This window comes from Variovorax sp. UMC13 (genome assembly GCF_014170375.1).
Classification (GTDB): Bacteria; Pseudomonadota; Gammaproteobacteria; order Burkholderiales; family Burkholderiaceae_C; genus Variovorax.
The window spans coordinates 276,492-332,537 of the sequence record NZ_LZZW01000036.1 but is presented as its reverse complement, the minus strand read 5'-3'; the positions used below and the strand labels follow the sequence as shown (position 1 = coordinate 332,537).

The 56,046-nt window shown below is 68.1% G+C and carries 55 protein-coding genes (1 of these 55 cut by a window edge); 33 read left to right on the top strand and 22 right to left on the bottom strand.

Going from position 1 to position 56,046, the window contains the following annotated elements:
• The 5 genes in view from pilV to A9977_RS31145 are tightly spaced (each overlapping or abutting the next) and all read left to right on the top strand, a layout consistent with a single transcriptional unit that may run on beyond the window.
• Nucleotides 1-122: the 3' portion of a type IV pilus modification protein PilV gene (gene pilV / locus A9977_RS31165; RefSeq protein WP_183028673.1), read on the top strand. It extends 442 nt beyond the left edge of the window; 122 of the gene's 564 nt are visible here — the last part of the coding sequence; its start codon lies beyond the left edge, outside the window; it ends in the stop codon at nt 120-122.
• The gene (locus A9977_RS31160; RefSeq protein ID WP_183028672.1) at nt 119-895 is read left to right on the top strand and encodes a PilW family protein; all 777 of its coding nucleotides are present in this window, start codon (nt 119-121) and stop codon (nt 893-895) included. The genes pilV and A9977_RS31160 overlap by 4 nt, the downstream gene beginning before the upstream one ends.
• Nucleotides 892-1,491, top strand: coding sequence for a pilus assembly protein (locus tag A9977_RS31155; RefSeq protein WP_310936227.1), 600 nt, complete (start codon nt 892-894; stop codon nt 1,489-1,491). Before A9977_RS31160 ends, A9977_RS31155 begins: the two co-directional genes overlap by 4 nt.
• Complete coding sequence (locus tag A9977_RS31150; RefSeq protein ID WP_259652237.1) at nt 1,491-4,865, top strand: pilus assembly protein; 3,375 nt, start codon at nt 1,491-1,493, stop codon at nt 4,863-4,865. The genes A9977_RS31155 and A9977_RS31150 overlap by 1 nt, the downstream gene beginning before the upstream one ends.
• On the top strand, nt 4,847-5,380 hold the full coding sequence (locus A9977_RS31145; RefSeq protein ID WP_310936226.1) for a type IV pilin protein: 534 nt from the start codon (nt 4,847-4,849) through the stop codon (nt 5,378-5,380). The genes A9977_RS31150 and A9977_RS31145 overlap by 19 nt, the downstream gene beginning before the upstream one ends.
• 709 nt (nt 5,381-6,089) lie before the next feature.
• Here the strand turns inward: A9977_RS31145 and A9977_RS31140 are convergent.
• The 8 genes from A9977_RS31140 to sucC form a co-directional block, all read right to left on the bottom strand.
• Nucleotides 6,090-6,596, bottom strand: a complete 507-nt coding sequence (locus A9977_RS31140; RefSeq protein WP_183028671.1) for a pilin — start codon at nt 6,594-6,596, stop codon at nt 6,090-6,092.
• Nucleotides 6,597-6,812: 216 nt separating this feature from the next.
• On the bottom strand, nt 6,813-7,619 hold the full coding sequence (locus A9977_RS31135; protein WP_183028670.1) for a 3',5'-cyclic-nucleotide phosphodiesterase: 807 nt from the start codon (nt 7,617-7,619) through the stop codon (nt 6,813-6,815).
• Nucleotides 7,620-7,631: 12 nt separating this feature from the next.
• A complete protein-coding gene (locus A9977_RS31130) occupies nt 7,632-9,902 on the bottom strand; it encodes a CHASE2 domain-containing protein (protein WP_183028669.1) in 2,271 nt (756 codons plus the stop codon).
• Between the two features lie 37 nt (nt 9,903-9,939).
• A complete protein-coding gene (locus tag A9977_RS31125; RefSeq protein WP_183028668.1) occupies nt 9,940-10,596 on the bottom strand; it encodes an FHA domain-containing protein in 657 nt (218 codons plus the stop codon).
• Nucleotides 10,597-10,660: 64 nt separating this feature from the next.
• Entirely contained in the window at nt 10,661-11,467 is an 807-nt protein-coding gene (locus tag A9977_RS31120; protein WP_183028667.1) for a Stp1/IreP family PP2C-type Ser/Thr phosphatase, read from the bottom strand.
• Between the two features lie 17 nt (nt 11,468-11,484).
• Complete coding sequence (locus A9977_RS31115) at nt 11,485-12,171, bottom strand: TerC family protein (RefSeq protein WP_183028666.1); 687 nt, start codon at nt 12,169-12,171, stop codon at nt 11,485-11,487.
• Between the two features lie 90 nt (nt 12,172-12,261).
• Nucleotides 12,262-13,155 carry a succinate--CoA ligase subunit alpha gene (gene sucD, locus A9977_RS31110; RefSeq protein WP_183028665.1) on the bottom strand — a complete coding sequence of 298 codons (894 nt, stop codon included), beginning with the start codon at nt 13,153-13,155 and terminating at the stop codon, nt 12,262-12,264.
• 10 nt (nt 13,156-13,165) lie between these two features.
• The gene (gene sucC, locus A9977_RS31105; protein WP_183028664.1) at nt 13,166-14,329 is read right to left on the bottom strand and encodes an ADP-forming succinate--CoA ligase subunit beta; all 1,164 of its coding nucleotides are present in this window, start codon (nt 14,327-14,329) and stop codon (nt 13,166-13,168) included.
• A 185-nt stretch (nt 14,330-14,514) separates the two neighbouring features.
• Here sucC and argC point away from each other — a divergent pair, with 185 nt between their 5' ends.
• Together argC and yiaA are read left to right on the top strand one after the other, a co-directional pair.
• Nucleotides 14,515-15,438, top strand: a complete 924-nt coding sequence (argC, locus tag A9977_RS31100; RefSeq protein WP_183028663.1) for an N-acetyl-gamma-glutamyl-phosphate reductase — start codon at nt 14,515-14,517, stop codon at nt 15,436-15,438.
• Between the two features lie 79 nt (nt 15,439-15,517).
• Nucleotides 15,518-15,955: an inner membrane protein YiaA gene (gene yiaA, locus A9977_RS31095; RefSeq protein WP_183028662.1), complete on the top strand. Its 438-nt coding sequence runs from the start codon at nt 15,518-15,520 to the stop codon at nt 15,953-15,955.
• 29 nt (nt 15,956-15,984) lie between these two features.
• Here yiaA and A9977_RS31090 read toward each other — a convergent pair whose 3' ends face one another.
• The 3 genes from A9977_RS31090 to A9977_RS31080 form a co-directional block, all read right to left on the bottom strand.
• Nucleotides 15,985-16,797: an IclR family transcriptional regulator gene (locus A9977_RS31090; protein ID WP_183028661.1), complete on the bottom strand. Its 813-nt coding sequence runs from the start codon at nt 16,795-16,797 to the stop codon at nt 15,985-15,987.
• Between the two features lie 46 nt (nt 16,798-16,843).
• A complete protein-coding gene (locus tag A9977_RS31085) occupies nt 16,844-18,142 on the bottom strand; it encodes an L-fuconate dehydratase (RefSeq protein WP_183028660.1) in 1,299 nt (432 codons plus the stop codon).
• Between the two features lie 158 nt (nt 18,143-18,300).
• Entirely contained in the window at nt 18,301-19,074 is a 774-nt protein-coding gene (locus A9977_RS31080) for an SDR family oxidoreductase (RefSeq protein ID WP_183028659.1), read from the bottom strand.
• Nucleotides 19,075-19,340: 266 nt separating this feature from the next.
• On the opposite strand from A9977_RS31080, the gene A9977_RS31075 reads away from it, so the two are divergent.
• From A9977_RS31075 to A9977_RS31055, 5 genes are read left to right on the top strand one after another with little or no spacing between them, the layout of a single operon-like run.
• Entirely contained in the window at nt 19,341-20,024 is a 684-nt protein-coding gene (locus A9977_RS31075) for an amino acid ABC transporter permease (RefSeq protein WP_183028658.1), read from the top strand.
• Between the two features lie 19 nt (nt 20,025-20,043).
• Nucleotides 20,044-20,691, top strand: a complete 648-nt coding sequence (locus A9977_RS31070; protein WP_183028734.1) for an amino acid ABC transporter permease — start codon at nt 20,044-20,046, stop codon at nt 20,689-20,691.
• Nucleotides 20,675-21,403 carry an amino acid ABC transporter ATP-binding protein gene (locus tag A9977_RS31065; RefSeq protein WP_183028657.1) on the top strand — a complete coding sequence of 243 codons (729 nt, stop codon included), beginning with the start codon at nt 20,675-20,677 and terminating at the stop codon, nt 21,401-21,403. Before A9977_RS31070 ends, A9977_RS31065 begins: the two co-directional genes overlap by 17 nt.
• A gap of 57 nt (nt 21,404-21,460) precedes the next feature.
• On the top strand, nt 21,461-22,276 hold the full coding sequence (locus A9977_RS31060) for a transporter substrate-binding domain-containing protein (protein ID WP_183028656.1): 816 nt from the start codon (nt 21,461-21,463) through the stop codon (nt 22,274-22,276).
• A gap of 4 nt (nt 22,277-22,280) precedes the next feature.
• On the top strand, nt 22,281-23,390 hold the full coding sequence (locus A9977_RS31055; RefSeq protein ID WP_183028655.1) for a mandelate racemase/muconate lactonizing enzyme family protein: 1,110 nt from the start codon (nt 22,281-22,283) through the stop codon (nt 23,388-23,390).
• A gap of 18 nt (nt 23,391-23,408) precedes the next feature.
• On the opposite strand, the gene A9977_RS31050 is transcribed toward A9977_RS31055, so the two are convergent.
• The 3 genes from A9977_RS31050 to recA are packed head-to-tail and all read right to left on the bottom strand — an operon-like array spanning nt 23,409 to nt 25,820.
• Nucleotides 23,409-24,128 carry a hypothetical protein gene (locus A9977_RS31050; RefSeq protein ID WP_183028654.1) on the bottom strand — a complete coding sequence of 240 codons (720 nt, stop codon included), beginning with the start codon at nt 24,126-24,128 and terminating at the stop codon, nt 23,409-23,411.
• Between the two features lie 55 nt (nt 24,129-24,183).
• The gene (gene recX, locus A9977_RS31045; RefSeq protein ID WP_183028653.1) at nt 24,184-24,636 is read right to left on the bottom strand and encodes a recombination regulator RecX; all 453 of its coding nucleotides are present in this window, start codon (nt 24,634-24,636) and stop codon (nt 24,184-24,186) included.
• A gap of 59 nt (nt 24,637-24,695) precedes the next feature.
• Entirely contained in the window at nt 24,696-25,820 is a 1,125-nt protein-coding gene (gene recA / locus A9977_RS31040) for a recombinase RecA (protein WP_183028652.1), read from the bottom strand.
• A gap of 144 nt (nt 25,821-25,964) precedes the next feature.
• Here recA and A9977_RS31035 point away from each other — a divergent pair, with 144 nt between their 5' ends.
• From A9977_RS31035 to A9977_RS31025, 3 genes are all read left to right on the top strand, one after another.
• Entirely contained in the window at nt 25,965-26,447 is a 483-nt protein-coding gene (locus A9977_RS31035) for a MarR family winged helix-turn-helix transcriptional regulator (protein ID WP_183028651.1), read from the top strand.
• Nucleotides 26,448-26,558: 111 nt separating this feature from the next.
• Entirely contained in the window at nt 26,559-27,233 is a 675-nt protein-coding gene (locus tag A9977_RS31030; protein WP_183028650.1) for a response regulator transcription factor, read from the top strand.
• Between the two features lie 55 nt (nt 27,234-27,288).
• A complete protein-coding gene (locus tag A9977_RS31025) occupies nt 27,289-28,728 on the top strand; it encodes a sensor histidine kinase (RefSeq protein WP_183028649.1) in 1,440 nt (479 codons plus the stop codon).
• Between the two features lie 24 nt (nt 28,729-28,752).
• Here A9977_RS31025 and A9977_RS31020 read toward each other — a convergent pair whose 3' ends face one another.
• Genes A9977_RS31020 through A9977_RS31010 form a run of 3 tightly spaced genes read right to left on the bottom strand, consistent with a single transcriptional unit; the run spans nt 28,753 to nt 30,355 of the window.
• Nucleotides 28,753-28,935, bottom strand: coding sequence for a sporulation protein (locus A9977_RS31020; protein WP_183028648.1), 183 nt, complete (start codon nt 28,933-28,935; stop codon nt 28,753-28,755).
• A gap of 2 nt (nt 28,936-28,937) precedes the next feature.
• Nucleotides 28,938-29,732 (bottom strand): biotin--[acetyl-CoA-carboxylase] ligase, encoded by a 795-nt coding sequence (locus A9977_RS31015; protein ID WP_183028647.1) that lies wholly within the window; start codon nt 29,730-29,732, stop codon nt 28,938-28,940.
• 11 nt (nt 29,733-29,743) lie between these two features.
• A complete protein-coding gene (locus A9977_RS31010) occupies nt 29,744-30,355 on the bottom strand; it encodes an SET domain-containing protein (RefSeq protein ID WP_183028646.1) in 612 nt (203 codons plus the stop codon).
• 179 nt (nt 30,356-30,534) lie between these two features.
• Between A9977_RS31010 and A9977_RS31005 the strand changes: the two genes are divergently transcribed.
• The gene (locus A9977_RS31005) at nt 30,535-33,471 is read left to right on the top strand and encodes a DNA topoisomerase III (protein WP_183028645.1); all 2,937 of its coding nucleotides are present in this window, start codon (nt 30,535-30,537) and stop codon (nt 33,469-33,471) included.
• Nucleotides 33,472-33,554: 83 nt separating this feature from the next.
• Nucleotides 33,555-33,746, top strand: coding sequence for a hypothetical protein (locus tag A9977_RS31000; RefSeq protein WP_183028644.1), 192 nt, complete (start codon nt 33,555-33,557; stop codon nt 33,744-33,746).
• 16 nt (nt 33,747-33,762) lie between these two features.
• Here the strand turns inward: A9977_RS31000 and A9977_RS30995 are convergent, their stop codons facing one another.
• Nucleotides 33,763-34,392 carry a TetR/AcrR family transcriptional regulator gene (locus tag A9977_RS30995; RefSeq protein ID WP_183028643.1) on the bottom strand — a complete coding sequence of 210 codons (630 nt, stop codon included), beginning with the start codon at nt 34,390-34,392 and terminating at the stop codon, nt 33,763-33,765.
• 71 nt (nt 34,393-34,463) lie between these two features.
• Between A9977_RS30995 and A9977_RS30990 the strand changes: the two genes are divergently transcribed.
• Genes A9977_RS30990 through A9977_RS30980 form a run of 3 tightly spaced genes read left to right on the top strand, consistent with a single transcriptional unit; the run spans nt 34,464 to nt 38,489 of the window.
• Nucleotides 34,464-35,294, top strand: coding sequence for a thioesterase family protein (locus tag A9977_RS30990; RefSeq protein ID WP_183028642.1), 831 nt, complete (start codon nt 34,464-34,466; stop codon nt 35,292-35,294).
• Nucleotides 35,295-35,322: 28 nt separating this feature from the next.
• Complete coding sequence (locus A9977_RS30985; protein WP_183028641.1) at nt 35,323-36,963, top strand: acyl-CoA dehydrogenase family protein; 1,641 nt, start codon at nt 35,323-35,325, stop codon at nt 36,961-36,963.
• A gap of 17 nt (nt 36,964-36,980) precedes the next feature.
• Nucleotides 36,981-38,489, top strand: coding sequence for a class I adenylate-forming enzyme family protein (locus tag A9977_RS30980; RefSeq protein ID WP_183028640.1), 1,509 nt, complete (start codon nt 36,981-36,983; stop codon nt 38,487-38,489).
• A 9-nt stretch (nt 38,490-38,498) separates the two neighbouring features.
• Here A9977_RS30980 and A9977_RS30975 read toward each other — a convergent pair whose 3' ends face one another.
• On the bottom strand, nt 38,499-39,386 hold the full coding sequence (locus A9977_RS30975; RefSeq protein WP_183028639.1) for a gamma-glutamyl-gamma-aminobutyrate hydrolase family protein: 888 nt from the start codon (nt 39,384-39,386) through the stop codon (nt 38,499-38,501).
• A 131-nt stretch (nt 39,387-39,517) separates the two neighbouring features.
• Between A9977_RS30975 and A9977_RS30970 the strand changes: the two genes are divergently transcribed.
• The 10 genes from A9977_RS30970 (at nt 39,518) to A9977_RS30925 (ending at nt 47,877) form a co-directional block, all read left to right on the top strand.
• Nucleotides 39,518-40,573: a sugar phosphate isomerase/epimerase gene (locus A9977_RS30970; protein ID WP_183028638.1), complete on the top strand. Its 1,056-nt coding sequence runs from the start codon at nt 39,518-39,520 to the stop codon at nt 40,571-40,573.
• A 328-nt stretch (nt 40,574-40,901) separates the two neighbouring features.
• Nucleotides 40,902-41,159, top strand: coding sequence for a hypothetical protein (locus tag A9977_RS30965; RefSeq protein WP_183028733.1), 258 nt, complete (start codon nt 40,902-40,904; stop codon nt 41,157-41,159).
• Between the two features lie 52 nt (nt 41,160-41,211).
• Entirely contained in the window at nt 41,212-41,478 is a 267-nt protein-coding gene (gene infA / locus A9977_RS30960) for a translation initiation factor IF-1 (RefSeq protein ID WP_183028637.1), read from the top strand.
• A 23-nt stretch (nt 41,479-41,501) separates the two neighbouring features.
• On the top strand, nt 41,502-42,899 hold the full coding sequence (dbpA, locus tag A9977_RS30955; RefSeq protein WP_286555340.1) for an ATP-dependent RNA helicase DbpA: 1,398 nt from the start codon (nt 41,502-41,504) through the stop codon (nt 42,897-42,899).
• 35 nt (nt 42,900-42,934) lie between these two features.
• Entirely contained in the window at nt 42,935-43,105 is a 171-nt protein-coding gene (locus A9977_RS30950) for a hypothetical protein (RefSeq protein WP_183028635.1), read from the top strand.
• A gap of 218 nt (nt 43,106-43,323) precedes the next feature.
• A complete protein-coding gene (locus A9977_RS30945; RefSeq protein ID WP_183028634.1) occupies nt 43,324-44,193 on the top strand; it encodes a branched-chain amino acid ABC transporter permease in 870 nt (289 codons plus the stop codon).
• Nucleotides 44,190-45,200, top strand: a complete 1,011-nt coding sequence (locus A9977_RS30940) for a branched-chain amino acid ABC transporter permease (RefSeq protein WP_183028633.1) — start codon at nt 44,190-44,192, stop codon at nt 45,198-45,200. The genes A9977_RS30945 and A9977_RS30940 overlap by 4 nt, the downstream gene beginning before the upstream one ends.
• Nucleotides 45,193-45,957: an ABC transporter ATP-binding protein gene (locus tag A9977_RS30935; RefSeq protein WP_183028632.1), complete on the top strand. Its 765-nt coding sequence runs from the start codon at nt 45,193-45,195 to the stop codon at nt 45,955-45,957. The genes A9977_RS30940 and A9977_RS30935 overlap by 8 nt, the downstream gene beginning before the upstream one ends.
• A complete protein-coding gene (locus tag A9977_RS30930; RefSeq protein ID WP_183028631.1) occupies nt 45,944-46,651 on the top strand; it encodes an ABC transporter ATP-binding protein in 708 nt (235 codons plus the stop codon). Before A9977_RS30935 ends, A9977_RS30930 begins: the two co-directional genes overlap by 14 nt.
• Nucleotides 46,652-46,680: 29 nt before the next feature.
• On the top strand, nt 46,681-47,877 hold the full coding sequence (locus A9977_RS30925; RefSeq protein WP_183028630.1) for an ABC transporter substrate-binding protein: 1,197 nt from the start codon (nt 46,681-46,683) through the stop codon (nt 47,875-47,877).
• Nucleotides 47,878-47,897: 20 nt separating this feature from the next.
• On the opposite strand, the gene A9977_RS30920 is transcribed toward A9977_RS30925, so the two are convergent.
• On the bottom strand, nt 47,898-49,214 hold the full coding sequence (locus A9977_RS30920) for an Nramp family divalent metal transporter (RefSeq protein ID WP_183028629.1): 1,317 nt from the start codon (nt 49,212-49,214) through the stop codon (nt 47,898-47,900).
• Nucleotides 49,215-49,364: 150 nt separating this feature from the next.
• Between A9977_RS30920 and A9977_RS30915 the strand changes: the two genes are divergently transcribed.
• Together A9977_RS30915 and A9977_RS30910 are read left to right on the top strand one after the other, a co-directional pair.
• Nucleotides 49,365-51,815, top strand: a complete 2,451-nt coding sequence (locus A9977_RS30915; RefSeq protein WP_183028628.1) for a catalase — start codon at nt 49,365-49,367, stop codon at nt 51,813-51,815.
• Nucleotides 51,816-51,900: 85 nt separating this feature from the next.
• Entirely contained in the window at nt 51,901-52,695 is a 795-nt protein-coding gene (locus tag A9977_RS30910) for a transglutaminase family protein (protein ID WP_183028627.1), read from the top strand.
• 22 nt (nt 52,696-52,717) lie between these two features.
• Here the strand turns inward: A9977_RS30910 and A9977_RS30905 are convergent, their stop codons facing one another.
• Together A9977_RS30905 and A9977_RS30900 are read right to left on the bottom strand one after the other, a co-directional pair.
• Entirely contained in the window at nt 52,718-53,881 is a 1,164-nt protein-coding gene (locus tag A9977_RS30905) for a YihY/virulence factor BrkB family protein (RefSeq protein WP_183028626.1), read from the bottom strand.
• A 137-nt stretch (nt 53,882-54,018) separates the two neighbouring features.
• Complete coding sequence (locus A9977_RS30900) at nt 54,019-55,569, bottom strand: CYTH and CHAD domain-containing protein (RefSeq protein WP_183028625.1); 1,551 nt, start codon at nt 55,567-55,569, stop codon at nt 54,019-54,021.
• 50 nt (nt 55,570-55,619) lie between these two features.
• Here A9977_RS30900 and A9977_RS30895 point away from each other — a divergent pair, with 50 nt between their 5' ends.
• Nucleotides 55,620-55,925 (top strand): hypothetical protein, encoded by a 306-nt coding sequence (locus A9977_RS30895; RefSeq protein ID WP_183028624.1) that lies wholly within the window; start codon nt 55,620-55,622, stop codon nt 55,923-55,925.
• Nucleotides 55,926-56,046: the final 121 nt, after the last annotated feature.

Below are 56,046 nucleotides of genomic sequence, written 5' to 3'. Positions count from 1 at the left end.
CGGTGAGTTGCGTGCTGACCATCCGCTGGAAAGAGCGCTACGTCGCCTCCACCCGGGCTACCGCATCGGACAGCGCCGCCACCGGCGGTTCGCGCTCGTTCACCTTGTACATCGAACCATGACCACCTTCACCACAACGCGGCAGCCCCGGCGGCGCATGCGGCAGGCCGGTTTCGGCCTGATCGAACTCATGGTGGCCCTGGCGATCTCGCTCTTCGTGCTGGGAGCGGTGCTCAGCATTTATCTGAACATGAAGAACACCTTCAACACGCAGGGCCAGTTCACCGATCTGCAAGACAGCCAGCGTCTGGTCGTCACCATGATGACCACGACCATCCAATCCGCCGGCTACTTCGTGAATCCGCGCACCGACACGCAAAGCGCCGCGCTCCCGGCCGCGACCGTAACCGGCGCCGACGGCAGCAGCTCGGTCTTCGCCGCCGGACAGTTCATCGTCGGCAGCGGCAATGGCAGCGGCAGGGCTGCGAACAGCGACGCCGTCACCGTACGCTACCAGACCGCCAACAACGACGGACTGATGAACTGCCAGGGCGCCACCAACACTTCCGGCGCGACGACCATCTACACGAACCGATTCGCCGTCAACGCCAACAACGAGCTCACCTGCACGGTGGGCACCGGCAGCCCGGTGACGCTGGCGGGCAATGTCGACAAGATGAGCATCCTCTACGGCGTCGACACCGACGGCGACGTCAACAACGCGATCGATACCTACCTGCCCGCATCGGCGATCACCGATGCCGGCCTGTGGGCCAACGTGTACACGGCCCAGCTCAAGCTCGTCTTCCTGAACACGACGGCATCCAAGCCCGGCGCGCCCGTGACCATGCCGCAGCCTCTCGTCCAGACTATCAACCTGATGAACCGCCGGTGAACCACTTCATGCTCCCCCGTTCGCATTCGAAAGGCCGAACTGCGCAGCAGGGCATCGCCCTGATCACCAGCCTATTGATCCTGGTCATCGTCACCCTGGTCGCCGTGAGCATGTACAGAAGCTTCGGGCTGCAGGAAAAGATCACCGGCAACACGCTCGAGAAACAGCGCTCGCTGCTCGCCGCCGACAGTGCGCTGCGCTACGCGGAGTGGTGGATCAATCAGGGCAACACAGGGACCGGCTCGGCCTGCGCCGGTGTCGTGAATGCCAACACCCAGGCAAACATGAAGATCTGTTCGAACGCCCTTGGTATGCCCGCGGTGCTGCCCTGGGCCAACCGGTTCGAATACAAGCCACCCACCATGACCGTCCTAGGCGGCGGCGGCCTCAATACGGCCACGTCCGGCGTGGTCGGTGACGTCAACTACGCCACCGTCCCCAGCCTTTACATCTCCTACCTCGGCATCGGCCCCGACGGCAAGTCGATGCTCTACCAGGTCACGGGCGTGGGATACGGCGGCAGCACCACCAGCGCCAGCGTTGTTCAGAGCACCTACGCGATGACCTACGCGACCAAAGACCTGAGCGGACCTTGATGAAAGCCCTTATGACGTCCACACCACTCCGATCCGCGTGCGCGCTGGCCCTGCTAAGCCTGACGGCCATCGGCGCGCATGCGCAGCTCGTCATCAGCGACACGCTCACAGGCGGGTCCTCGTCTTACCAATGGCAGAGCCTCAACGGCGCCTGCCTCACCGCGGGCGACGGTTCAGGGACGATTCCCAAATGCGCGGGGCTGCCTTATTACAGCGGCAAGACGCAGGTCGGCGGCGTGACCGGGCGCTTGGGGTCCGCAGGCGACCCGGTTGGCCAGGGCGCATTGCGCCTGACGAACGGTGATACGGGAAAGAACACCAATGGCAACGACCAAACAGGCGCCATTTATTCGAAGTTCGACTTCCCTTCGAACCAGGGCCTCGAGGTCACGTTCCAGACGGCGACCTATGGCGGAAACGCATACACGAATCACCGGGGTCAACTGTCCGGCGCCGACGGGATCGCCTTTTTTCTCGTGAATGCAGATCAAGTGACAGCCGTTGATCAGAACACTTCCATTGGCGCGTTCGGCGGTAGCTTGGGATACAGCTGTGCCAACACCAAGGGTACGAACAACGGCTTGCTTGGCGCGTACATCGGCCTCGGCATCGACGAGTTCGGGAACTTCTCCAACCCGGGCGACAACACGGTGAGCGGTCCAGGCCAGGGCGCCGGGCGCGTGACCTTGCGGGGCGCCGGCAATATCACCTGGGACTGGCTGAATCAGAACTACTCGAACTACTACCCATCCAGCCTGAGCAACTCGGACAGGCAAGCGGCGGTCGGGAACACGTGTCGCACCGGTAAGCTGTGGAACTACACATTGAGAGATATCCTGGGACGGCTGGCACCGGCGATGACCAGTACCAATGTGATGACCTACCCGTACATTGCCCACAGCGATCTGCCCAGTGGCTCGACCCTCTATAGCCAAGAGGCGGTATCGAATCCCACGCGAGGAGCCGCAACACCCATCACCTATGGCCTCAAGATAACGCAGGACGGCCTGCTCAGCCTTTCCTACAGCATCAACGGCGGCACGACGACGCCGGTGATCACCAACCAGCTGATCACGGCCTCCAACGGGCCGTTGCCTTCCAAGTTCCGCTTCGGATTCAGCTCCGGTACCGGCGGCGGCAGCAACGTGCACGAGATCATGTGCTTCAAGGCGGCGCAGATCAACGCGTCGGCCAGTTCCGCCGGCATCAACATCCAGCAATCGGCCAAGGTGCAGGTCGGCACGCAGCTCTACCTGGCCTACTACCATCCCACCAACTGGTGGGGCCAGATGACGGCGCAGAACCTAGTCGAGGACGCGACCACCAAGACCGTGTCGATCAACCCGGTGGCGAACTGGGATGCCAGCTGCGTGCTGACCGGAGGGACTTGCACCGCAACGGGTTCGTCCAACACCGTACAGGCTTCGGCGCAGCGAAACATCCTGACCTGGAGCGGCAGCGCAGGGACGGCATTCGCCTGGGATTCGCTCACGGCCGCACAAAAGACCGCGCTGGATACCTCTTCCCGGCTGTCGTACCTGCGGGGAGACCGCAGCAACGAAGTGACCACCTCGGGCACCGGCACCTTCAGGGTCCGCAACAGCGTGCTGGGCGACATCGTCAACTCCAGCCCCACGTGGGTGGGTGCACCCAATCTGCCCTACAAGGGTCTTTGGAGCGACGCCCTGTTCCCGACCGCGACCATGCCCGAAGGCGGTACGAGCTATGCGTCCTTTGCAAGCACCAACGCAACGCGGACCAACGTGGTCTACGTGGGTGCGAACGACGGTCTGCTGCATGGCTTCCGCGCGGGGGCGTACACCGCGGGTGGCGCCTTCGACACGACGGCGGCGAACGACGGGCGTGAACTGCTGGCCTACATGCCGAATGCGGCGCTGACCACGATCCGATCCACGACGCCAGCGCTCGACTATTCATCTCCGCAGTACAGCCACAACGCCTTCGTCGATGCCACGCCTGGCACGGGGGACCTCTACTACGGCGGGGCTTGGCACACATGGATCGTCGGAGGCCTGGGCGCCGGGGGCAATGCCACCGGCGTGGTGGGTGATGCGACCTCGATCGCCACCGGCACGCTCTACGCATTGGACGTCACCAACCCTGGTAACTTCAGCGAGACGAATGCTAGCAACCTGGTCTTGGGCGAATGGAACTCCAGCACGCTGAGCTGTACGGGAGACACTTCAAGTTCCCTGTGCAAGGACAGCCTGGGCAGCGTCTACGGCACGCCCATCATCCGGCGCCTTCACGACGGCAATTGGGCCGTCCTGTTCGGCAACGGTTTGAACAGCAAGTCGGGCAAGGCTGGCCTGTTCATCATGACGGTGGACCAGACAACCGGCGCCAAGACCTTCCGCTTCCTCGAAGCCGGCACCGGCTCCGGCCCGAGAACCACCGGCAGCACCATCACGGCGCGCAATGGCATCGCCTACGTCACATCGGCGGACCTCGACGACGACCACGTGACGGACTACGTCTATGCCGGCGACGTGTTCGGGAACGTCTGGCGTTTCGACCTCACGAGCAACACGGCTTCGAACTGGGCCGTTCGCGCCGCCCCGATCTTCGCGACCGGATCGCAGCCGATCACGACACGGGTCACGGTGACCTCTTCGATCGCCGCGTCCATCGCGCCGCGGATCCTGGTGAGCTTCGGAACCGGCCAGATCATGCCGCAGACGCTGACATCGTCGGCAACGCCCGCGACCGGCGCACAGGCGATCTACGGCATCTGGGATTGGGACATGACGGCCTGGAACGCTAAGAGCGGCAGCCAATACACCAGCCTGACCGGCACGCAGACCGTCAACACGTCGACCCTTCAGACACAGACGGCAACCACGCTGGCCTACAACAACGGCAACATCTCGGGCGTGCGGACCGTGACCCAGAATGCCGTGTGCTGGAAAGGCTCGACCACCTGCAGTGGCGGCGCAACGAACAATCCGCACTATGGCTGGCGGCTCGTGCTGCCCGGCACGAACGAACAGATCGTCTACAACCCCGTGATTTCGGATGGCCTGTTCCTGGTCAATACGACGCTGCCGGCCGTCACCCAGACGCTGACCTGCGATGCACAACCCGCCTCGGGCTTCACCATGGCCATCGCGCCCGAAACCGGCGGCGCACCGCGCTCGTCTTATTTCGGGGACGCCACCAACAATGTCATCACCACCAACGGTTTGGTGGTTGCCGGTATTGGGCTGAGCGGCGTAGGCTCGCCCTCGATCGTCAGCACGGATACCAAGAAGTATCTGGCTACACAAACCGTAAGCGGCGTCGGGTCCGTCACGCAGGTCAATCCAGGAGCGAATGGCAAGGGCGGGCGACTGACATGGATCAAACTGCGCTGATGCGTAGCCCTTACGAAAGCAGCAAAATGAAAAAAAATTCTGGCATTCCCGGCTTCTCGAAGCGTTCCCAGATACGCGGCTTTACGCTGATCGAAATGATGATTGTGGTTTCAGTGATCGGAATCTTGAGCGTCATTGCAATTCCATCTTACCGAAACTACATCCAAAAGGCGCGTCGAGTCGACGCCAAAAATGCACTACTAGATATGGCAGCACGGCAAGAACGATATTTCAGCATCAATAACTCATATTCCGGGGATCCTGCGGCCCTTGGATACGCCGTCACTAGCTGGCCTCAGTCGGTGAATTCGAGTGGGGCGAGCTATTACTCTTTGCGTGCGGACGCCACTGCAGCGACTTCAACAGCGCTGCCATCTTTTATTGCAAAGGCGACGCCTGTGGGCTCGCAAACATCAGACTCAGCCTGCTACGAATTTCGCTTAAATCAAATGGGCGTGCAGACCAACTTCAATAGCGCAGGCACCGAGATAGCCGCAACATCCAATTGCTGGTAGCCTTTCGACATCAGCTTTACAAAGTAAATTCTTGATGTCTTCCCGAGGCAATGGATCACTCCAACGAAATCACCTCATGGAGCTGTCGTTGCAGGGACCATGTTCGCGCTCAGCGTGAAAAGAGAGGGAATTCGATAGGGCATTGTTCGCGATGGCCAAGCTAGAGGACTTCGCGCCTCGAATTGCACTGGACCTCCTGCGACCAATCCAGCGTTACAAGAACGTTGACTGCTTGCTAGAGCTTCAGCCAAACCCTGGAGAATGATGGTCAGAACGGCGGTGGTATCGGCGCAATGCACTGGCGAACGCGCACGTCACAAACCGCGCAGCAACCCCCAAGCAAGCCCTGACGCGCGGCTGTTCAGGAGGGGGCCAGAATGCTGCCGCCATCCCAGCGGCCTACAAAAGACATCAAGTGACGATGGCCTCGAGCACCATCGTGCGGATGGCGGATCTTCAGTTCGATGCCGGACGCGATCGAGCAATGGTGTAAACACCAATGGCCTGGGCTGGGCGCATCCACATCGAAGTGATGCATCACACATGCCGCTGAAAACGCTAAAGAATTCTGCGAACTTCTGAAGAACCTGCTCGACATCAAGCGACGGAATTCAACAGCCCTGCTAGATCGTTCGTTAGGGAGAAAGAATCCATCGAAAACAAAAAAACTTCCCCACGCAGGGGAAGTTTAAGCATCCATATTTAAGTTTTAGGTCTTGGTGCGGCACTCGCTCGGTGCATACTTGAATTTGGTTTCTGCATCAACGCTGCACTTCCACGTGATGGGGCCAGCCGGCGGCGTCGAAACAGCCAAAGCAGATCCATTGGCTTGAGGCGTGAGGGTAATCGTTACAGCGCCTGCGGAATCGGTCGTAACGACCGTGATAGCGCCGGTTGTAGAGCTCACATCGAGGGTTTTGACATTTTTAGTCGATGCAACCTTTTGATTAGCCGTCGCTGTTGCTGCAGCTGCAGTTGCGGCCACTTCAATTGCTCCAGTCGAAAGGCTAGCGGCTGAGCTAGCCGCATTTTCTGCAACGGTGATTTTCGCACCGGAAGCGAGTACAAGAGCCTCCGATACTCGGCTACGAACCGTGTAATCCTGATAAGCCGGCAGTGCCACAGCCGCCAAAATACCGATGATCGCCACAACGATCATCAACTCGATCAGGGTGAAACCCTTTTGCACGTTGCGTGCGATGGAACGACGGTTCATTTCACTACTCCAGGTTGTTTGTGAGGCCGAGAGCGCGTCCCGGTGCCTTCCTATCCGCAGCAACCGTGCCAAGCGAAAAACCGCCTCCAACAGGAGTTCTGCCGCCAAATCGTTCACGTTTGACTTACAACTTGCGACACAAATGTTGTTCGGGTACAGGCCCTGAGTGACATTTTTTGTCACTAGCGACCAAACGCGTCGCGGCTGTTCTAGGCCTCAAACCACCATCACCCCCGCCGCCTGCAACCACCGAATGTCCCGCCCCTCCAGCCCATGGCTCAGCCAGCCCGCGGCAAAGGTGTCGATCTGGCTCATGATCTCGGCCGTTTCGGCGGGCTTGGTGTGGGTGATGTAGATGGGGTAGCGCCGGCCCGGCGCGATGTGGGCCAGTTCGTCGGCCAGGCTGGCGGGCGACAGGTGCAGGCTGCGTCGGGCCAGGCCCTCCTCGCGGTTGCTGAAGGCGGTCTCGATGACCAGCATGGCCACGTCGAGCGTGTTGATGCGCGCCCAGAAGGGCGGGTTGCGCTCGGTGTCGCCGCTGAAGACCCAGTAGGGGCCACCCTCGGCGCTGCGCACGGCATAGCCGCAGGCGGGCACGGTGTGGACGGCCGGGAGCACCTCGATGGCCTTGGGCGAGCGGCTGCCGAGCTGCAGGGTCTGGCCGATCGCGATGTCGTGGAAGCTCACGAAGGGCGACTCGAGGCTGGGGATGCTCGCGAAGTCGGGCCAGATGACGTTGTTGAAGACGTGCGCGCGCAGGGCCTCGATGGTGGCGCGCAGCGCGTGCACCCGCAGCGGCCGGGCACGGCTGGACGCCACGGCGTCGATCATCAGGGGCAGGGCGGCGATGTGGTCGAGGTGCGAATGGGTCAGCAGCACGTCGTCGATGCCGGCCATTTCCTCGAGCGTGAGGTCGCCGACGCCGGTGCCGGCATCGACGAGCACATCGTCGTCGACCAGGAAGGAGGTGGTGCGGCAGTCTTTGGCAATCGCGCCGGAGCAGCCCAACACACGCACCTGCATAGGGGACCCTTGTTACTTGGTTTCGAAACGGATGGCGCCGTCCCAGTCCGGGTCTTGGGGCTGCCGCGCCATCGAGGCTAAACGCTTCTCGTAGACCTGGTAAAGGACTTTTTTCGCATCCACCGCGAGCAGCGGGGCCAGCAGCTGGCGGGCCTCGTCCCATTGCTGTGCCCGGTAGGCCGCCAGCACCAGCGACCAGCGCTCGAGCTGCGCGTGCAGGGCGGGCTCGGCCGCGTCGACGCGCGCGACGGGCGTGAAGAGGGCGACGGCGCGGGCCTTGCCGCGCACATAGACCCAGTCGAGCTCCTGCCAGAGGAACAGCGAACTGGCCTGGCGGGTGGCGTCGGTGGCCAGGATCTCGGTGCCGTAGTGGCCGTTGAGGCTCTCGAGCCGGGAGGCCAGGTTCACCGCATCGCCCACCACCGTGTAGCTGCGGCGCACGGCCGAGCCCATGTCGCCGACGCTCATCACGCCGGTGTTCAGGCCGATGCCCACGCTGATCTCGGGCCGTCCGCTGGCACGGTGCGCCAGGTTGATCTGCTGCACGGCCGCGGCCATCTCGATGGCCGCCTGCACCGCCAGCACGGCATGGTCGGGCGCGTCGACCGGCGCGCCCCAGAAGGCCATGACGCAGTCGCCCATGTACTTGTCGACCGTGCCGCGGTGCGCGTTGATGATCGCGGTGAGCCGGCTGAACACGGTGTTGAGGAACACCTGCAGCTCGGTCGGCGCCATGGTTTCCGACAGCTGCGTGAAGCCGCGCATGTCGCAGAACATCACGGTCAGCTCCTTGCTCTCGGCGCGCATGCTGTAGCGCTCGGGCCGCTCGAGCATCTTGTCGACCAGCTCCGGCGGCACGTAGGTACCGAACAGCCGCGCCAGGCCGCGGCGGGCCCGTGCCTCGACGAAATAGCCCCAGCTCATGTTGAGCACGAAGACCATGCCGATCATCAGCACGGTGGCCGCCAGCGGCAGCACCACGCCGAAGCTGGAGAACAGCGCGGCATTGAGCCCGACCACCACTACGCTGGCGCCCAGGCCCAGCAGCGCCGCGCGCGCCGCCGGCAGCAGCGACATGCCGAAGGCCAGCGTGAGCCCGACGACCAGCAGCGCCAGCACCTCGTAGCCCGGTGCGTAGTCCGGCACGAAGGGCAGGCGCCGGTCCAGCAGGCCCGAGATGATGTTGGCATGCACTTCCACGCCAGGGAAGGCGGCGCCGACCGGCGTGGCGCGCAGGTCCTGCAGGCCGGGGGCGGTGGCGCCAACCAGCACGATCCGGCCCTTGAGCTCGCCCGGCGCCAGCCTGCCGCGCAGCACGTCGACCGCCGAGATGTAGCGGAAGGACCCGCCACGCACGCCGCCCGGCCCGCGGTAGGGCACCAGCAGGCTGGCGCTCTGGTCGACCGGCACGCGCAGCCGGCGCCCGCCGGGCACGTCGAGCATCAGCGCCTCGAGCGGGGCACCGCTGCCGGCCAGGCCGGTGGGCGCGAGCGACGCGCTCACCGGCGGCTGCCCGTGGGCCAGCCGGTAGACGGCCAGGCCCAGCGATTCGTAGTAGCCCGGCACGGCCGCGTCGCCCTCGTAGCGGGCCATCAGCGGCGCCGCGCGGATCACGCCGTCCTCGCTGGTCTCGATGAGCACGTTGGTGAAGCCGCTGGCCGGCGCGGCCCGGGCCAGCGGCTCGATGCTGCCGGCAAAGCCGTTCCAGCGCGCCGAACGATCGTGACCCGAGGGGAAGGCGTCGGCCGGCAGCAGGGGCGCGGGCAGCACGCCCTTGGCGTGCGGCCGGACGGTCTGGGTGAAGTAGTAGCCGAGCGCGACGCGCCGGTCGGTCAGCGCGCGGGCGAAGGCGGCGTCGTGGTCCAGCAGGGGGGCCAGGCGCTCGATCTCGGCGGCGAAGGCGCGGTCGCCCCGCATCGGGCCGTCGGCCAGCTGGCGCAGGCTGCCCAGGCCGGTGCTGCCGTCGGCTTCGACGAAGAGCACGTCGTAGCCGAGCACCGCCGCCTGCTGCCGCTCCATGAGTTCGGTGGTGAGCTCGGCCAGCTTGTCGCGGCTCCAGGGCCACTGGCCGAACTGCTGGAGGCTGGGGTCGTCGATGTCGACGATGACGATGCGCGGGTCCAGCGTGTGCGGCATGGTGAGCCGCAGCCGAGCGTCATAGATGAAGTTGTCGAAGGGTTCGACGAAGGGCGAGCGCCAGGCGCCGACCGAGTGGCCCAGCGCCAGCAGCACCGGCACCAGGGTGATGGCGATTCGGAGCCAGTGCCGACGCAGCGCGTTCATGGCGCCACGTCACGCGGTGCAAGCAGGCAAGGGCCGCTCAGGCGTGGACGAACTGCATGCGCGTGCCGCCGAGCTCCAGCACGTCGCCGTCCTGCAGGGCCACGGCCTCGTTGCCGAGCAGCTCGCCGTTGAGGGTGGTGCCGCCGTCGATGGGCGCCACCACGTAGCCGTGCAGCCGGCGCGTGACCGCCGCCACCGCGACCCCGGGCTTGCCGATGGTGGTCACGACTTTTTCCAGGGACAACTCGCGCCCGGCCCCCGCGCCGGACAGCACGCGGATGGCGGCCTGCGCGACGCCGCCGCCCATCAGGGGCGCCGGGACGGTCGGGCTGCTCGACAGCGGGACCGAAGAGAAGGCCGGCGCCGCGCCGACGCGGGACGCCACGCTGGAATAGCCGCCGGGCTCGCTGCCCGACAGGTAGCGGATCTTGTACTTGCCGACCTCGACCACGTCGTTGTTCTCCAGCGCCTGCTTCTTGATGGCGCGGGAATTGACGTAGGTCCCGTTGGTGCTGTTGAGGTCTTCGAGGTAGACGTCGCCGCCGATCATGTGGAGCACGGCGTGCTCGCCGCTGATGGCCAGGTTGTCGATGACGATGTCGTTGTAAGGCCGCCGCCCCAATGTGGTCCGGTCCTTGGCGAGCGTCACTTCCTTGATGACGACTCCGTCGATCGAAACAATCATTTTCGGCATGGCCGACTCCTGAAACTGCCAGTTTTATCCGCGCGGCCCGGGGGAGGGTCAACCGTCCCGGGCCTTACCCTGCAGGGCGCGCGAGGCCGGCGCTTGCCAGGACAACAGAGATATTGTCCCGTCCGCCATTGTCGTTCGCCATTGCAACCAAAAGTAGTGCTTTCTCCGCCAAACCGCAATTTTGTAACAAAACTGTGGAAAGCTGTGCGTCGGAGACCATCTCACTCAGGCCGTCGGAACATAACAGGTAAAGGTCGCCCGGCTGCGTGCTGTGCTCGTGCATCTCGAGATTCACCGAGCGCTCGATGCCCAGGGCCCGGGTCACCAGGTTGCGATGCGGGGAGCGCGCCGCCTGTTGCGGCGTGATGACGCCGGCGTCGAGCTGCTCCTGCAGCAGCGAATGGTCGCGCGTGAGCAGTTCCAGCTGGCCGCGGCGCAGCCGGTAGCAGCGCGAATCGCCGATGTGGCCGATCACCACGCGCTGCGGGCCGAAGGCCGCCAGCACCAGCGTCGTGCCCATGCCCTGCAGCTGCAGGTTGGCCATCCCGGCCTCGAGGATCGCGCTGTTGGCCTCGTCGGTGCCGGCCTGCAGCGCGCGCCGCACGGCGCGCGCATGGGCCGACGGGCCGGCGTGCGCCAGCCAGCGGCCGAAGCTGGCCTGCAGCAGGGCCAGCGCCATGCCGCTGGCCACTTCGCCGCCGTTGTAGCCGCCCATGCCGTCGGCCAGGATCGCCAGGCCCAGCGCCGGGTCGAACGCCACCGCATCTTCGTTGTTGGCCCGCACCCGCCCGGGATCGGTGAGGGCCGAGAACTCCCAAGACCAGACGCCGTCTTCCTGGAGGGGGGAAGGAGATGTATCGGAGCGGGTCATGGGTGGAGGTGGAAGGCTCAGTGCGCGGGAGAGCGGCTGCCGCGCCGCTGCAGGCCCCGCCCGACGAACACCACGAAGGCGGCGCCGGCGGCAGCGCCTGCATAGTGCAGCCAGGGGTTGGCCGTCAGCACGTCGCGCAGGAACACGTCGCTGACGATGGTTTCACCGCCGACCCAGCCGATCAGTGCGGCGCCGAGCATGACGATGATGGGGAAGCGCTCCATGAGCTTGATCATGAGCGTGCTGCCGAAGATCACCAGCGGGATGCTGATGGCCAGGCCGAGGATCAGCAGCGTGGTGTTGCCCTGGGCCGCGGCCGCCACGGCGATCACGTTGTCCAGGCTCATCACCAGGTCGGCGATCAGGATGGTGCGCACGGCGGCGAACAGGCTGCCGTATTCCTTGCTCTCGCCTTCGCCTTCTTCCTCGTCGCCCAGCAGTTGCAGGCCGATCCACAGCAGCAGCAGGCCGCCGACGATCTGCAGGAAGGGCAGGCCCAGCAGCTTGGCCGCCACCACCGTCAGCACGATGCGCAGCACCACGGCCGCGCCCGAGCCGAAGAGCACGGCCTTTTGTTGCTGCGCGGGCGGCAGCGAACGGGCCGCCATCGCGATCACGACCGCGTTGTCGCCCGAAAGAATGATGTTGATCCAGACGATCTTGACCAGACCGATCCAGAAGTCAGCGCTTTGCAGTAGTTCCATGTCTCTTTTTCCACTGTTATGTATTGAAAAAGCGCCCGCAATATGAATTGCGAGCGCTTTTCGTTTGTGTGTGGTCGCGGGACGCGATGCTTACAGACGGGCCTTCAGCAGCTTGGCCAGCTCCGAGAAGTTGCGCGTCACGGTGAAGCCCGACTCTTCCATGATGGCGAGCTTGGCATCGGCCGTGTCGGCACCGCCCGAGATCAGCGCGCCGGCGTGGCCCATGCGCTTGCCCGGAGGCGCGGTCACGCCAGCGATGAAGCCGACCACCGGCTTCTTCATGTTGAGCTTGCACCAGCGGGCGGCGTCCGCCTCGTCCGGGCCGCCGATTTCGCCGATCATGATCACCGCGTCGGTGTCCGGATCGTCGTTGAAGGCCTTCATCACGTCGATGTGCTTCAGGCCATTGATCGGGTCGCCGCCGATGCCGACCGCCGACGATTGGCCCAGGCCGATTTCCGTCAGTTGCGCCACGGCTTCATACGTCAGCGTGCCCGAACGCGAGACCACGCCGATGCGTCCCTTGCGATGGATGTGGCCGGGCATGATGCCGATCTTGATTTCGTCGGGCGTGATCAGGCCGGGGCAGTTCGGGCCCAGCAGCAGGGTCTTCTTGCCGCCGGCCGCTTCCTTGGCCTTCATCTTGTTGCGCACTTCGAGCATGTCCTTGACCGGAATGCCTTCGGTGATGCAGATCGCCAGGTCCAGGTCGGCTTCGACCGCTTCCCAGATCGCGGCGGCAGCGCCCGGCGGCGGCACGTAGATCACCGACACGGTGGCGCCGGTCTGCGAGGCGGCTTCCTTGACCGAACCGAAGATCGGGATGCCGAAGATCGACTCGCCGGCCTTCTTGGGGTTCACGCCCGCGACGAAGGCGTTCTTGCCGTTCGCGTATTCCTGGCACTTTTCCGTGTGGAATTGACCGGTCTTGCCGGTGATGCCTTGCGTGATGACCTTGGTGTCTTTGTTGATGTAGATCGACATGACTTGTTCCTTACTTGGCGACTGCCGCCACCACTTTTTGAGCCGCGTCGGCCATCGTGTCGGCGCTGATGATGGGCAGGCCCGAATCGGCCAGCAGCTTCTTGCCTTCGACTTCGTTGGTGCCCTTCATGCGCACGACCAGCGGCACGGAGAGGTTCACGGCCTTGCAGGCTGCGATCACGCCGGTGGCGATGGTGTCGCACTTCATGATGCCGCCGAAGATGTTCACGAGGATGGCTTCCACGTTCTTGTTCTTCAGCATGATCTTGAAGGCTTCGGTGACCTTCTCGGGGGTGGCGCCGCCGCCCACGTCCAGGAAGTTGGCCGGCTCGCCGCCGAACAGCTTGATGGTGTCCATGGTGGCCATGGCCAGGCCGGCACCGTTCACCAGGCAGCCGATGTTGCCGTCGAGCGAGATGTAGGCGAGGTCGAACTTGGAGGCCTCGACTTCGGCCGCGTCTTCCTCGTCGAGGTCGCGCAGGGCCACGAGTTCGGGGTGGCGGAACAGTGCGTTCGGGTCGAAGTTGAACTTCGCGTCGAGCGCCATCACGTTGCCCTTGCTGTCACGGTTGAGCGGGTTGATCTCGACCAGCGAGGCGTCCGTCTCCATGTAGCAGGTGTAGAGCTTTTTGAGGATGTCGATCGTCTGGGCGGTCGAATCGGCGGGCATGCCGATGCCGTCGGCGATTTCCTTGGCTTGCGCGTCGGTCAGGCCTTCCTTGGGATCGGCGAAGACCGTGATGATCTTCTCGGGCGTGGAATGCGCCACTTCCTCGATGTCCATGCCGCCTTCGCTCGAGGCGATGAACGCGACCTTCTGGGTCGCGCGGTCGGTCACGGCGGAAACGTAGTATTCCTTGTTGATGTCGGCGCCGTCTTCGATGTAGAGGCGGCGGACCTTCTGGCCTTCGGGGCCGGTCTGGTGCGTGACGAGCTGCATGCCGAGGATTTCGCCGGCCAGCTTCTTGACGTCTTCAATGGTCTTGGCGACCTTGACGCCGCCGCCCTTGCCGCGGCCACCCGCGTGAATCTGGGCCTTGACCACCCACACGGGGCCGCCAAGTTTCTGGGCGGCCTCGACCGCCTCCTGGACCGTGTAGGCCGCAATGCCGCGCGGCACGGGCACGCCGAACTTGGCAAGAATTTCCTTGCCTTGGTACTCGTGAATCTTCATGAGGTTTCTCTCGGACGGAGGTTTGAAAACGGGAGATGGTTGATGCTGTTGCTCGTGGGCCACGGCGTCCTGCAGGGCGGGGGCGACGAACAATCAACGACTGTATCATGGTGCGCCGCACCAAAGGCGAGCGTCTGCCTGCGGACATCACGTACCCTCTTTCTCGGTAGAAACACCCACCCACCATGGCCAAGGTCTTCATCGACGGCGAAGCCGGCACCACCGGCCTCCAGATTCGCGAACGTCTCGCGAAGATGCCCCAGATCGACATCGTGAGCATCGCGCCCGAGCTGCGCAAGGACGTCAACGCCAAGCGCGACCTGATGGCCGGGGTCGACCTGGTGATCCTGTGCCTGCACGACGACGCGGCCATCGAGTCGGTGGCGCTGATCGACCAGCTGCCGGGGAAAAAGCCCAAGATCGTCGACGCCTCGACCGCGCACCGCACCAACCCTGCCTGGGTCTTCGGCTTCCCCGAACTCGTCGAAGGCCACTGGCAGGCCGTGGCCAAGGCCGAGCGCGTGGGCAACCCCGGCTGCTATGCGACCGGTGCCATCGCCATCGTGCGACCGCTGATCGACGCCGGCCTGCTGCCCAAGGATTTCCCCCTCGCGCTGCCCTCGGTCAGCGGCTATTCCGGCGGCGGCCGCAGCATGATCGAGGCCTACGAGGCGGGCAACGCCGCACCCTTCGAGACCTATGCGCTGGGCCTGAAGCACAAGCACATCCCCGAGATCATGAAGTTCACCGGCCTGACGCGCCGGCCGGTGTTCATCCCCTCGGTGGGCAACTTCAAGCAGGGCATGCTGGTCCAGCTGCCGCTGCACCTGGACGACCTGCCCGGCCGGCCGAAGGCCAGCGACCTGCACGACGCGCTCGCCGCGCACTATGCGAAGAGCAACACGCCCGACGGCTTCGTCAAGGTGCTGCCGCCCACGGCCGACGGCAAGCTCGAGCCGACCGCGCTCAACGACACCAACGAGCTCGAGCTGCGCGTGTTCCCGAACGAGGACCACCGCCACGCGGTGGTGATCGCGCGCCTGGACAACCTGGGCAAGGGCGCCAGCGGCGCCGCGGTGCAGAACCTGAAGCTGATGCTGGGGCTCTGAGCCCCGGGGCCCGCGCCCCTTCGTGACCGGGCGCGCATCGCACCATAATCGCGCCTCCAATCACATCGAGGAGGCTCTCATGGCAATCGCTTTGCAGAAACCCACCGGCGCATTCGTCGCCGCGTCCTGGGCCGCGCTGGTCATCGGTTCGCTGGTCTACCTGATCGGGCTGTGGAACGCCTCCATGCAGCTCAACGAGAAGGGCTACTACTTCACCATCCTGATGTACGGCCTGTTCGCCGCCGTGTCGCTGCAGAAGAGCGTGCGCGACCGGCTCGAGGGCACCTCGGTCACCGCCATCTACTACGGCCTGTGCTGGATCTCGCTGCTGCTGTCGGTGGCGCTGCTGGCCGTGGGCCTGTTCAACGCCACGCTCGCCAACAGCGAGAAGGGCTTCTACGGCATGTCCTTCCTGCTCGCGCTCTTCGGTTCGGTGGCGGTGCAGAAGAACGTGCGCGACATCGCCTCGTACAAGAGCCAGCAGCCGCTGGCCGACGACGTGCCCGACGTGGGCTGATCAACGCGGCGCCTTCCGGCGCGCGTTCGCTAGGCCAGCTCGTTGAAGCTGCTGTGCCCCATCAGCGCCGACAGCCGCGCCGCGATGTTGGCCACGATCTCGCAGACCTGGTCGACGTCGGGCGTGACCTTCTGGTCGATGCGCTCGATGTGCGGCACGTTGATGGCCGCGATCACGTGGTTGGCCTGGCCCAGGATCGGGAAGGCGATGTTGCGCACGCCCTTGATCTGCTGGCTGGGCATCGAGGCGTAGCCGCGGTGGCGCACATCGCCCAGCAGCGCGAACAGTTCGCCCGGGTCGAGCTCCTGCTCGCCCTCGACCTTGACCCGCGCGGCCAGCATGCGGGCGCGGTCCACCTCGTCGCGAAAGGCCAGCAGCACATGGCCGGCCGAGGTGTCGGTCAGGCCGATGGTCACGCCTACCTTCAGGCCGAAGGTCCAGCGGTCGGGTCCGTCGACCTGCGCGATCACCACCACGCGGCCCTGCTGGTACATGGCCAGGTGGCAGGACTGGTGGGCGCGGTTGGCCAGCTCGCGCATCAGCGGCAGCGCGGTCGCGACCAGCGACTTGAGCGGCTGCTGGCGGTGCGAGAGCTCGAACATGCGCAGCGTGAGCGTGTAGCGGTCGTTCTCGTCGACGCGCACGAAGCCGCGCCGCTCGAGCGTCACCGCCATGCGGAAGATCTCGCCGACGCTGCGCGACACCTTCTGCGCCAGCTCGTTGAGCGTGTAGCCGTGCAGGCTGTCGGCCAGCGCCTCCAGGATGTCCAGGCCCTTCTCGAGCGCGGGCGCCGAGTAGCGCGCGCTGGCGGCATCGTTGGAAGGGGCGGTCGGTTCGGTCATCGGGTCTCTCCATCACGCCGCGGCAGGCCGGCGTGCCTCTTTTACTTCAGGAATGCCGCGGCTCGACGTCAGCATGAAACTCGTACTGTCGCAGGGACTCGGGCTTCATGGTGATGGAAAAACCGGGCGCCGTCGGCGGCATGTAGGCCGCGCCGCGGATCACGCAGGGCGTCTCGAAATGCTCGTGCAGATGGTCCACGTATTCGATCACGCGGCCCTCGCGGGTGCCGGAGATGCAAAGGTAGTCGATCATCGACAGGTGCTGCACGTACTCGCACAGGCCCACGCCACCGGCGTGCGGGCAGACCGGCAGCTGGTACTTGGCGGCCATCAGCATCACGGCCAGGATCTCGTTCACGCCGCCCAGGCGGCAGGAGTCGATCTGCACCACGTCGATCGCGCCGCGCATGATGAACTGCTTGAACATGATCCGGTTCTGGCACATCTCGCCGGTCGCGATCTTCACCGGCGCCACGCCCTCGCGGATCTTGCGGTGGCCCTCGACGTCGTCCGGGCTGGTGGGCTCCTCGATGAACCAGGGCTTGGCGAAGGCCAGCTGATTGACCCAGTCGATGGCCTGGTCGACTTCCCACACCTGGTTGGCGTCGATCATCAGATGGCGGTCCGGGCCCAGCACCTCGCGCGCCACCTTGAGGCGCCGGATGTCGTCCTGCAGGTCGCGGCCGACCTTGAGCTTGATGTAGTCGAAGCCCGCGTCCACCGCCTCCTGCGCGAGCCGGCGCAGCTTCTCGTCCGAGTAGCCCAGCCAGCCGGCCGAGGTGGTGTAGCAGGGATAGCCTTCGGCCTCGAGCGTGCGGATGCGTTCTTCCTTGCCGACGGCGGCCTGCTGCAGCAGCGCGAGCGCCTCCTCGGGCGTGATGCAGTCGGTGATGTAGCGGAAGTCGATGCAGCGCACCAGCTCTTCCGGCGACATCTCGGCCACCAGCCGCCACACCGGCTTGCCCTCGGCCTTGGCCCAGAGGTCCCACACGGCATTCACGATGGCGCCGGTCGCCAGGTGGATCGCGCCCTTGTCCGGACCGATCCAGCGCAGCTGGCTGTCGCTGGTCACGTGGTGCCAGAAGCGCCCCATGTCGGCCGCGATCACCGCCAGTTCCTGGCCCACCAGCAGGTGGCGCATGGCGCGCAGCGCGGCGCAGCAGATCTCGTTGCCGCGGCCGATGGTGAAGGTCAGGCCATGGCCCTCGAGGCCCGGCTGGTCGGTCTCGAGCACCACGTAGGCGGCCGAGTAGTCCGGATCGGGATTCATCGCGTCCGAGCCGTCCAGGTGCTGCGAAGTGGGGAAGCGGATGTCGAGGACCCGGAGGTCGGTGATGCGCGTCATGGTGTGTCCGATAAAAGTAGATGAAGGGGGCCGGTCAGCCGATGCAAGCGCACACCCCATTCCAGGGATACCGCGGAACCGGCTCCGCCGGGCCGCCGGTATCGCCCCCTCGAGGGGGGAGTTGAGCTACACGAAGTGAGCGAGAGACGGGGGTGGGCTCAGTTCGACCAACCACCATCGATCATGTGGATGGTCCCCGTCGTGAACGCCGATTCGTCCGACGCCAGGTACACCACCAGCGCCGCGACTTCCTCGGGTCGGCCGACGCGGCCGATGGGCTGGCGCGCCACGAAGGCCGCGCGCACCGCCGCCTCGTCGGCGTTCGCATCGCGCGCCTGGGCCGCGATGCGGCCGCGCAGCGAGGGCGACTCGATGGTGCCCGGGCAGATCGCGTTGCAGCGGATGCCCTTCTGCACGAAGTCGGCCGCCACCGCCTTGGTCAGGCCGATCACCGCTGCCTTCGAGGCGCCGTAGACAAAACGGTTGGGCACGCCCTTCACGCTCGAGGCCGCCGAGGCCATGTTGATGATCGAGCCGCCGCCGTGCGACAGCATGGCCGGCAGGAAGCTGCGGATGGTGCGGTACATCGACTTGACGTTGAGGTCGAAGCTGAAGTCCCAGTCGCTGTCCTCGCACTCGAGGATGCTGCCGCCGTGCACGAAGCCCGCGCAGTTGAAGAGCACGTCCAGCGGGCCGATCTCGGCCGCCATGCGTGCCACGGCCGCGCTGTCGCGCACGTCCAGCTTCGCGGTCGTCAGGCCCGCGAGGCCCTCGGCGCGCGCGTCCTCGGCCAGCGCGGCCAGCGCCTCGTCGTTCATGTCGGTGGCCCAGACCTGCGCGCCTTGGCGTGCCAGCGCCAGCGCGCTCTCGCGGCCGATGCCGTTGCCGGCGGCCGTCACCAAAGTTCTTTTGCCCTGGACCCGTTGCGTCATGGTGTGCTTCCCGCGACGCCTGCGCATCGCATTAATAAAAGAGTTTTTCGTTAGTGAAATTTAAGCGCGTGACGATACCAAAGGAAGGCCGCCCCCGGAGAACCCTTGCGCTCGGTGTTAACCCTATGGAGGAAGCAGGGTTCGGCCTGACAGAATCGCCGCCGACATCATAAAAACATCTTTCATTTGCAAAAACATCGGGCGCTGACTTTCTGTCGCGCTTCCAGGCCGGCCCTTGCGGCGCGGCCTGATTCCAAGGAGACCTCGTGAACTATCAGTTCGATTTCGAGCCGGTGCTCGCGCAGTGGCCGCTGCTGCTCGAAGGCGCCTGGACCACGGTCCAGCTGTCCTTCGTGGCGACCGTGCTCGGCTTTGCGCTCGGAACCGCCTGCGCGCTCGGCCGCAACAGCCGCCACCGCTGGCTGCAGCGCCTGACGGGCGGCTACGTCGAGGCGATCCGCAACTCGCCGTTGCTGATCCAGAGCTACTTCCTGATCTTCGGCCTGTCGAGTGCCGGCGTGACGATGCCGATCATGGTCGGCGCGGTGCTGGCGCTGGTGATCAACATCGGCGCCTACAGCTGCGAGATCATCCGCGCGGGCATCGAGTCGATCCACAAGGGCCAGCTCGAGGCGGCCGAGTGCCTGGGCCTGTCGAAGGCGCAGGTGTTCTGGCACGTGATCCTGCGCCCGGCCATCGAGCGGGTGTACCCCGCGCTGGCCAGCCAGTTCGTGCTGCTGATGCTGGCCTCCAGCATCATGTCCTCGATCGGCGCCGAGGAACTGTTCGGCGTGGCCAACCGCATCCAGTCGGACACCTTCCGCAACTTCGAGATCTTCCTCGTGCTGTGGGCCGTGTACCTGGCGCTGTCGTATGCGATGCGCCTGGGCTTCTGGCTGCTGGCGCAGTTCGTCTTCCCGCGCCGGCGCAAGCTCGGCACCTCGCTGTGAGGACCGCGCCATGACGCTGATGCCGGCCGATCATTTCGGTTTTCTTCTGCTCGGTGCCTGGGGCACGCTGCAACTCTCGGCGCTGGCCTTCGTCGGCGGCGGCCTGATCGGGCTGGCCGTGGCGCTGGCCCGGGTCTCGCCGCTGCCCGCGGTGCGCATTGCCGCCACCGCCTACATCCAGGTGGTGCAGGGCACGCCGCTGCTGGTGCTGATGGGCGTGTGCTTCTTCGGCCCCAGCATCGTGGGCATCGGCTCGGTGCCGGCGCTGGCCGCGGCCGCGCTGGCCATCACCCTCTACTCCGGCGCCTTCCTCGGCGAGATCTGGCGCGGCTGCATCCAGTCGGTGCCCAAGAGCCAGTGGGAAGCCGCCGAATGCCTGGGCCTGACGCGCATCGAACGCATGCGCCGCGTGATCCTGCCGCAGGCGCTGCGCATCGCGACGCCGCCGACCGTCGGCTTCCTGGTGCAGATCATCAAGAACACCTCGATCGCCTCGCTGGTGGTGGGCTACGCCGAGCTCTCCTACAACGCCAAGGTGCTCAACAACTCGACCTTCCAGCCCTTCCTGTACTTCGGATGTGCGGTGGTCCTTTATTTCATCATGTGCTATCCGCTGTCCCGCTGGAGCCGCACGCTCGAAAGGAAGCTCAATGCAACCCGTGGTTGAACTCGAACAGGTCCACAAGCGCTTCGGCCAGAACCATGTCCTGCGGGGCGTGTCCTTCTCGGTCAACCGCGGCGAGGTGGTCGCCATCATCGGCAAGAGCGGCTCGGGCAAGAGCACCGCGCTGCGCTGCATCGACCGCCTCGAGACCATCGACAGCGGCACCATCCAGGTCTGCAACCACCAGGTGCACGACGCCGCGCTCGACCTGCGCGCGCTGCGCCGCGACGTGGGCATCGTGTTCCAGAGCTACAACCTGTTCCCGCACCTGACGGTCAAGCAGAACATCACACTGGCCCCGCAGTCGGTGAAGAAGCTGGGCGCCAGCGAGGCCAACGCGCTGGCGCTGGACGTGCTCCAGCGCGTGGGCCTGGCCGAGAAGGCCGACGCCTACCCCGAGCAGCTCTCGGGCGGCCAGCAGCAGCGCGTGGCGATCGCGCGCTCGCTCGCGATGCAGCCGCAGCTGATGCTGTTCGACGAGGTCACCTCGGCGCTCGACCCGGAACTCACCGGCGAAGTGCTCAAGGTGATGGAAAAGCTCGCGGGCGAGGGCATGACCATGATCCTCGTGACGCACGAGATGGCCTTCGCGCGCGGCGTGGCCAACAAGATCATCTTCATGCACCAGGGCCAGGTCTGGGAGCAGGGCGACGCCAGCATCCTGAGCGCGCCGCAGACGCCCGAACTGCGCCAGTTCCTCGGCACCGGGCTCTGAGCTGCAACACCTGAGCCCTCGACCGCTTTCGATCCGATCAATCACAGGAGACTCTCGATGAACCGTTCCTTCCTCGCCCGCCGCAGCACCCTCGTCGCCGCCCTCGTGCTGGCCTCGCCCTTCGCGCTGCTCAACGCCGCGCACGCCGACCAGCTCGACACCATCACGGCCGCCAAGAAGATCCGCATCGCGATCGACCTGGCCGTGCCGCCCTATGCCATGAAGGACGAGAAGCTCAACGCGGTCGGCTCCGACGTCGAGACCGCGCAGCTGCTGGCCAAGAGCCTGGGCCTGGCGCTCGAGATCGTGCCCACCACCGGCGCCAACCGCATTCCCTTTCTGCAGACCGACAAGGCCGACATCGTGATCTCGAGCATGTCGGTCACGCCCGAGCGCGAGAAGGTGGTCGACTTCTCGATCCCCTACGCCGCCATCCTGGCGGTGGTCGGCGCGCCCAAGAGCATGACCCTCAGCGGCCCGGCCGACCTGGTGGGCAAGAAGGTGATCTCCACCCGCGGCACCACCAACGACCAGGAACTCACCAAGATCCTGCCGGCCGGCGCGCAGATCGTGCGCTTCGACGACGACGCCACCTCCATCACCGCGGTGGTCAGCGGCCAGGCCGACATCTTCGCGACCGCGCCGCCGCTGCTCAAGACCATCAACGAGAAGAACCCGGCCAAGCAGATGGAGCCAAAGTTCACGATGAAGGTCAACATGCTCGCCATCGGCCTGCGCAAGAACGAGCCGCGCCTCAAGGAAAAGCTCGACGCCTTCGTCAAGGCCCACCTGCAGAGCGGCGAGCTCAACACCATCTACAAGAAGTACCACGGCGCCGACCTGCCCGTGGAAGTGACGCGCAACGGAGGCTGAGCCGATGGCCAAGATCGACCAGGTCGAGATCGCGCAGATCGACATCGCACCCAAGGTGGTGCGCACCGACGCCATCCAGTCCTTCGTGACGCAGGAGACCGTGATGGTCACCGTGCGCTGCGACGACGGCTCCGCCGGCACCGGCTACACCTACACCATCGGCACCGGCGGCTCGTCGATCGTGGCGCTGCTGCAGGACCACCTGGCGCCGCGGCTGATCGGGCGCGACCCGCAGCACTACGAAGCCATCTGGCGCGACCTCTTCTTCCACACGCACGCGACCGCGGTGGGCGCCATCACCAGCCTCGCGCTGGCGGCCGTCGACACCGCGCTGTGGGACCGCAACGCCCGCGTGGCCAAGCTGCCGCTGTGGCAGCTGGCCGGCGGCGCGCAATCGCGCGTGCCGGTCTACACCACCGAGGGCGGCTGGCTGCAGATCCCGCAGGCGCAGCTGGTCGAGCAGACGCTGGCGGCCCAGGCCGCGGGCTTCCTGGGCGCCAAGGTCAAGGTCGGCAAGCCGCACGTGGCCGAGGACATCGCGCGCCTGTCGGCGGTGCGCGCGGCGGTGGGCCCGGGCTTCGAGCTGATGGTCGATGCCAACCAGAGCTTCACGGTCTCGGAAGCGGTGCGCCGCGCGCGCCAGTACGAGGCCATCGACCTGGCCTGGTTCGAGGAGCCGATGCCGGCCGAGCACGTGCGCGCGCATGCGCAACTGCTGGCCAGCACCAGCGTGCCGGTGGCGGTGGGCGAGTCGATGTACCACCTGTCGCAGTTCGCCGAGTACATCCAGCAGGGCGCCTGCTCGATCGTGCAGGCCGACGTGGCGCGCGTGGGCGGCATCACGCCCTGGCTCAAGATCGCGCACCTGGCCGAGGCGCACAACATCGCGATGTGCCCGCACTTCCTGATGGAGATCCACGTGAGCCTGTGCGCGGCCGTGCCCAACGGCCGCTGGGTCGAGTACATCCCGCAGCTCGACGACCTCACGACCAGCCGGCTGCAGATCGAAGCCGGCCACGCGGTGGCACCGTCGACGCCCGGCCTGGGCATCGAATGGGACCCGGCGCAGCTCAAGGCGCGCCGCAAGTTCGAGCCGCTGGTGGTGCGCGGCTGATCCTCGCGCGGGGCGGCCTCAGGCGATGAGCCAGAGGCCGAAGCCCAGCAGCAGGGCGTGCGCGGCCAGCGCGATGTAGAGCGGGGTGCGCGACGGGGTCGCCATCTCCTGCAGCGTCTCGCCGATGCGCTGCTGCAGCAGCGCGCGCAGGGCCGGGTCTTCCACGCCGGCCTCGGTCCCGCCGTGCGCGGCGCGCCCGGCCTGCCAGTCGGCCAGCAGCGTCGACAGCGGCAGCCGGTTCAGCACGAAGCCGATCACGGCCCGCACCGCGCGGCCCTCGCCCAGCACCGGCGCGAGCTGGCGGCTCAGCGCATCGACCGAGAGCCATTCGGAGCTGCGCTGCAAGGCGCCATGGGTGCGCGGCATCGCCTCGACGCGGCCCGCGATGGCGGCGCCCAGGCGCTGCGCGATCGTGTCGCCATGCGCCAGCACCACCTGACGCAGCGCACGGCTACGGCCCTGCGCGATACCGAGCATCAGGTAGAGCGGCATGAAGCCCAGCAGCAGCAGGGCGACCAGCACCGAGGGCGAGAACAGCAGCGCGATCACCGCGCCTGCGCCGCCGGCACGCGCCGCGGGCATGCCCGGGCCGCTCAGCTGGCTGATGTAGAAGAAGAACACGCCGCCACCGAGCAGGATGGCCAGCAGCGCACTCTTGAAGACGGCGCCGGCGAAGGCGGTACCGGCGCGCAGGCCGGTGCGACCGAGGGAAGGCGAGGGGGTGGTGTTCGTCGACATGGGCCGGATCATGCCAGCCACGCCGCGGCGCGATCGGCCGGTGCCGGCCTGCGGGTCACTCGTCGTCGCTGTCGCTGCGAAGGACCTTGCCCACCACCGCCCCGGAGAAGCCCCGGGCCATGAGGAAGCGCGCCTGTTTGGCACGCTCCTTCGCATCCTGCGGCAATGCATCGAAGCGGCGCCGCCAGACCTCGCGCGCGCGCGCCTGTTCGCTGTCTTTCAGCTGCGCCACCGCTTCGGAGATGGCCTCGGGCGCGACGCCCTTCTGCTGCAGCTCCTGCCGCACCCGCGCGGCGCCCATGCGCGAAGCGCGCTGGTTGATCACCGACTGCACCACGCGCGACTCGCTGATGAAGTCCTTGGCCGCCAGCTCGTCGAGCGCCTGCGCCAGCGTGCCCGGCACCTCTTCGTACTTCGCCAGCTTGCGTTCGAGCTCGGGCCGCGAATGCTCGCGCTGGCTCAGCAGGCGCAGCGCGCGGCCCTTGAGGGAGGGTGCGGCGAAACCCATGAAGGCTTGAAGCGATCAGATGACGAGCACCGGCCGCGCGGCCGATGCTCGCATCCCGATCAGGCCTGCGGCTGTTGCTTGGCCGCCTTGGCGTCGGCCTTGGCCTTGGCCTTGGCTTCGGCTTCGGCCGCTTCCGAGCCGGCATCGGCCGCCAGCAGCGGGATGCCCAGCGACTCGCGCACCTTGTTCTCGATCTCGCGCGACAGCGTCGGGTTCTCGCGCAGGAATTCGCGCGCGTTGTCGCGGCCCTGGCCGATCTTCTCGCCGTTGTAGGCGTACCAGGCGCCCGACTTGTCGACGATCTTGGCGGTCACGCCCATGTCGATGATCTCGCCTTCGCGGCTGATGCCCTCGCCGAACAGGATGTCGAACTCGGCCGTCTTGAAGGGCGGGCTGACCTTGTTCTTGACCACCTTAACCTTGGTCTCGTTGCCGATCGCCTCTTCGCCCTTCTTGATGGTGCCGATGCGGCGGATGTCCAGCCGCACCGAGGCGTAGAACTTCAGCGCGTTGCCGCCGGTGGTGGTTTCGGGCGAGCCGAACATCACGCCGATCTTCATCCGGATCTGGTTGATGAAGATGACCATGCAGTTGGTCTTCTTGATGCTCGAGGTCAGCTTGCGCAGCGCCTGGCTCATCAGGCGGGCCTGCAGGCCGGGCAGCGAGTCGCCCATGTCGCCTTCGATTTCGGCGCGGGGCGTGAGCGCGGCCACCGAGTCGACCACGATCAGGTCGACCGCGCCCGAGCGCACCAGCGAGTCGACGATCTCGAGCGCCTGCTCGCCAGTGTCGGGCTGGCTGATCAGCAGGTCGGACAGGTTGACGCCCAGCTTCTGCGCGTACTGCACGTCGAGCGCATGCTCGGCGTCGACGAAGGCGCAGGTGCCGGCCTGCTTCTGCATCTGGGCGATGACCTGCAGCGTGAGCGTGGTCTTGCCCGAGGATTCAGGACCGTAGATCTCGATCACGCGGCCGCGCGGCAGGCCGCCGACGCCCAGCGCGATGTCCAGGCCCAGCGAACCGGTGGAGACCACCTGCACGTCCTCCAGGGCCTCGCCCTCGCCCAGCCGCATGATCGTGCCCTTGCCGAACTGCTTTTCGATCTGCGCGAGCGCGGCTTGCAGGGCCTTGGCCTTTTCGCTGCCGGCCACCGAGATGCTGCTGCCCTTGACGAGTGCGTCCATGAGAAATCTCCTTGAATATCAACGGGTTGTTGGGTTTTTCATCCCGCTGCTTTTAATGACAGGCTGGATGCTTGAACAGTAGTGTAGCGGCCAGTACTTTCAAGGCAACCCACTTTTTGGTCAGTTTACCTTACAATTAAAGGCATGAGCGACCACCCCTTCGCGGCCGACCCCGACGCCTGGCGCCAGACCCACCTGGGCCGGCTGCTGGGCCATGCGATGCGGCGTTTCGACGAGCGCGTGCTGGCGCTGATGGCGCACGACGCCGAGGTGCCGCTGGCCTTGTCGAACCTCGCGGCGCGCGCGCAAGTCAGCGCGGCCCACATCCACATCACGCGGCACCTGGGGCGCGGCGGTTCGCGCCTGACCGAGCTGGCCGAGCGCGCCGGCATGAGCAAGCAGGCGATGGGCACGCTGGTCGACCAGTGCGAGGCCTGGGGCCTGGTCACGCGCGAAGCCGATCCGCTGGATGCGCGGGCGCGGCGGGTGCGCTTCACGGCCGATGGCCTGGCCTGGCTCGAGGCCTTCCGCCGGGCCGTGGCGCAGGCGGAGGCGGAGTTCCGCGCCAGCGTGGGCAAGGAGATCGCCACCGTGGTCACGATCGGCCTCGAAGCCTACGCCGGCTGATCGGCGAAAAGCTGCGCCAGCGCAAGGGTCGCCGGCGGGCCCACGCCTAGAATCCGCCGCGGAGACGAGTAAAAAAGCGCGACGACGCGCCCCACAAGCCGGAGGTGGCTCATGCGGATTCTGATTGCGGAAGACGACCAGGTGCTGGCCGATGCCCTGCTGCGCAGCCTGCGCACCTCGGGCGCGGCCGTGGACCGCGTGGCCACCGGCTCGCAGGCCGACGCCGCGCTGATGACCAACAGCGAGTTCGACCTGCTGATCCTCGACCTGGGCCTGCCCAACCTGCACGGCCTGGAAATCCTCAAGCGGCTGCGCGCGCGCGGCTCGCAGCTGCCGGTGCTGGTGCTCACCGCGGCCGACAGCGTGGAGGAACGCGTCAAGGGCCTGGACCATGGTGCCGACGACTACATGGCCAAGCCCTTCAGCCTGCAGGAACTCGAGGCCCGCGTGCGTGCCCTCACGCGGCGCGGCATGGGCACCACCAGCAACGCGATCAAGCACGGCCCGCTGGTCTACGACCAGGCCGGCCGCGTCGCCACCATCGACGGCAAGATGATCGAACTCTCGGCCCGCGAGCTGGGCCTGCTCGAGGTGCTGCTGCAGCGCGCCGGCCGGCTGGTCAGCAAGGACCAGCTGGTCGAGCGGCTGTGCGAGTGGGGTGAGGAAGTCAGCATCAACGCCATCGAGGTCTACATCCACCGCCTGCGCAAGAAGATCGAGAAGGGCCCGATCCGCATCGCGACGGTGCGCGGCCTGGGTTATTGCCTCGAGAAAATCACCCCCTGATGCACCTTCGCGCAGTGACCGTCGCCCCCTCCGCCCGTCGAGCCGGGGGGCGGGCGTGAAGCTCTTCCAGCGCGCCCAGCGCTCGCTGTTCGGCGAGATCCTCGACTGGATGCTCACGCCGCTGCTGCTGCTGGTGCCGGTGAGCATCGGCGTCACCTGGCTGGTGGCGCAGGGCATCGCCAACGCGCCCTTCGACCGCGCGCTGGAGAACAACGTGCGCACGCTGGCCCGGCTGCTGGTGGTGCAGGACGGCCGCATCCAGTTCCCCCTGCCGCAGGCCGCGCGCGACATCCTGAGCGGCGACGACACTGACGTCGTCTACTACCAGGTGCTCGATGGCCGCGGCCAGCTGCTGAGCGGCGAGCGCGACGTGCCGCCGCCGCACTCCGACGAGCTGCCGACCACCGGCATGGTCTACCTGCACGACGCCACCATGCGCGGCAAGGCGGTGCGCATCGGCTCGCTGTGGGTGCCGGGCGCCACGCCCGAGGCGCCGCATGCGCTGGTGCAGGTGGCCGAGACGCGCGAGAAGCAGTCGGTGCTGGCCACCGAGATCATCAAGGGCGTGCTGCTGCCGCAGTTCGCCATCCTGCCGCTGGCGGTGTTGCTGATCTGGCTGGCGCTGGTGCGCGGCATCAAGCCGCTGTCGGTGGTGGAGGCGCGCATCCGCGAGCGCCGGCCCGACGACCTGAGCCCGCTCGACGAATCGGGCGTGCCGCTGGAGGTGATCCCGCTGGTGTCTTCGGTCAACGAACTGCTCAACAAGCTGCACGATTCGATCGCCACGCAGAAGCGCTTCCTGGCCGATGCCGCGCACCAGCTCAAGACGCCGCTGGCCGGGCTGCGCATGCAGGCCGACCTGGCGCAGCGCGAAGGCGCCAACGCCGAAGAGCTCAAGCAGTCGCTCAAGCAGATCGGCCGCGCCAGCGTGCGCGCCACCCACACGGTCAACCAGCTGCTGTCGCTGGCGCGCGCCGAGGGCAGCAGCGCCACGCTGGGCCGCCAGGCCTGCGACCTCGCGCGCCTGACCATCGAGGTGGTGCGCGAAGCCGTGCCGCGCGCCATCGAGCGGCGCATCGACCTGGGCTACGACGGCGCCGAGGCCGGCACGCCGGGCGTGACGCTGCAGGGCAACCCGACACTGCTCAAGGAGCTGGTGCGCAACCTGGTCGACAACGCGCTCAACTACACACCCTCGCCGCCCGACCACGCGGGCATGATCACCGCGCGCGTGCTGGCCGACCCCTTCGGCCGGGTGGTGGTGCTGCAGGTGGAGGACAACGGGCCGGGCATCGCCGAGGCCGACCGCGAGCTGGTGTTCGAGCCCTTCTACCGCGTGCTGGGCAACGAAGCCGACGGCTCGGGCCTGGGCCTGCCGATCGTGCGCGAGATCGCGCGCCAGCATGGCGCCAGCGTGCGGCTGGAAGATGCGCATCCGGACCAGCATCCGCCCGGCACGCGCTTCAGCGTGCGCTTCGAACTCGAGGAGAAGTAGCCGCCGCCGCGGCGGGCCGGCGGATCAGGGCGCCTGGCGGATCTGCAGCAGCTCGGGCCGCACCTGCAGTTCGAGGCGGTGCGGCTCGGCTTCGCCGAAGCCGGCCGGCTGGAAGCCCAGGGCCGCGAAACTGCCCCGGCTCCAGGCGAAATAGCCGAGGTTGGCCAGCACCAGCACCAGGAGGACGAAGCGAGCGCTGCCGCGCATGCTCAGGCGCCCGCGCGGACGCGAGGCCGCACGCTGACTTCGGAACTGCTGATGACCTGCAGGCCGGCCGCGGTCTGCACCCGCAGCTCGCCGCCCCAGCCCACGCCGTCGCAGAGCCCGGCGGTGCCGTCGCTGAGCTGCACTTCGCGCCCGCGCAGCGTGTCGCGCTGGGCGAAGCGCTCGGCGAAGGGTGCGAAGCCGCGTTCGGCAAAGGCCTGCACGGTGTCGACCAGCGGCGGCACCACGGCGCGCAGCAGTTCGCCCGCGCTGGCCTCGGGCCGCCATTCGCCGATCCAGGCCGGCGGCGTGTTCAGGCCCTCGGCCTCGCGCGGGCCCAGGTTCAGGCCGATGCCGATCACCAGGTAGCGCTGCGCGGACTCGGACTGCGGCAACGCGGTCTCGATCAGGATGCCGCCGAGCTTGCGGTCCTCGCGCCAGAGGTCGTTGGGCCACTTGAGCTGCAGGCCCGCGGCGCCGCCCGGGTCCAGGCTCTCGGCCACGCTCACGCCCACGGCCAGCGACAGGCCCGACCAGTCGCGCGGCGCCAGCGGCAGGCCCAGGGAAAAGGTCAGCGAGGACAGCTGCGCGCTCTGCCAGGGCCGGCCGAGCCGGCCGCGCCCGGCGGTCTGGCGCAGCGCCACCAGCAGCACCGGGGCGACGCTGCCCTGGCGCGCCCGGCGCATGAGCTCGGTGCTGGTCGAATCGATCTCGGCCACCACCTCGACGCCGAAGCCCGGCAGCCGCGGCGCCACGGCGGCGGTGATCTCGTCCTCGAACCAGGCGCTGGGCTGCTGCATCGCGGGCATCCTCAATCGGCGGCCTTGGCCTTCTTGCGTTTCTTCTTTTCGGCCTTCTCGGCCTTTTCGAGCTTCTCCGCCTTGGCCGCCTTCTTCTCGGCCTTGGCCTTGCGGGCCTTCTTCTTCGCCTTGCGCGCCTTCTTCTCGTCGTCCTCGTCCTTGGGCGTGAGCAGCGTGCCGCGGCAGGTCTCGGCGCCGCACCAGCAGGGGAACTCGGCCAGCAGCTCGGGCGTGTACGGCAGGTCGATCATCAGGCCGTAGTCGTAGTTGAGCTCCTCGCCGGCCGGGATGTCGCGCAGCGCCTTGATGAAGATGCGGCCCTCGATCTCGTCGGCCTCGCAGTTCGGATCGCAGGCATGGTTGATCCACTTGGCGGCGTTGCCGTCGACCTTGCCGTCGATCACGCGCTTGTCGTCGACGTGGAAGTAGAAGGTGTGGTTGGGCTGGGCCGGATCGTGCGGATGGCGGCGCAGGGCCTCCTTCCAGGTGATCACCTCGCCCTTGTATTCGATCAGCGTGTCGCCCTTGGCGATGTCCTGCACGGCGAACACGCCCTTGCCGTGGACGCCCGAGCGGCGGGTCTGGATGCGGCGGCCTGGGATCGAGGGGATTTTTGAAGGCATCGCCGAAGTCTGATAGTTTGAATATGCACACACATGCGCGTGCGTGCGCACGCGAGAGCCGCCGATTGTAGGGCGCACTCGCGTTGCACACTGCACGCCATGGCTGCCGTCCGAGGGGACCGCGGGCCGCCGACCGGCAGCCCGGGACCGCCTCGCCCCATTTTTTGAATGCTGGACTTATGAAGACACTGGTAATTGCAGAGAAACCGTCGGTGGCGCAGGACATCGTCCGCGCCCTCACGCCCACGGCCGGCAAGTTCGAACGCTACGACGAATACTTCGAGAGCGAGCAATACGTCGTGACCAGCGCCGTCGGCCACCTGGTCGAGATCCAGGCGCCGGAGGAATTCGACGTCAAGCGCGGCAAGTGGAGCTTCGCCAACCTGCCCGTGATCCCGCCCCACTTCGACCTCAAGCCGGTCGACAAGACCAAGACGCGCCTCAACGCCGTCGTGAAGCAGGCCAAGCGCAAGGACGTGACGCAGCTCATCAACGCCTGCGACGCGGGCCGCGAGGGCGAGCTGATCTTCCGGCTGATCGAGCAGTACGCAGGCGGCAAGGCGCCGCTCAACAAGCCGGTGCGCCGGCTCTGGCTGCAGTCGATGACGCCGCAGGCGATCCGAGACGGCTTCGCCTCGCTGCGCACCGAGCAGCAGATGCAGGGCCTGGCCGACGCGGCGCGTTCGCGCTCCGAGGCCGACTGGCTGGTGGGCATCAACGGCACGCGCGCCATGACCGCCTTCAACTCGCGCGACGGCGGCTTCTTCCTCACCACCGTGGGCCGGGTGCAGACACCCACGCTGTCGGTGGTGGTGGAGCGCGAGGAGAAGATCCGCAAGTTCGTGAGCCGCGACTACTGGGAAATCCACGGCGCCTTCCAGGCCGAGGCCGGCCAGTACCCGGGCAAGTGGTTCGACGCCAGCTTCAAGAAGCCGCCGCCGGGCCCCGACGGCGTGGCCGACCCCGAGCTGCGCGCCGACCGCGTGTGGAATGAACGCGAGGCGCGCGAGATCGCCGACGCGGCGCGCGGCAAGCCCGCCACCGTCACCGAGGAATCGAAGCCGACCACCCAGGCGTCGCCCGCGCTGTTCGACCTGACCTCGCTGCAGCGCGAGGCCAACGGCCGCTTCGGCTTCTCGGCCAAGACCACGCTGGCGCTGGCCCAGAGCCTCTACGAACGCCACAAGGCGCTGACCTACCCGCGGACCGACTCGCGCGCGCTGCCCGAGGACTACCTGCCGGTGGTCAAGGACACGATGAAGATGCTGGCCGACAGCGGCATGAAGCACCTCGCCCCGTTTGCGAAGCAGGCGGTCGACGGCAGCTACGTCAAGCCCAACAAGCGCATCTTCGACAACGCCAAGGTGTCGGATCACTTCGCCATCATCCCGACGCTGCAGGCCCCGAGCGGCCTGAGCGAGGCCGAACAGAAGCTCTACGACTTCGTGGTGCGCCGCTTCCTGTCGGTGTTCTTCCCGAGCGCCGAATTCCAGGTCACGACCCGCATCAGCACGGTCGAGACCAATGGCAAGAAGTACCCCTTCCGCAGCGACGGCAAGGTGCTGGTCAAGCCGGGCTGGCTCGCGATCTGGGGCAAGGAGGCCGTGAGCGAGGACGACGAGAAGGACGGCAAGAACCTGGTGCTGGTGAAACCCGGCGAGGTCGTGAAGACCGAATCGGTCGACCCCAAGGCGCTCAAGACCCGTCCGCCCGCGCGCTATTCCGAAGCCACGCTGCTGGGCGCGATGGAAGGCGCGGGCAAGACCATCGACGACGACGAGCTGCGCGAGGCCATGCAGGAGAAGGGCCTGGGCACGCCCGCCACGCGCGCCGCCACCATCGAAGGCCTGATCGCCGAGAAGTACATGCTGCGCGAAGGCCGCGAGCTGATCCCGACCGCCAAGGCCTTCCAGCTGATGACGCTGCTGCGCGGCCTGGGCGTGGAGGAACTGTCCAAGGCCGAGCTCACCGGCGAGTGGGAATACAAGCTGGCGCAGATGGAGAAGGGCGCGCTGAGCCGCACCGACTTCATGCGCGAGATCGCCGAGATGACGCAGCACATCGTCAAGAAGGCCAAGGAATACGACCGCGACACCGTGCCCGGCGACTACGCCACGCTGGCTACGCCCTGTCCCAACTGCGGCGGCGTGGTGAAGGAGAACTACCGCCGCTACAGCTGCACCGGCAAGCCGGGTGCCGAGCCCTGCGGCTTCTCCTTCGGCAAGTCGCCGGCCGGACGCACCTTCGAAGTGGTCGAGGCCGAGGCGCTGGTGCGCGACAAGCACATCGGCCCGCTGGAAGGCTTCCGCTCCAAGGCCGGCTGGCCCTTCACGGCCGAGATCATCCTCAAGTACGACGAGGAAGAAACCAAGAACTGGAAGCTGGAGTTCGACTTCGGCGACGACAAGGACGGCGAGAGCGGCGAGATCGTCGACTTCAGCCAGCAGGACACGGTCGGCCCCTGCCCCGTCTGCGGCGCGCCGGTGTTCGAGCACGGCTCGAACTATGTCTGCGAGAAGTCGGTGCCCACCGAAGGCCAGCCGACGCCGAGCTGCACCTTCAAGACCGGCAAGGTGATCCTGACCCAGCCGGTGGAACGCGCGCAGATGGAGAAGCTGCTGGCCACCGGCAAGACCGACCTGCTCGACAAGTTCGTCTCGATGCGCACGCGCCGCGCCTTCAAGGCCTTCCTGGTCTGGAACAAGGACGAGGGCAAGGTGACCTTCGAGTTCGCGCCGCGCGAAGGCGGCAGCAAGTTCCCCGCGCGCAAGACCTTCTCCAAGGCGGCGCCGGCGAAGAAGGTCGCGGCCAAGAAGACCGCCGCGGCGAAGACGCCGGCCGCCAAGAAGGCGGCCACGCCCAAGGCCCCGCGCAAGCCGGGCGCGGGCCTCAAGCCCAGCGACGCGCTGGCCGCGGTGATCGGCGCCGAACCGGTGGCGCGCACCGAGGTGATCAAGAAGCTCTGGGACTACATCAAGGCCAACGGCCTGCAGGACGCGGCCAACAAGCGCGCGATCAACGCCGACGCCAAGCTCAAGCCCGTCTTCGGCAAGGACCAGGTGACGATGTTCGAACTGGCCGGCATCGTGGGCAAGCACCTCACGGCAGGCAGCTGACCGGAGGCGCGTACGGGGTGTTACCGCACCCCCGCGCGCAGCCCCTACAGTGGGGCGTTCGATCGCCCCTCTTGGAGCCGCCCGTGCCTCTTTCCCCGCGCCCCTTTCTCGTCCCCGTGCTGCTCGCCGCGGCGGCGCTCGCCTCGGCCTGCGGCGGCCTGCCTTCCGCGGGCGACCGCCGTGTCGACGGCCCGACCGCGGGCAGCCCGCGCAGCGGCGTCGAGGCCTTCGGCACCATCGATGCCGGCGTGAGCCGCTACGAGCAGAAGAAGTAGCGCTGCCGCTTCCCGTTCAGGCCGCGCCGGCCAGGTAGCCGTGCAGCGCGCCGCGCAGCTGCCGTGACAGCGCCGGCAGGTCCGGCCGGCCGCCGGTGCCGATGTGCGCATGCGCCATCAGGCCGTAGAGGATGGTCTGGCTCACGCGGGCCGCTTCCTTCTTCCGGCAGTCGGGCGCGAGGTCCGACGCGGCCTCGAGCGCGCCCACCCATTCCGTCACGAAGCGGTCGTACATCTTGCGATAGGCCTCCGGGCCCGAGAGGTGGCGCTCGAGCAGGTAGTGCGCGCCCCAGGCCAGCGGCTGCTCGCGGTGGGCCTCGACCTGCGAATCGATGACCGCATCGACGATCTCGCGCAGCGGCCGGCCCGCCTGCGCGGTGACGGCCGTGCGCATGGCCAGCAGCAGCGCCTTGGAGCGCAGGTGCAGGCACACGCGCGCCAGGTCCTCCTTGTTCTCGAAGTACTCGTAGAAGCTGCCGAGGCCCGTGCCCGCCACGGCCACGATCTCGCGGATGGTGACCGCGGCATAGCCCTTCTCGACCCAAAGCCGAACAAAGGCTTCCTGCAGGGCCTGCGAGGTGTGGCGCGCGCGGGACTGGCGCGGCTTTCTCCTGGGCGCGGCGGCCGGTGCGCGGGCGCTGGTCATCGGCGCCGAACCCGAACACCTTGGGGCCCGGTTGTTCCTAGAATTTTTGGAGACATCCAAGGCATTCTGCAATGACCCCCACTGACACCGCCCCCGAGGATTCGCGCACCGCCGTCTACACCGGCGCGGGCGACGCCTGGCAGCCCAGCGCGCTGTCGCGCGGCCCCTGGGACCCGCGCGCCCAGCACGGCGGCGCGCCCTGCGGCCTGCTCGCGCATGTGGCCGAGCGCGCCGCGCCCGGGCCCGGCTGGCAGCTCGCGCGGCTCACGGTGGAGCTGGTCCGGCCGGTGCCGGTGGCGCCGCTGGTCACGCGCACCCAGGTGCAGGCCTCGCGCGCCACGGTGCGCGTGGGCATCGAGCTGCTGGCGGGCGAGGTGTGCGTGGCGCGCGCGCATGCGCTGCTGCTGGCCCGGCAGCCGCTGGCGCTGCCGGCCGATCTGCCGGACGCATCGTCACCCCCCTTGCGACCCTTGCCCCGGGACTGCCGCGACAGCGTGCGCATCCCGGGCATGCCCGACGGCATTTCGTTCCACCAGACCGCGCTGGAATCGCGCATGGCGCAAGGCGATGCCAGCCGGCCGGGCCCGGCGGCCGCGTGGTTCCGCCTCGCGCTGCCGCTGGTGCAGGACGTGCCCACCTCGCCCGCCATGCGCGCCGCGGCGGCGGCCGACTGCGGCAACGGCCTGAGCTGGGTGCTGCCGGCCGATCGCTTCCTGTTCACCAACGCCAACATGAGCCTGAACCTGTTCCGCGCGCCCGAGGGCGAATGGGTCGGCCTGCGCTCGGCCACCGAGGCGCACGGCGAAGGCGTCGGCCTGGTCGTGTCCGACCTGTACGACGAGCGTGGCCCGATCGGCCTCGCCACCCAGACGCTGGTGCTGCGCGAGCGCGCAGCCACCTGAAACCTTTCCCGACACTGGAGACAAGACCATGAGCACCACCGGCATCCACCCCGACAACCAGGTTCCCGAACTCAAGGACTACAACCTCTACACGCGCGACCCCGCGCTGCGCGCCGCGGTCGCGCGTGGCGGCGCGGGCTGGCGCGACGACGAGCTGGTGCGCCAGGGGGCCGAGTACGGCGCCGAAGCCACGCTGCGCGCCGCGGAGGACGCCAACCGCCACGAACCCGAGCTGCACACGCACTCACGCATCGGCGAGCGCATCGACCAGGTGCAGTTCCACCCGGCCTGGCACACCATGATGGCCATCGCCCGGCGCAACGGCATCGCCAACCTGCCCTTCTTCGACGAGCGGCCCTCGGCCTGGGTGGGCTACGGCGCCTCGCTCTACATGCACAGCCAGATCGAGTCGGGCTCGACCTGCCCGACCACCATGACCAAGGCCTGCATCCCGGTGATGCGCCGCAACGCCGCGCTGTACGCCGACCTGCGCGCCAAGCTGGCCTCGAACGAACACGATGCGCGCGACATCCCGCTCGAGGGCAAGACCTCGATGACGGTCGGCATGGGCATGACCGAGAAGCAGGGCGGCAGCGACGTGCGCAGCAACACCACGCGCGCCGTGCCCGCCGGCAGCGGTCCATGGGGCGACGAGTTCCTGATCACCGGCCACAAGTGGTTCTTCTCGGCGCCGATGTGCGACGGCCACCTGGTGCTGGCCAAGACCGACGAGCACGGGTCGTCGTGCTTCTTCGTGCCGCGCTGGCGGCCCGACGGCAGCAAGAACGCGATCCACATCCAGCGCTTGAAGGACAAGGTCGGCAACCGCTCCAACTCCAGCAGCGAGGTCGAGTTCAAGGAGGCCTGGGGCGTGCGCGTGGGCGACGAGGGCCGCGGCATCCCGACCATCATCGAGATGGCGACCGTGACCCGGCTCGACTGCGCGCTGTCCAGCGCGGGCTTCATGCGGCAGGCCTTCACGCAGGCCGCGCACTACGCGAGCCACCGCTACGCCTTCGGCAAGGCGCTGGTCGACCAGCCGGTGATGACCGAGCTGCTGGCCGACATGGCGCTCGAATCCGAGAGCGCCACGCTGCTGGCGATGGAGCTGGCCTCGCGCTTCGGCTCGGCCGCGCCGCTGGACACGGCCTGGCGCCGGCTGCTCACGCCGGCCGCCAAGTTCTGGAACTGCAAGCGCGCGGTGGCGCTGACCGGCGAGGCGATGGAAGTCTTCGGCGGCAACGGCTACGTGGAAGACGGCCCGATGGGGCGCCTGTTCCGCGAAGCGCCGGTCAACTCGATCTGGGAAGGCTCGGGCAACGTGATGTGCCTGGACGTGCTGCGCGCCGTTTCGCGCAACCCCGACGACGTGCAGCTGGTGCTCGAACAGCTGCAGGGCATCGCGGCCGGCGAGCCGCGTCTGCTGGCCGAGCTCGAGGCGCTGCGCCGCATGGTGCAGCTGCCGCCGCAGGAACTGGAGCGCCAGGCGCGCCGCTTCACCCAGCGACTGGTGCGCGCCACGCAGGCCAGCCTGATGCTGCAGCACGCGAGCGCCGAGGCCGCGGCCGCCTTCGTGTCCAGCCGCTTCGACCCCGACTGGGGCCCGGTCACCGGCATCAGCGCCGGCACGAGCGACCCCGGCGCGCTGGTGCGCGCGGCCTGGCACTGAAGAACGAGGCGACACCGATGGATTTCGTTTCCCTCCTCGACCAGCACGCCCTGGTCCAGCCCGAGCGCGAAGCGCTGCGGCACAACGGCCGCGCCTGGACCTACGCCGAGCTGGCCGAGCTCACCCGCCGCGCGGCGACCGTGCTGCGCGCCCAGGGCATCGGCCCGGGCGACAGAGTGGCGCTGCTGTGCTTCAACACGCCGGGCTTCGTCATCGCGATGTTCGGCGCCTGGCGCCTGGGCGCGGCGGTGGTGCCGGTCAACCACAAGCTGCAGCCGCCCGAGATCGACCATCTGCTGGCCCATTCGGGCGCCCGGCTGTGCCTGGTCGACGGCACGCTGGCGCCGCAGGCCGCGCGCGTGGCGCACCGCTGCGACTGGCTCGCCACCGCACAGGCCGCCGAGGGCCTGCCGCTGTTCGAGGAGCTGCTGACGCAGGCCGCGCCGCTGGCCGACGCGGCACCGCCGGCCGCCGACACGCCGGCCCAGATCCTCTACACCTCGGGCACCACCGGCAAGCCCAAGGGCTGTCTGCACAGCCACCGCAACGTGTTCATGGCGGCGGTGTGCACGGCCGCCGGCATGGCGCTGTCGCGCAACGAGCGCACGCTGATCGCGATGCCGGTCTGGCACTCGTCGCCGCTCAACAACTGGCTGCTGGGCACGCTGCTGATGGGCGGCACCGTGGTGCTGCTGCGCGAGTACGCGCCCAAGGCCTTCCTCGACACGCTGGCGGCCGAGCGCATCAGCTTCACCTTCGGCGCGCCGATCGCCTTCCTCGCGCCGCTGTCGGTGGTGCCCGACGTGGCCGGCTACGACTTCAGCGCGATGCGCCTGTGGGCCTACGGCGGCGGCCCGCTGGGCGCCAACATGGCGCGCAAGCTGGCGCAGGGCTACCGCAGCGACCGCTTCGTGCAGGTCTACGGCATGACCGAATCGGGCCCGCTGGGCACGGTGCTGTACCCGGAGGACGCAATCGCCAAGGCCGGCTCCATCGGCCGTGCGGGCGTGCCCGGGGTGGCGGTGGAAGTGCGCCACCCGGACGGCCGGCGCTGCGCGGCGGGCGAGGTGGGCGAGATCCACCTGCGCTCACCGGCCGTGATGCAGGGCTACCTTGACAACCCGCAGGCCACGACCGAGGCCTTCGACGCCCAGGGCTGGTACCGCACCGGCGACCTGGCGCGCATCGACGAAGACGGCTTCCTGTTCATCGTCGACCGGCTGCGCGACATGATCATCACCGGCGGCGAGAACGTCTACTCGAAGGAAGTGGAGGACGCGCTGGCCGCCCACCCCGAGGTGCAGGACGTGGCCGTGATCGGCCGCCCGCACCCCGAATGGGGCGAGACGGTGACGGCGGTGCTGGTGGCGCGCCCCGGCTGCACGCTCGAGGCGCAGGCGCTCGGCGCATTCCTCGAACCCCGGCTGGCGCGCTACAAGATCCCGCGCGTCTACGAAGTGCGCGAGACGCTGCCGCGCACCGCCACCGGCAAGCTGCTCAAGCACCTGCTGCGCGCGCCGGCCTGAGCGGCGGATTCAGCGCCGCAGCAGCGCCTGGCGCAGCATGCGCGCCGCGCGGTCGCGGATCTTGCCGGGCGCGCTGCGGTGCGGCCGGTGCGGCTGCACGCGGGCCGCGGCGCAGGCGCCGAGGAAGTCGTTGAGGATGGCCGTGTCGTCGACCGTGCTGATGGTGCTGCCGGCCTTGTGGAACTCGGGGTGCCACTGGGTGGCGGCGATGTAGCCGCGGCCGGCCCGGCCGCTCACGCGGCGGATCGCCTCGGGCACGCGGTCGGGGTAGCTCCAGGCCTCGACCTCGAAACCCGGCGCCAGGTCCTTGATGCCCTGGTGGTGGATGCTGTTGACCCGCGCGTGCTGCACACCCGGGTACATGCGCGAGAGCTGCGAGCCCTCGACCAGCACGATGTCGTGGAAGTTCTGGTCGTAGCTTTCCGGGTCGCGGTGGCGCAGCGCGTTGGGGTGCTGGGTCTCGATGTCCTGGAACAGCGTGCCGCCGAAGGCCACGTTGATCAGCTGCAGGCCTCGGCAGACGCCGAAGATCGGCTTGCCGGCCTGCTCGAAGGCCTCGACCAGCGCCAGGTCGTAGAGGTCGCGGATGCGGTCGCCGACCCAGGCGTCGCGCATCGGCACCTCGCCGTAGCTGCCGGGCCAGACGTCGGCGCCGCCGTGCATCACCACGCCGTCGAGCCACTCGGCGTAGTGCGACAGCTTGGTGTCGCCGCGCGCGGTCTCGCCGGTCGGGCAGGGCACCATCACCACCATGGCGCCGGCGGACATCAGCCAGTGCGCGATCGACTGCTCGACGTACTGCAGGGTCTTGTTGGTGAACAGGGAACGCGAAGGGTCGGCGTGCTGGAAGCAGGCGGAGAGGCCGATCTTCAATCGACCGGCAACGTTCTGAGGCATGGCGGTGGCCGCGGGCGGCGCGGCGGACAGAGACGGAAAGCCATTGTGGCGCCACGCGGCCGCGCAGGCCAGTCGGACGACATGCCTATATGCTTTCGCGCCATGCAGACCGCTCCACTGAGGACACCACGATGAAGACCATCCAAGGCCCGGGCATCTTCCTGGCCCAGTTCGCCGGCGACACGGCCCCGTTCAACTCGCTCGACGCCATCGCCGGCTGGGCCGCGGGCCTGGGCTACAAGGGCGTGCAGATCCCCAGCTGGGACGCGCGCCTATTCGACCTCAAGAAGGCCGCCGAGAGCCAGGCCTACTGCGACGAGGTGCTGGGCACGCTGGCCCGGCACGGCCTGCAGATCACCGAGTTGTCGACCCACCTGCAGGGCCAGCTGGTGGCGGTGCACCCGGCCTACGACGCCGGCTTCGACGGCTTCGCGGCGCCCGAGGTGCGCGGCAACCCGGTGGCGCGCCAGCAGTGGGCGGTCGAGCAGCTGATGCTGGCGGCCCGGGCCTCGGCGCGGCTGGGCCTGAAGACCCACGCCACCTTCTCGGGCGCGCTGGCCTGGCCCTACCTGTATTCCTGGCCGCCGCGGCCGCCGGGCCTGATCGACGAGGCCTTCGACGAGCTCGGCCGGCGCTGGCTGCCGATCCTCAATGCCTTCGACGACGTGGGCGTGGACGTCTGTTACGAAGTGCACCCGGGCGAGGACCTGCACGACGGCGTGAGCTACGAGATGTTCCTCGAGCGCGTGGGCCAGCATCCGCGCGCCTGCCTGCTCTACGATCCGAGCCATTTCCTGCTGCAGCAGCTCGACTACCTGGCCTACATCGACCATTACCACGAGCGCATCAAGGCCTTCCACGTCAAGGACGCCGAGTTCAACCCGAGCGGCAAGCAGGGCGTCTACGGCGGCTTCCAGTCCTGGGTGAACCGCGCCGGGCGCTTCCGCTCGCTGGGCGACGGCCAGGTCGATTTCGGCGCCATCTTCTCGAAGATGGCCACCTACGACTTCGAAGGCTGGGCGGTGCTGGAGTGGGAATGCTGCATCAAGCACCCCGAGGACGGCGCCCGCGAAGGCGCGCCCTTCATCGCCGACCACATCATCCGCGTGGCCGACCGCGCCTTCGACGATTTCGCCGCCGGCGGGGTGGACCGGGCGGCCAACCGGCAGATGCTCGGCCTCGGCTGATGTCGTGCTGTTGTCACGCCAATTAGCAACACTTGTGCCAGATCGGGTAGAATGTGCGGTTCGTTTCGATACCACGACGAAGCACTTCGTCATCCTGCCGGCTGACCTGCCGGATCGCCAGGCGCCTCACTTTCAAGCCGGCCCAATACAGTGTGTTGGAGCGCCAGACCGGGCGCCCATGATTGCCACCACTGCCTTCGTTCCTGTTGAAGCGAATTTCGCGCTGTCTGCGTCCCCGGGTGCTTTTTTTGAAGCCTCCAGCGGCCGGCCCGCGCCCGTTTTCAATTATTTTCAGCGTATTGCGGCGTCGCAATGCGCGAAGGCTTTCATGGACATCATTCAACACAGCGTGGCGGTGGGCAAGTACCTCGTCTCGCCGCTCATCAAGAACCTGGACGACGGTCGCTTCGCCGCGTCCGTGTCGATCCGCTCGGGCCGCGGCAGCGGCATGCACGACCGCGTCATGCGCTTCACCCCCCATTTCTCGAGCCACGGCGCCGCGCTGCGCTACGCGGTCGACCAGGGGCTGGGCTGGGTGCGTGAACGCACCGTCCCGCAGCACACTCCAATGCATTGCGCCGCCTGAGCGGCACACGGCTTTTCCCATCATCATCACGACAACTTTTCAGAGGTAATTCATGGCCAAGGAAGAACTGATCGAAATGAACGGCGCAGTGACGGAAGTCCTGCCCGACTCGCGCTACCGCGTGACGCTCGACAACGGTCACCAATTGATCGCCTACAGCGGCGGCAAGATGCGCAAGCATCACATCCGCATCCTGGCGGGCGACAAGGTGTCGCTCGAGCTCTCGCCCTACGACCTGACCAAGGGACGGATCACCTTCCGCCACCTGGAACGCCGCGGCCCGCCGCCCACCAACAACGGCGGCGCACCGCGCCGTTGATCGACGACCAGAGACGCACCCCAGTGACAGGTTCCGCCACCGGTTTCGGCTCGCTGCCGCTCGCGCCGCAGACGCTCGCCAACCTCACGCAGTTGGGCTATCTGCAGATGACGCCCATCCAGGCGGCCAGCCTGCCCGTGGCGCTGCTCGGCAAGGACCTGATCGCCCAGGCCAAGACCGGCAGCGGCAAGACCGCGGCCTTCGCCCTCGCGCTGCTGGCCAACCTCAACCCGCGCCGCTTCGCGGTGCAGGCAATGGTGCTGTGCCCCACGCGCGAACTGGCCGACCAGGTCACGACCGAGATCCGCCGGCTGGCGCGCGCCGAGGAGAACATCAAGGTCGTCACGCTGTGCGGCGGTGTCGCCCTGCGCGGCCAGAACGCCAGCCTCGAGCATGGCGCCCACATCGTGGTCGGCACGCCCGGCCGGATCATGGACCACCTCGAACGCGGCAACCTGAGCCTCGAGGCGCTCAACACGCTGGTGCTCGACGAAGCCGACCGCATGCTGGACATGGGCTTCTTCGAGGACATCGTGACGGTGGCGCGCCAGTGTCCGCCCGAGCGCCAGACGCTGCTGTTCTCGGCCACCTATCCCGAAGGCATCGCCAAGCTGGCGGCGCAGTTCATGAAGGCGCCGCAGCAGATCACCGTGGCGGCCCAGCACGAGGAAGGCAAGATCGTCCAGCGCTGGTACGAAGTCAAGAACAACGACCGCCTGCACGCCGTGTCGCTGCTGCTCGACCACTTCCGCCCGCAGAGCACGCTGGCTTTCTGCAACACCAAGCAGCAATGCCGCGACCTGGTCGCGGTGCTGCAGGCGCAGGGTTTCAGCGCGATGGCGCTGTTCGGCGAGCTGGAGCAGCGTGAGCGCGACCAGGTGCTGGTGCAGTTCTCCAACCGCTCCTGCTCGGTGCTGGTGGCGACCGACGTGGCCGCGCGCGGCCTGGACATCGCCCAGCTCGAAGCCGTGATCAACGTCGACGTGACGCCCGATTCCGAGATCCACATCCACCGCATCGGCCGCACCGGCCGCGCGGACGCCGAAGGCCTGGTGCTGAACCTGGCCTCGATGGACGAGATGGGCAGCGTCGGCAAGATCGAGCAGCTGCAGGGCCGCGAATCCGACTGGCATGCGCTGGCCGAACTCACGCCCGGCACCGGCGAACCGCTGCGTCCGCCCATGTCCACGCTGCAGATCGTCGGCGGCCGCAAGGAGAAGATCCGCGCCGGCGACGTGCTGGGCGCGCTCACCGGCGACGCCGGCTTCACCAAGGAGCAGGTGGGCAAGATCAACGTCAACGAGTTCTCCACCTATGTGGCTGTCGACCGTCGCATTGCACGCGAAGCGGCCCACAAACTGTCCACCGGCCGTGTCAAGGGCAAGTCCGTCAAGGTACGGCTGCTCGACGATGTGGCTTAATTACGCCCTTCGACCCTTTTTTATCCCGAGCTACCATGCCCAAGAAAATTCGCACCGAGGCAGACCGCATTGCCACCCCCGCCCCCACCCCGCTGCCGGGCTTCAGCCTGCCCAAGATGGGTGGCGGCCAGAAGGTCAGCCTGGAACGCGGCGTCGCCACGCGCAGCAAGAAGAACCCCGGCAAGCGCGCCAAGAAGGGCGGCTGATCCCCAGCCCCTTCGGACCGCTCCGTGAACGACGCGCCTTCGGGCGCGTTTTTCATGGGGCGTCCGCCTGAACCTACCCTTCGGTAGAAAGTCGCAGACGCGACCGTACCGCGGGCAAACCTCAGTCGACCGGCCCCGACCCGGTCCCCACAATGCCTCGCTTGCCCCTGTGCCGCCGACGACGCGGCACGGCCCGGGGTCTTTTGCGAGGGATCGACGTGGAACTGTTCTTTCAGCAACTTCTCAACGGCCTGACGGTCGGCGGGGTCTACAGCCTGGTGGCCCTGGGCCTGACGCTGGTCTACGGCATCCTGCACGTGCCGAACTTCGCCCACGGCGCGTTCTACATGTCGGGCGCCTTCGCCGGCTACTACCTGATGGTCAAGCTGGGCCTGAACTACTGGGTGGCGATGGCCGGCGCGGCGGTGATCGTGGCGGCCATCGCGATGCTGGCCGACCGGCTGGTGTTCCACCCGCTGCGCAATGCGCCCGAGCTGCACGACATGATCGCGGCCATCGGCATCCTGCTGTTCCTCGAGGCCGGGGCGCAGGCGATGTTCGGCGCCGACTTCCACCGCATGCCCACGCCCTACGGCCAGATCGTCGAGATCTTCGGCCTCACCGCGCCGCTGCAGCGGCTGCTGATCATCGTCGGCGCCTTCAGCCTGGTGGCGGTGCTGCACCTGTTCCTCACCCGCACGGTGACCGGCTCGACCATCATCGCGATGGCGCAGAACCCGCAGGGCGCGGCGCTGGTGGGCATCGACGCCACGCGGGTGAAGCTGCTGGTGTTCGCGATCTCGGGCGCGCTGGCGGCCATCGCCGCGGTGCTGTACGCGCCGATCAACCTGGTCTACCCGGCGATGGGCCACCTGGTGATCACCAAGGCCTTCGTGATCATCATCCTGGGCGGCATGGGCAGCTTCCCCGGCGCCATCGTGGGCGGGCTGATCATCGGGCTGGCCGAGAGCTTCGGCGGCTTCTACTTCTCCACCGACTACAAGGACATCATCGCCTTCGTGCTGCTGGTGGTGATCCTGTCGTTCCGGCCGCAGGGCCTGTTCACGCCCAAGGGAGCGCGCGCATGAGCCGGCTGTTCGAAGGCCGCACCGGCTGGGCCCTGCTGGCGCTGGCGGCGCTGGTGTTCCCGCTGTTCGCGCAGAACAACTACCTGATCTCGGTCGCGACGCAGGCCTTCATCATGGCCATCGCCGCGCTGGGCCTGAACCTGATCACCGGCTACACGGGGCAGTTCAACCTCGCGCACGGCGCCTTCATGGCGGTGGGCGCGTACACGGTGGGCATCCTGACGGTCGACCACCAGGTGCCGTTCTGGATCGCCTTCCTGCTCGCGGGCGGCGTGACTGCGGTGCTGGGCTTCTTCGTGGGCCTGCTGTCGCTGCGCCTGAAGGGCCACTACTTCTCGATCTTCACGCTCTGCGTGAGCTACATCATGTTCCTGCTGATCGAGAAGTGGGAAAGCCTCACGCACGGGCCGGTGGGCATCATGGGCATCCCTTCGCCGCCGGGCCTCGGGCCGGTGCAGTTCGGCACGCCGCTGTCGCAGTACTACCTGGTGCTGGCCTTCCTGGTGCTGGGCATCTGGGTCATGGCGCGCATCGTGCGCTCGCTGCTGGGCCGCAGCTTCATGGCGGTGCGCAACAGCGACGAGCTGGCCGAGGCGCTGGGCATCGACCTGATGCGCACCAAGACCCTGTCCTTCGTGCTATCGGTGGTCTATGCGGGCTTCGCGGGCGCGCTCTATGCGGGCCAGGTGCGTTTTCTCGGGCCCGACCTGGCGAGCGAGGTCGTGACCTTCGACCTGGTGATGTTCGTGCTGGTGGGCGGCGTCGGCACGCTGCTCGGGCCGCTGGTGGGCACGCTGCTGGTGACCTACCTCACGCAGAGCCTGCAGTTCCTGCAGGACTACCGCATGGTGGTGTTCGGGCCGGTGCTGATCGCGCTGATCATCTTCCTGCCCGACGGCCTGGTCGGCACCTGGCTCAAGCGCCGCGCGCGGCGTGCGGCGGCGCTGGCGCCGGCCCCTGCAACTCCCCCTGCAGCGCCGGCCAAGGAGGACCCGTCCCATGCTTGAGATCACCGGCCTCACCAAGCAGTTCTTCGGCCTGACCGCGGTCGACGACGTCACGACGCGCTTCGAGCGCGGCCAGGTCAGCGCCATCATCGGGCCCAACGGCGCGGGCAAGACCACCTTCTTCAACCTGGTGGCCGGCACGCACCCGCCGACCTCGGGGCGCATCGTGTTCAAGGAGCGCGACGTGACCGGGCTGCGGCCCGACCACGTGGCACGGCTGGGCATCGCGCGCACCTTCCAGAGCACGCACCTGTTCGACAACGCCACCGTGCTCGACAACCTGATCGTGGGCCACCGACTGCGCACGCGGTCGGGGCTGTGGGACGTGCTGGTCAATTCGCGCCGGCTGCGGGAGGAAGAACGCCTATGCCGCGAGAAGGCGCGCGAGGCGCTGGACTTCGTCGGGCTGTCGCACGTGGCGCACCGCATCGCGGCCGACATCACGCAGGAGGAGCGCAAGCGCGTGGCCTTCGCGCTGGCGCTCGCGACCGACCCCGAACTGCTGCTGCTGGACGAACCCGCGGGTGGCGTGAACCCCGAGGAGACCGTCGGCCTGGCGGCGCTGATCCGCAAGCTGGTCGACCACGGCAAGACCGTGTGCCTGATCGAACACAAGATGGACATGATCATGCGGCTGGCCGACAAGATCGTGGTGCTGAACAACGGCGCCAAGATCGCCGAGGGCACGCCCGCGGAGATCCGCCGCGATCCGCAGGTGATCGAAGCCTACCTGGGAGCCGACCATGCTGCGGTTTGAGAACGTCGACCTGCACTACGGCAGCTTCCGCGCGCTGCAGGGCCTCACGCTGCATGCCGAGGCGGGCGAGCTGGTGGTGCTGCTGGGCGCCAACGGCGCGGGCAAGACCTCGATCTTCATGGCGGCCAGCGGCATCCACAAGCCCAGCGCCGGCAGCATCCGGCTGGCCGAGCGCGAGATCGCGGGCATGCGCACCGCGCAGATCGTGCAGGCCGGCCTGGTGCAGTGCCCCGAGGGCCGCAAGCTGTTCCCGATGATGACGGTGCGCAAGAACCTGGAGCTCGGCGCCTATGTGCACCGCGGCGACAAGGCCGGCATCCGGCGCTCGATCGACGAAGTCTTCGGCCTGTTCCCGATCCTCGAGAAGAAGCAGAACGACCCCGCCGGCTCGCTGTCGGGCGGCCAGCAGCAGATGGTGGCCATCGGCCGCGCGATGCTGGGCCGGCCCAAGGTGCTGCTGCTCGACGAGCCCTCGCTGGGCCTGGCGCCGCTGGTGGTCAAGCAGGTGTTCGAGGTCATCCAGCGCATCAACCAGGCCGGTACCACCGTGCTGCTGGCCGAGCAGAACGCCTTCTCGGCGCTGTCCATCGCGCACCGCGCCTACGTGATCGAGCGCGGGCGCATCACGCTCGAGGGCGACCGCGATTCGCTGCTCAACAACGAAGCCGTCCGGGCCGCCTACATCGGCGCCTGATTTTCTTTTTCACACCGGAGACAACACCCATGAAGAACGAGATTTCCCCCGCTGGCCTGCCCCGCCGTCGCCTGGCGGCCCTGCCGCTGGCCGTGGCCCTGCTCGCCACGCTCGGCGCCGGCGCCGCCTCGGCCCAGGACGTGGTCAAGATCGGCTTCACCGGCCCGCTGTCGGGCGGCGCCGCGCTCTACGGCAAGAACGTGGTCAACGGCATCGAGATGGCGCTCAAGGAGATCAACGCGGCCGGCCTCGAGGTGGCGGGCAAGAAGGTCAAGCTCGAGCTGGTCGCGCTCGACGACAAGTACGCGCCGGCCGAGGCCGCGATCAACTCGCGCCGCCTGGTGCAGCAGTACCAGACGCCGGCGGTGTTCGTGCCGCACTCGGGCGGCATCTACGCGATGCAGGCCTTCAACGAGCAGGAGAAGTTCATCGTGCTGGCCTACTCCAGCACGCCCAAGATCACCGAGACCGGCAACAAGCTGACGATCCGCATCCCGCCGACCTTCGCCGGCTACATCGAGCCCTTCACGCGCTACGAGATGGCCAAGTTCGGCAAGAAGGTCGGCATGCTGCCGGGCGACCACGAGTACGCGAAGAACTGGAGCGCGCTGTTCGAGCCGGCCTGGAAGAAGGCCGGCGGCACCGTGGTGTCGAACAACCCCATGTCGTACAACCGTTCGGCCGACTTCTACAGCGGCGTGAGCCGCGTGCTGGCCGAGAAGCCCGACGTGCTGTTCATCGGCGGCCCGTCCGAGCCCTCGGCACTGGTCGCCAAGCAGGCGCGCGAACTGGGCTTCAAGGGCGGCTTCCTGATCATGGACCAGGCCAAGTTCGACGAGATGGCCAAGGTCACGGGCGGCCTGGGCGCGCTCGAGGGCTCGATCGGCGTGCTGCCGGTGTCGGACGACGTGCGCGTCGGCCCGCAGACCTTCGCCGCGGCCTACCGCGCGGCCTACGGGGCCGACAAGGCGCCCACCACCGAGTCTTCCTACAACTACGCGATGACGCACGCGCTGGCCGGCGCGATGAAGCTGGCCGGCAGCACGAGCGACGCCGCCGCCATCCGCGCCAAGATCGGCGAGGCCATGACCAAGCTGCCCAAGGAGGTCAATGCGGCCGACTTCCGCGGCGTGGACGCCACGGGCGGCACGCTGCTCGATCCGCTGGTGGCCACCGTCGAAGGCGGCAAGATCAAGCCGGTGAACCTCAGCGACCTGATGAAGTGAGGCGGTGAAGCCCGCCGTGCTCAGCCGAGCACGGTGGCGACCAGCCACACGTTCGCCACGCTGATCACGGCGAACAGCGTCCACGCCGAGGCCTTCATCACGGGGCCGTTGGCGTGCTCGCCCATCAGCGCGCGGTCGCTGGTGAAGCGCACCAGCGGCCAGATCGCGAAGGGCAGCTGGAAGCTCAACACCACCTGGCTCAGCACCAGCATCTTGCCGATGCCGCCGTCGCCGAACCAGCGCACGCCCAGGTAGGCCGGCACCAGCGCCAGCGCGCGCGTGATCAGCCGGCGCTGCCAGCAGGGGATCTTCAGGTCGAGGAAGCCCTCCATGATGATCTGGCCCGCGATGGTGCCGGTGAAGGTCGAGCTCTGGCCCGAGGCCAGCAGCGCGATGCCGAACAGCGTGGCCGCCAGCGCGCTGCCCACCAGCGGTTCGATCAGGTGGTAGGCGTCCTCGATGTCGGCCACCTCGTGGTGGCCGCTGGCGTGGAAGGCGCTGGCCGCCAGCACCATGATCGCGGCGTTGACCAGCAGCGCCAGCGACAGCGACACCACCGCGTCCAGCGTGCAGAAGCGCAGCGCCTCGCGCCGGGCCGCCTCGGTGTGGTCGAGCAGCCGGGTCTGGACGATCGAGGAGTGCAGGTAGAGGTTGTGCGGCATCACGGTGGCACCCACGATGCCGATCGCCAGGTACAGCGCGCCGGGCTGCTGCAGCCGCGCGAGGCTGGGGCCGAAGCCCATCGCCACGCCGAACCAGTTGGGCTGCGAGATCGCGAGCTCGACCGCGAAGCAGCCGGCGATGGTCAGCACCAGCGCCAGCACGATGGCCTCGACCCGGCGGAAGCCCGCGCCCTGCAGGCCCAGCACCAGCAGCGTGTCGAAGGCGGTGATCGCGATGCCGACCGGAATCGACACGCCGAACAGCAGGTGCAACGCGAGTGCGCTGCCCAGCACCTCGGCCAGGTCGCAGGCCACGATGGCCAGCTCGGCGCCCAGCCAGAGAAAACGGTTGACGCGCGGCGAGTAGTGCTCGCGGCAGGCGCGCGCCAGGTCCTTCTGCGCCACCAGCCCCAGCCGCACGCACAGCGTCTGCAGCAGCATGGCCGCCAGGCTGGCCAGCAGCACCACGAACAGCAGGCCGTAGCCGTACTTGGAGCCGGCCTCGATGTCGGTGGCCCAGTTGCCGGGGTCCATGTAGCCGACCGACACCAGCAGGCCGGGGCCGGCATAGCGCCAGAGCTTGCGGTGCAGGGGCAGGCCGGGATCGATGGCGATGCTGCCCTTGACTTCGGAGGGACAGAAGGGCGCCGTGGCGGTGCGGGGCAGCAAGGACATGCGTCGGATGATAGGGCGCGCTGCCAGAGCGGATCGGCCGCATGGGACAGCGCCCGTGGCAAGCGGTGGTGGCGTCCTACAGGCCGGGCGGGGTGCGCTGCCTAGCGTGGCGCTCCCCCCCACCTGAATTCATCCGGAAATCCCACCGCCATGGCCAAATCCCGCGCTCCCGCACAACGACCCGCGCCCTCGCCGGTCGACCCCGCCACGGCCGTCGCAGCCCAGACCGCCGCCCGCAACACCGACAGCGGACCGGCCCATCCGGCGCCGCCCAACGCAGCCCCCGGCGATCTGCCGGCCCAGCGGGCCGCGGACACGCAGGCCCTGGTGGCCGCAATGCCGGCCAACACCAACAAGCCGCTGGAACACGGCGAAGCCAATGCGCCGACGCCGTCGCGAGGCCTGAGCGTCACACCGGCCTCGCGCCTGCCCGGCGGCAGCACGCTGTCGGAAGCCAACCCCTCGGACAAGACCGGCACGGTCGCGGCCGAAGGCGTGAACGCCACCATCGACACGCTGGACCGCGTGCGCGTCGATTCCTCGGGCCAGCGCCTCACGACCAACCAGGGTGTGCCGGTGGCCGACAACCAGAACTCGCTCAAGGCCGGCGTGCGCGGGCCGGCGCTGCTCGAGGACTTCATCCTGCGCGAGAAGATCACGCACTTCGACCACGAGCGCATCCCCGAGCGCATCGTGCATGCGCGCGGCTCGGCCGCGCACGGTTTCTTCGAGGCCTATGCGCCGCTCACCGAGTACACCAAGGCGTCGCTGTTCGCCGAGGCCGGCAAGATCACGCCGGTGTTCGTGCGCTTCTCGACCGTGGCCGGCGAGCGCGGCTCCAAGGACACGGCGCGCGACGTGCGCGGCTTCGCCGTCAAGTTCTACACCGACGAAGGCAACTGGGACCTGGTGGGCAACAACATGCCGGTGTTCTTCATCCAGGACGCGATCAAGTTCCCCGACCTGGTCCACGCGGTCAAGCCCGAGCCGCACCACGGCATGCCGCAGGCCGCCTCGGCCCACGACACCTTCTGGGATTTCGTCGGCCTGATGCCCGAATCCACCCACATGCTGATGTGGCAGATGAGCGACCGCGCGATCCCGCGCAGCTACCGGATGATGCAGGGCTTCGGCGTGCACACCTTCCGCCTGGTCAACGAGGCGGGTGAATCGGTGTTCGTGAAGTTCCACTGGCAGCCCAAGCTGGGCACGCACTCGCTGGTGTGGGACGAGGCGGTGAAGATCTCGGGCGCGGACCCGGACTTCCATCGCCGCGACCTCTGGGAAGCCATCGACGCGGGCGAGTACCCCGAGTGGGAACTGGGCCTGCAGATCTTCACCGAGGAACAGGCCGAGGGCTTCAGCTTCGACATCCTCGACGCGACCAAGATCGTGCCGGAGGAACTGGTGCCGGTGCAGATCGTGGGCCGCATGGTGCTCAACCGCAACCCCGACAACTTCTTCGCCGAGACCGAGCAGGTGGCCTTCTGCACCGCGCACATCGTGCCGGGCCTGGACTTCACCAACGACCCGCTGCTGGCCGGGCGCATCCACTCCTACGTCGACACGCAGATCAGCCGGCTCGGCGGGCCGAACTTCCACGAGCTGCCGATCAACGCGCCGATCGCGCCGGTGCACAACAACCAGCGCGACGGCATGCACCGCCAGGCGATCCACCGCGGCCGCGTGGCCTACGAGCCCAACTCGCTGGCCGGCGGCTGTCCCTTCCAGGCCGGCGCGGCCCAGGGCTTCACCAGCGTGTCCAAGCGCATCGATGCGCAGGAATCCAGCGACAAGGTGCGCGCCAAGCCCGAGAAGTTCGCCGACCACTACACGCAGGCCACCTTGTTCTTCGAGAGCCAGACGCCGGTCGAGCAGGCGCACATCGCGGCCGCCTTCCGCTTCGAGCTGTCGAAGGTGACCGTGCCAGCGGTGCGTGAACGCGTGATCGCGGGCCTGGTCAACGCCTCGCCCGCGCTGGCGGCGCAGGTCGCGGCCGGCCTGGGCATGGAAGTGCCGCCGGCGCTGCCGCGCGCGCTGGAGACGCCCGCCACGCCCGAGGTCGAGCGCTCGCCCGCGCTCTCGCTGATGGCGCGCCCCGGCGACGGCGGCATCCGCTCGCGCAAGATCGCGCTGCTGGTGGCCGACGGCGTCGACGGTCCGTCGCTCGCCGCACTGCAGGCTGCGCTGTTCGAAGCCGGCGCGGTTCCGCGGCTGGTCGGTCCGCGCCTGGGCCGCTTCACCGCGGCCACGGGCGAAGTCTTCGAGGCCGACGCCTCGATGGAGAACAGCCCCGGCTTCCTCTTCGATGCGCTGGTGCTGCCCGACGGCGAAGGCGCGGCCGAAGCGCTGGCCGCGGTCGCCCACACGCTGGACTTCGTCAAGGACCAGTACCGCCACTGCAAGACCATCCTCGCGCTGGGTGCCTCGCAGGCGCTGCTGAGCGAGGCCGGCGTGCCTCTGACCCTGCCCGACGGCGCCGCCGACCCGGGCCTGATCCTGGCCGACAGCGCGCACGTCGAGGCGGCCACGGCCGACTTCATCGCCGCGGTGGGCCTGCACCGGCACACGGCGCGCGACAGCGATCCGCCGCGGGTCTGACCGCATTCGTCGACTTTGGCGGTCACGCGGGCGCCATGCCCGCGTGGCACGCTGCGGCGCTTCCAACCCTTCCGAAGATCGACGAATGAAGCTCCAAGCCAACTGCACCATGACCGTGAAGGCCGCGGTCGATTGCCCCGTGGTCGCGATGCTGCGCCCGCGCAGCGGCCTGGCGCAATGGATGATCAGCGAGCGCTACGAGCTCTCGCCCTGGGTGCGCACCACCGAGTACGTCGACAGCTACGGCAACCTGTGCCAGCGCCTGACCATTCCCGAAGGCGAGATGCGCATCGAGGTCGAGATGGTGATGGAGACCGAGCAGTACATCCGCGTCACGCCCGGCGCGCCGCCCACGCCCGTCGACCGGCTGCCCGACGACGCGCTGCTCTACCTGCTGCAGAGCCGCTACTGCCCGTCCGACAAGATGGAGGCGCGTGCGCTCGAGATCGTGGGTGATGCCGCGCCCGGCTACGACCAGGTGGAGGCGATCCGCCACTGGATCCACTCCAACCTGGTCTACCAGTACGGCGTGAGCGACGCCACCACCGACGCGCTCGACACGCTGGCGCACGGCGCCGGCGTGTGCCGCGATTTCTCGCACGTGGGCGTGGCCTTCACGCGCGCGCTCAAGATCCCGGCCCGGATGGTGGTGGGCTACCTGCACACGCTCGATCCGATGGACATGCACGCCTGGTTCGAGGCCTTCATCGACGGGCGCTGGTACACCTTCGACGCCACGCAATCCCAGCCGCTGGGCGGCCGCATCGTGGTGGCCTACGGCCGGGACGCGGCCGACGTGGCCTTCGTCTCGAACTACGGGCCGCTGGAGATGGGCGAGATGCGGGTCACGGTGCAGCACCTGGAGACGCCGCTGCCCTGAACTTTCCCCCGCCGTGGGGGACTCAGGACTGCCGCGCCCGGCGCGCGGCCCGGCGCTGCCGTTTCTGCCAGCGCGCGACCACGCCGCTGGCCAGCGTCGCGAGCGCGAGCACGGCCACCTGGCGCGTCAGTTCGGACGTGGTCTTCTGCAGCCGGAGCGCGATCTGGCGCTGTGTCTCGGCGGTGCGCTCAAGGGTGGCCTCGTCGTCGGTCGGTGCCCGCGACGCCTTCTGCGCGGCGACAGGCGCCACGGCGCCGGCCGCCACCGCCGCGGGCGCCGCATCGGTGCCGGCATCGGCAGCCGCGGCCGTGGCGCGCGTGCTGGCCACGGCCTTGGCCCCGGCCACCGAGCCGTGCTCGTCGGCATAGACCTTGGTGAACTCGGCACCCAGCAGGAAGATCTGGGCCGCGTAGTAGACCCAGGCCAGCAACACCACCAGCGAACCGGCGGCGGCAAAGGATTCGGCCACGCCGCTCTTGCCGATGTACAGGCCGATCAGCATCTTACCCACCTCGAACAGCACCGCCGTCACGACCGCGCCGACCCAGACGTCGCGCCAGCGGATCGCGGCGGTGGGCATGAACTTGAAGATCATCGCGAACAGCACGGTCGTGATGGCCAGCGAGATCAGCACGTTGAGGCCCTGCAGCAGCAGCTCCCAGCCCGGCATCAGCCCGCCGGCCCAGCCGCCGAAGGCCGCCACGCCGGCGCTGACCAGCAGCGAAACCATGAGCAGGAAGACCAGGCCGAGGATCAGGCCGAACGACAGCACGCGCGCGCGCAGCACCGCCCAGACGCCGCTGGGCTTGTCTGCCTCGGGCACGTGCCAGATGCGGTCGAGCGCGCTCTGCAGTTCGGCGAACACCGTGGTCGCACCGACCAGCAGCACCACGATGCTGATGCCGCCCGCCACCAGCCCGCGGGCCGGCGCGTCGGCACTCTTGATCAGCCCCTGGACCGCGATCGCGCCGTCGCGCCCGATCAGGCCCTGCAGCTGCGCGACGATCTCGCCCTGGACCGCCTCGCGGCCGAACACCGCGCCCGCGATGGCGATCACGATCACCAGCAGCGGCGCCAGCGAGAACACGGTGTAGTAGGCGATCGATGCGCCCATGCTGGGCGCGAAATCGTCGATCCAGGCCGTGACGGCCTTGCGGCACAGGGCGAACAGGTGTTGGGGCTTCATGGCGGCGACCGGCAAGGGCAGGGTGGGAGGCGAACACCCACTGTGGCCTCCTCTGGCCGGCCGCCGGTGACGTCAAGCGCGGAAGCTGGAGTAGGCCAAAGACGATGCGCAGGCCGCGCGCCGCCAGTCGCCGACCTTCAGCCCTTGGCCCGCTTGCGCCAGAAGGGCCGCGCCTTGTCGACCTGCCGCAAGGCCTTGCCGCTGCTGCGCACGCCCTCGGGCTGCCGGGCCGACAGCCAGCCGATGGCGAACCACAGCGGCGGCGCCTCCTCGGGCGTGGCGCCCTCGGCCGCTTCGAAGCAGGACTCGAGCGCCACCTGCTCGTCCTGGAACCAGCCCAGCGCGTCCTGGGCCGGACCGAGCCGGCGCAGGTAGCGCTCGGCGCGCTTGTGGCCGAACAGCGGCGCCACGAACTCGGCCAGGTAGCGCAGCCGCTTGAGACGCTTGCGCACCGCGTGCCGGGCCTCGGCATCGAGCGCGGCGAAGTGCTCGCCGTCGCGCACCACGCGCGCATGCAGCTTGCGCAGCAGCGCCCGCACCTGGCGGCGCGCCTCGGCCGGCGTGGCGCCTTCCGGCGGCGGCGCGTCGGCGCTGCGCGTGAGCGCCTGCGCCGTGAAGCCGATCAGCCCGACCAGCGCCGCCTGGAAGGCCGCCGCGCGCACCGCCTCGCCGGGCGCCGGTGCATCGGCCTGGTCCGCCGGCCATGCGATCGGCGGCACGCCGGCCTCGTGCAGCGGCAGCGCGAGCGACTGCTGCTGCAGCTCGGCATCGCGGCGCGCGCCCAGCGCCTGGAACACCGCGACCAGCGGCGGCGTCCAGGCCGGGTCGAAGCCCGGGCCCAGCGCCTCGAGCGTGCGCAGCGCGGTGCGCAGGCGGCGGATGCCGATGCGCAACTGGTGCAGCTGTTCGGCGTCCTCGCTGCCGGCCGCGATCTCGCTGGCGTTGGGCAGGATCTGCGCCAGGCAGGAGGCGAGCACCGCGCGCTGCAGCGCCGGGCCGTCCGGAAAGCCCTTGTCCGCATCGCCGAAGCGTGGCGGCGCCGCCTTGACGGCCGGCACCGCGCCGATGCCCGCCAGCAGGCGTTCGCCGCACTCGGCCTTGGAGACGGTGCTGAACCACAGCCGGTGGGTATGGGACCAGCGCTGCGCCAGCGCCACCAGCCCTTCGACGGGGCCGCGCACCAGCTCCAGTTCGAGCTCGCACACCGCGGCCGTGCGCGGCGCGGCGACGCCCGGCGGGTGGGCGGTGATGGTGCCGGTGTCCAGCGCCAGCTCGACCACGGTGGACCCGCTGCGCAGCTGGCGCGTGAGCCGCCAGATGTCGGTGCCGTAGGTCGGCTGCAGCGGCTGGTCGGCCTTGGCCAGCAGCGCCGCGAGGCGCTCGCCCACGGGCGTGCCCGCATGGCGCCCCGGGTCCGGCACCGGCGCGTCGCCGGCGCGCGCCAGGCCCAGGTCGACGTTGTGCTCGAGCCGGTGCAGCGGCCCGTCGCCCAGCGCCTTGGCCGTCTGCACCCAGCGGCGGCCTTCCTTGCGCAGCCGCAGCACCGCGCCGTGGGCCGCCAGCGTGCCGTCGGCGGTGTCGAAGTAGCGCGCCTGCAGCCGGGTGCGCTGCACCGGGGCGCGGCGCACGGCCGACTCGACGGCCTTGAGCCGCTCGGCGGGGATGTGGAACTTGAATTCGATTTCCATGGCGGTCGAGCTCGAGAAAATGCACAACAGTGTCGGGCATGATCGCCTGCATGTCCGACGCGTACCAGATCGATATCCCGCCCTCCTTCTTCGCGCTCTATGCCGACCCGGCGCGCCAGCGCCTGCGCGAACCCATCGACCACGTGCGCCAGCGCTACGAGGTGTGCGAGGACCTGGCGACCCACCTGACCGAGCACGCGCGCATCCTGGCGCATGTCGAGGTGCCGTCGGAGGACGAGGTGCTGCACCGCATCCACGACGGGCTCGCCACGCCCGAGTCGGGTGTCTCCGCCGACGAGGCCCGCTGGATCGTCACGCGGCTGGCCGAGCTGCTGGGCTGGCAGAGCCCGTGGTGAACCCGTCGGGCGCCGCCATCGACTATGCTCCGGCCATGGCCTGCCCGCGCATCGCGTCGATCATTCGCACCATTCGAAGAAGGGTGGATTGACGCGCGGCTGCAGCAGCCCTCCGAAACCC

Coding starts and splice junctions, on each gene's coding strand:
- A9977_RS31015 (WP_183028647.1), bottom strand. CDS start 29,732: ATGCAGCAGCCCAGCGCCTGGTTCGAGGACGAGATCACCGCCGCCGTG.
- A9977_RS30930 (WP_183028631.1), top strand. CDS start 45,944: ATGCTGCGGTTTGAGAACGTCGACCTGCACTACGGCAGCTTCCGCGCG.
- A9977_RS30910 (WP_183028627.1), top strand. CDS start 51,901: ATGAAGCTCCAAGCCAACTGCACCATGACCGTGAAGGCCGCGGTCGAT.
- A9977_RS30980 (WP_183028640.1), top strand. CDS start 36,981: ATGGATTTCGTTTCCCTCCTCGACCAGCACGCCCTGGTCCAGCCCGAG.
- A9977_RS30920 (WP_183028629.1), bottom strand. CDS start 49,214: ATGTCCTTGCTGCCCCGCACCGCCACGGCGCCCTTCTGTCCCTCCGAA.
- A9977_RS30900 (WP_183028625.1), bottom strand. CDS start 55,569: ATGGAAATCGAATTCAAGTTCCACATCCCCGCCGAGCGGCTCAAGGCC.
- A9977_RS30965 (WP_183028733.1), top strand. CDS start 40,902: ATGGACATCATTCAACACAGCGTGGCGGTGGGCAAGTACCTCGTCTCG.
- A9977_RS31065 (WP_183028657.1), top strand. CDS start 20,675: ATGCAACCCGTGGTTGAACTCGAACAGGTCCACAAGCGCTTCGGCCAG.
- A9977_RS31150 (WP_259652237.1), top strand. CDS start 1,491: ATGAAAGCCCTTATGACGTCCACACCACTCCGATCCGCGTGCGCGCTG.
- A9977_RS31060 (WP_183028656.1), top strand. CDS start 21,461: ATGAACCGTTCCTTCCTCGCCCGCCGCAGCACCCTCGTCGCCGCCCTC.
- A9977_RS31085 (WP_183028660.1), bottom strand. CDS start 18,142: ATGACGCGCATCACCGACCTCCGGGTCCTCGACATCCGCTTCCCCACT.
- A9977_RS31135 (WP_183028670.1), bottom strand. CDS start 7,619: ATGCAGGTGCGTGTGTTGGGCTGCTCCGGCGCGATTGCCAAAGACTGC.
- A9977_RS31080 (WP_183028659.1), bottom strand. CDS start 19,074: ATGACGCAACGGGTCCAGGGCAAAAGAACTTTGGTGACGGCCGCCGGC.
- A9977_RS31090 (WP_183028661.1), bottom strand. CDS start 16,797: ATGACCGAACCGACCGCCCCTTCCAACGATGCCGCCAGCGCGCGCTAC.
- A9977_RS31030 (WP_183028650.1), top strand. CDS start 26,559: ATGCGGATTCTGATTGCGGAAGACGACCAGGTGCTGGCCGATGCCCTG.
- A9977_RS30995 (WP_183028643.1), bottom strand. CDS start 34,392: ATGACCAGCGCCCGCGCACCGGCCGCCGCGCCCAGGAGAAAGCCGCGC.
- sucD (WP_183028665.1), bottom strand. CDS start 13,155: ATGTCGATCTACATCAACAAAGACACCAAGGTCATCACGCAAGGCATC.
- A9977_RS31005 (WP_183028645.1), top strand. CDS start 30,535: ATGAAGACACTGGTAATTGCAGAGAAACCGTCGGTGGCGCAGGACATC.
- A9977_RS30950 (WP_183028635.1), top strand. CDS start 42,935: ATGCCCAAGAAAATTCGCACCGAGGCAGACCGCATTGCCACCCCCGCC.
- A9977_RS31050 (WP_183028654.1), bottom strand. CDS start 24,128: ATGTCGACGAACACCACCCCCTCGCCTTCCCTCGGTCGCACCGGCCTG.
- A9977_RS30970 (WP_183028638.1), top strand. CDS start 39,518: ATGAAGACCATCCAAGGCCCGGGCATCTTCCTGGCCCAGTTCGCCGGC.
- infA (WP_183028637.1), top strand. CDS start 41,212: ATGGCCAAGGAAGAACTGATCGAAATGAACGGCGCAGTGACGGAAGTC.
- A9977_RS31020 (WP_183028648.1), bottom strand. CDS start 28,935: ATGCGCGGCAGCGCTCGCTTCGTCCTCCTGGTGCTGGTGCTGGCCAAC.
- A9977_RS31160 (WP_183028672.1), top strand. CDS start 119: ATGACCACCTTCACCACAACGCGGCAGCCCCGGCGGCGCATGCGGCAG.
- A9977_RS31145 (WP_310936226.1), top strand. CDS start 4,847: ATGGATCAAACTGCGCTGATGCGTAGCCCTTACGAAAGCAGCAAAATG.
- recX (WP_183028653.1), bottom strand. CDS start 24,636: ATGGGTTTCGCCGCACCCTCCCTCAAGGGCCGCGCGCTGCGCCTGCTG.
- A9977_RS31140 (WP_183028671.1), bottom strand. CDS start 6,596: ATGAACCGTCGTTCCATCGCACGCAACGTGCAAAAGGGTTTCACCCTG.
- A9977_RS31010 (WP_183028646.1), bottom strand. CDS start 30,355: ATGCCTTCAAAAATCCCCTCGATCCCAGGCCGCCGCATCCAGACCCGC.
- A9977_RS30915 (WP_183028628.1), top strand. CDS start 49,365: ATGGCCAAATCCCGCGCTCCCGCACAACGACCCGCGCCCTCGCCGGTC.
- A9977_RS31070 (WP_183028734.1), top strand. CDS start 20,044: ATGCCGGCCGATCATTTCGGTTTTCTTCTGCTCGGTGCCTGGGGCACG.
- A9977_RS31120 (WP_183028667.1), bottom strand. CDS start 11,467: ATGACCCGCTCCGATACATCTCCTTCCCCCCTCCAGGAAGACGGCGTC.
- sucC (WP_183028664.1), bottom strand. CDS start 14,329: ATGAAGATTCACGAGTACCAAGGCAAGGAAATTCTTGCCAAGTTCGGC.
- argC (WP_183028663.1), top strand. CDS start 14,515: ATGGCCAAGGTCTTCATCGACGGCGAAGCCGGCACCACCGGCCTCCAG.
- A9977_RS30895 (WP_183028624.1), top strand. CDS start 55,620: ATGTCCGACGCGTACCAGATCGATATCCCGCCCTCCTTCTTCGCGCTC.
- A9977_RS30925 (WP_183028630.1), top strand. CDS start 46,681: ATGAAGAACGAGATTTCCCCCGCTGGCCTGCCCCGCCGTCGCCTGGCG.
- A9977_RS30985 (WP_183028641.1), top strand. CDS start 35,323: ATGAGCACCACCGGCATCCACCCCGACAACCAGGTTCCCGAACTCAAG.
- A9977_RS31115 (WP_183028666.1), bottom strand. CDS start 12,171: ATGGAACTACTGCAAAGCGCTGACTTCTGGATCGGTCTGGTCAAGATC.
- A9977_RS30940 (WP_183028633.1), top strand. CDS start 44,190: ATGAGCCGGCTGTTCGAAGGCCGCACCGGCTGGGCCCTGCTGGCGCTG.
- recA (WP_183028652.1), bottom strand. CDS start 25,820: ATGGACGCACTCGTCAAGGGCAGCAGCATCTCGGTGGCCGGCAGCGAA.
- A9977_RS31125 (WP_183028668.1), bottom strand. CDS start 10,596: ATGCCGAAAATGATTGTTTCGATCGACGGAGTCGTCATCAAGGAAGTG.
- A9977_RS30905 (WP_183028626.1), bottom strand. CDS start 53,881: ATGAAGCCCCAACACCTGTTCGCCCTGTGCCGCAAGGCCGTCACGGCC.
- A9977_RS30935 (WP_183028632.1), top strand. CDS start 45,193: ATGCTTGAGATCACCGGCCTCACCAAGCAGTTCTTCGGCCTGACCGCG.
- A9977_RS31055 (WP_183028655.1), top strand. CDS start 22,281: ATGGCCAAGATCGACCAGGTCGAGATCGCGCAGATCGACATCGCACCC.
- yiaA (WP_183028662.1), top strand. CDS start 15,518: ATGGCAATCGCTTTGCAGAAACCCACCGGCGCATTCGTCGCCGCGTCC.
- A9977_RS30975 (WP_183028639.1), bottom strand. CDS start 39,386: ATGCCTCAGAACGTTGCCGGTCGATTGAAGATCGGCCTCTCCGCCTGC.
- A9977_RS30990 (WP_183028642.1), top strand. CDS start 34,464: ATGACCCCCACTGACACCGCCCCCGAGGATTCGCGCACCGCCGTCTAC.
- A9977_RS31035 (WP_183028651.1), top strand. CDS start 25,965: ATGAGCGACCACCCCTTCGCGGCCGACCCCGACGCCTGGCGCCAGACC.
- A9977_RS31130 (WP_183028669.1), bottom strand. CDS start 9,902: ATGAACGCGCTGCGTCGGCACTGGCTCCGAATCGCCATCACCCTGGTG.